Source organism: Shewanella sp. SM101, from assembly GCF_025654465.1.
Classification (GTDB): Bacteria; Pseudomonadota; Gammaproteobacteria; order Enterobacterales; family Shewanellaceae; genus Shewanella; species Shewanella oncorhynchi.
Window position 1 is genome coordinate 1 of sequence record NZ_JAKKRH010000003.1, and the last position, 57,671, is coordinate 57,671.

The window sequence follows — 57,671 nt, forward strand, 5'->3', positions numbered from 1 at the left end:
GTCGTCGCGGGAATTGTTGGGATAACGCACCAATGGAGCGTTTCTTTAGAAGTTTGAAATCTGAGTGGATACCCGCCAGTGGTTATGGGAATTTTACAGAAGCAGATAAAGAGATCACAAATTACATCACTGGATATTACAGTGAGACCAGACCCCATCAATATAATGGTGGGTTAACGCCAAATGAGTCAGAACGTTTATATTGGAATGACTCTAAAACCGTGGCCAATTTTACTTGACCACTACAACGATGCAATCGATGAAGATAATAAGCGAGCCATAAGCAAACTCATTGCTCGGCATTCATTAACTCTTAATAAACAGCACTTCGCCCAATTACATGAGCTGTGCAATTCATGCACAAAAAATGACGTTCAATACAAAGTCCAAAGTATCGACTCGATTAAGGGATTGGATGCCGATACGTGTGTAATCATACTTAGCTCTAACACCCTGAAATACTTAACCCAAAATGGTATTGGCAAAGCGAATCGTTTTAATAAAGAGTGGAAACGAGTCTATGTAGCTCTTACTCGTGCCAAGAAGAGGTTGGTTTTGGCATTAGATCACGATTTACTCGCTAAAGAAGACATGGTGGCAGTTAGGGATTTGATAGGTGAATTGGGGTTTGTCAGTCATGATTAAGAATCAATCTGGGCTATTTTCATCCAGAAGAGTGTTAGGGAATAAATGAGGTCAGAGTAAACTTAAGATAGTTACACTAATGACCTTCTAAAACATGGATGTTGAAGCAAAGCCTACAGGAAGGCTCATGTTTAGATAATAGGCGGCACGTCACTTGTTGGGCTATTAGAAGAGCGTCAAGGGCTAAAAGCAGAACAGGTATAACTCTTCATTCAATGGTTACACCAGAACAGGCATTGTTGCACCAGTGACCTTCTAAAACAGGATGTTTTAGTAGAGCCTACAGGGATGTATCCACGGCGTGTCACTGGTGTAACAGTGCAAGAGCCTGCGGCAGGCAATTAACAACACCGCATTATCAGCGACTTATAAAGCTAATTAGCAGCTCAATCCCAGCAGAATTAAAACTAACCAATAAAAAAGCGAACCGCTAAGGGTTCGCTTTTGTATGTCCATAATTGCGTTGCTGGCGAAGCTAATGCAAGGCGGATTGAAAGCTTTCGCGCGGAGTTGACTCCTGTCAAACTCTCGATTTCGAGCTATGCGAAAGCCTCATTCAACGCCGCAGTAGCTAGCCTAAGCAGCAATTATTATTCGTAGTCTGATAATGGCGCACAACTACACATTAGGTTGCGGTCGCCGTACACGTCATCGATACGATTGACAGTTGGCCAGAACTTGTTAGTGCGTACTGCAGCACTTGGGAACACGGCCACTTCGCGGCTGTATGGACGCGTATCAAACTCTGGGTCCATGATATCGGCCATAGTGTGCGGTGCGTTGTGCAGCGGGTTGTTGTCCACTGGCCATTCACCTGATTCTACTTTGGCAATTTCGGCGCGGATTGACACCATAGCGTCGATGAAACGATCGAGTTCCACCTTAGATTCAGATTCCGTCGGCTCAATCATCAGGGTTCCCGCAACAGGGAAGCTCATGGTTGGTGCGTGGAAACCGTAGTCATTCAAACGCTTAGCGATATCCATTTCGGTCACACCTGAGGCTTCTTTCAGTGGGCGTAGGTCGATAATACATTCGTGCGCGACGCGATCGTTACGGCCACGGAACAATACTGGGTAGTGTTCAGACAGCTTCTTCATCACATAGTTAGCGTTTAACAGCGCAGTTTGGGTCGACTTTTTCAGGCCCTTTGAACCAAGCAGCTTAATGTACATCCAACTGATCGGCAGAATGCCCGCGCTACCGTAAGGTGCAGCCGATACGGCGCCGTTGTTGTCGCTCACGCGGCCCGGTTTAACCACAACGTGGCCGGCAACGAACGGCGCTAAGTGGGCTTTCACGCCGATTGGGCCCATACCTGGACCACCACCGCCGTGTGGAATAGCGAAGGTTTTATGCAAGTTAAGGTGTGATACGTCGGCACCGATAAAGCCAGGAGACGTTAAGCCAACCTGCGCGTTCATGTTAGCGCCGTCTAAGTACACTTGACCGCCGTGCTGATGCACTATGTCGCAGATTTCGCGGATAGATTCTTCATACACACCGTGGGTCGATGGGTAAGTGATCATGATGCAAGACAGGTTTTCAGCCACTTCGGCGGCTTTGGTCTTCAGATCATCTAAATCGACGTTACCTTGCTTGTCACAGGCAGTAACTATCACTTGCATACCGGCTAATTGCGCCGATGCAGGGTTAGTACCGTGGGCAGATTGCGGGATCAAACAGATGTTTCTGTGCGCATCGCCGCGTGACTCATGGTATTTCTTGATGGCTAACAAGCCAGCGTATTCACCTTGAGCGCCAGAGTTAGGTTGGATACACACAGCGTCGTAGCCTGTAATGTTCACTAACCAAGTCGACAACTCTTCAATCAACTGAGTAAAGCCTTTGGCTTGATCCAGTGGGCTGAATGGGTGCATGTTGGCAAATTCTGGCCAGCTCACAGGGAGCATTTCAACCGCTGCGTTTAACTTCATGGTGCAAGAGCCCAGTGAAATCATCGAGTAGTTAAGTGCTAAATCTTTGCTTTCGAGACGTTTGATATAACGCATCATCTCGGTTTCGCTTTGATAGCGATTGAAGGTTGGGTGGCTTAAAATCGCATCTTGGCGCACGAGTGCCGCCGGAATCGATTGGCTACCTTGGCTCACGATTTGCGCGTCTAACGCGGCAACATCTAAACCATGGCCGGCACCTAAGATCACATCGAACAAGGCTTCGATATCTGTGCGCAACGTGGTTTCGTCTAAGCTCACGCCCACAATACCATCGGCATCGAAACGTAGGTTCATTTCAGCAGCCAGTGCGCGTGCATTGACGGCAGCAACATCTAAGCCTTTGATGCTAACTGTATCAAACCAAGTGCTGTTGACTAAGTTCACGCCCTTCGCTTTTAAGCCTGCCGCTAAAATGTCGGCGAAACGGTGAATGCGTGACGCGATAGTTTTCAGGCCATCTGGGCCGTGGAATACGGCGTAGAAAGACGCCATATTCGCTAGCAGAATTTGTGCAGTACAAATGTTTGAGTTGGCTTTTTCGCGGCGGATATGTTGCTCACGAGTTTGCATTGCCATACGCAGTGCGCGGTTACCACGGGCGTCTTTTGACACACCAATGATACGGCCAGGCATAGAACGTTTGTGCTCGTCACGGGCAACGAAGAAGGCCGCGTGTGGGCCACCAAAACCCATTGGCACGCCAAAACGCTGTGCACTACCAAATACCACATCGGCACCCATAGCGCCCGGTGATTTCAGTAATACCAAGGACATAATGTCGGCGGCGACAGTCACAACCACATTCTTCGCACGCAGAGTTGCGAATAATTCAGTGAAGTCAGTGATTTGACCGAAACGGTTAGTATATTGGAACAAAGCACCAAACAGCTCATGGTTAACGGCCTCAGATGCAGGGCCAACCACCACTTCAAAACCAAAACACTCAGCGCGGGTTTTCACTACGTCTAAGGTTTGCGGGAACACATCATCGGCAACGAAGAAGATATTGGCTTTTTTCGCTTTAGAAACGCGCTTTGCCAGCGCCATCGCTTCGGCAGCAGCAGTTGCTTCATCTAACAAAGAAGCAGAAGCCAAATCTAAACCCGTTAAGTCCATCGACACTTGTTGGAAATTTAGAATGGCTTCTAAACGGCCTTGGGCGATTTCTGGCTGATATGGCGTATAAGCCGTGTACCAACCTGGGTTTTCAAATACGTTACGCAGGATCACGTTTGGCACTTGAGTGCCGTAGTAACCCATGCCGATATAGCTCTTAAATACTTGGTTTTGTTTCGCTAAACCACGAATGTAAGCAATGCCTTCGGCTTCGCCGCAGGAATCACCAATGCTCAGATCTTGGCTTAAACGGATCGACTCAGGCACAATTTGCGCGGTCAGATCGTCCAGAGACTCAGCACCAACATAGTTCAGCATGGCTTGCTGTTGGCTGCTATCTGGGCCGATATGACGACGTAGGAATAAATCGTGCTGTTCTAACTGAGTGAGGGTTTGCTTGGTCATGATAAACCTTGTTCCAGATTTGCCGAAATTCAGAACTGTAGGGTACTGATTAACGGACTGTTGTTATGTCAATCTTGCGCTAAAACAAACGAAGCCCCTTAGGGCTTCGTTAGCGTCGACGATTATTCTTCGTCGATAACAGCTTGGTAGCCTTCAGCATCCAGCAGAGCGTCGACTTCTGATTCGTCAGAAGGCATTACGCGGAAGAACCAGCCTTCGCCGTAAGCACTGCTGTTAACGAGTTCTGGCGAATCTTCCAGCGCTTCGTTCACGGCAATCACTTCGCCAGAAATGGGGGCATAAATGTCAGACGCCGCTTTTACTGATTCAGCTACAGCACAGTCTTCACCCGCAGTCACAGTGTCGCCAACTTCTGGGAGTTCAACGAAAACCATGTCACCTAACAGCTCTTGGGCGTGCTCAGTGATACCTACTGTGTAGCTACCGTCTTCTTCCTTGCGGATCCATTCGTGTGAAGAGGCGTATTTCAGTTCTGTCGGAATATTGCTCATTGTTCTTGTTCCTTGTTCCGTTTTTTTAAAATGCTTGTTTACCGTTGCGCACAAAGTTTGGCGCCACTACTCTAACAGCCACACGTTTTTTACGCATTTCGACTTCCGCAGTATCCCCAATCGAGCTAGGAACACGTGCCATCGCAATAGAATAGCCCAATGTTGGCGAGAAAGTCCCGCTGGTGATCACGCCTTGTTGCTCTACACCGGCTGAGTCGGTGAAAAATACTGGCATATCATGGCGTAACACGCCCTTTTCTTCCATCACTAGACCAACAAGTTTGCTGGTTCCGGCATCGCGAAGTGTTTCGAGGGCTTTACGGCCGATGAAGTCACGGTCGTTTGGTTCCCATGCAATAGTCCAGCCCATGTTGGCGGCCAATGGGTTGATGGTTTCGTCCATGTCTAAGCCGTAAAGATTCATACCAGCTTCGAGACGCAGCGTGTCACGGGCACCAAGACCACAAGGTTTAACCCCTTGATCTAACAATGCTTGCCACAAGGCTTGGGCTTCATCTTCTGGGACGATAATTTCGTAGCCCGCTTCGCCTGTGTAACCCGTAGTCGCAATAAACAGTGAGCCTGCTTGCTTACCGAAGAAAGGTTTCATGCCTTCGATGGCGGCGTTTTGCTCGGCACTGAACACGGCAGCGGCTTTCGCTTTTGCGTTAGGACCTTGAACGGCAATCATCGCCAGCTCAGGACGCTCAGTCACAGTGACATCAAAACCTTGGGATTGCTTGGCGATCCAAGCGAGATCTTTTTCGCGGGTCGCTGAGTTCACTACCACGCGGTAGTTAGTGTCAGTGAGGTAATAAGTGATGAGGTCGTCGATGATACCGGCATTGTCATCTAACATGCCGCTGTATAAGGCTTTACCTGGCACTTTAAGTCTAGCCACATCGTTCGCCAGCAACTTACGTAGAAATGCACCAGCGTCGCTACCTATCACATCAACCACAGTCATGTGGGATACGTCGAACATACCCGCGTCTTGACGCACAGCGTTGTGTTCTTCGATTTGTGAACCATAGTTGAGGGGCATATCCCAACCGTGGAAGTCGACCATCTTAGCGTTTGATTCTAAGTGCTTGTTAAACAGAATAGTTTTGTTAGCCATTGTTATCCCTTTTTGCGGCCTTTTTCAGGTCTCTGCCTAGTGTAGGGTGTAGATACTAGGGTCTAAAATGCGGCGAAATTATACCTTGCGTCACAAATTTGTATACAAGAGATTTTTCTAATCCGAAGTCATTGTCATTAGATTTTCTCATCTTCAATATGTAATTTTTTTACATGCGAAGGCCAGATTTGCGCAGCTTGCAGTCAATATGCTGATATTAGCGGCAATTCTGATCACATTAGCGCAACCTAGGCTAACGGCACAACTTAGGCAGTGCCGACTTATTGCCCATGGCCTGTTGTATGAACACTGTTTTCAGCCCAGCGACATTATCAACCAGATTTAATCCCAGATCGCGAATCGCCTTTTTGACTGGGTTTGAACCTTCGAATAGGCGTTTAAAGCCCTCCATCGCCGCGATCATCTCCATTGCATCGGCTTTGCGCCAACGTTCAAGTGCACGCAGCTGGGCATAATCGCCGATATCTTTACCCGCTTGCTGTAATTCGCTGATCACTTCGATAATGCTGGCCGCATCTAAAAAGCCGAGGTTCACCCCTTGGCCAGCCAGCGGATGGATAGTATGGGCTGCGTCACCTGCCAGCACTAAACGGTGGCGGGCAAAATGGCGGGCGTAGCGCATCCGTAATGGGAAGGCTTGGCGCTCGCTTTCCAGCTTGCAAATCCCTAAACGACCGTCGAAAGCAGCGGTTAAGTTGCGCTCAAATTGCACTTTGTCCATTGCCAATAATTCAGTGGCGCGCTCGGGCGGCACCGACCAGACGATAGAGCAGAGATTGTCTTCATACAGAGGTAAAAATGCTAGCGGGCCGTCCTGCAAAAACACTTGGCGGGCGGTGGCAAGGTGTGGCATTTCGGTGCGAATAGTTGCGACGATTGCGTGGTGGCCGTAATCCCAAAAGGTCAGCGGGATCTTGCACTGCTCGCGCACCCAAGAGTTGGCGCCATCGGCGGCTATCACAAGTGCGGCACTGACACTTTCTATTTCAGAATCGACGCCATTGGCAAGGGTCAACCAAGCTTCGCGCTCACCAAAAGCAATGCGCTCTATGCGTTGGTTTTGAATATGGGTGATATTGTCAAACTCACTGACACGTTTGGCGAGGGCAAAGCTAATGGCATCGTTTTCGATAATCGCGCCGAGACTGGTTTCGCTGATGCTGTTGGCATCAAAGGCAATTTTACCGAAACCGTCTTTATCCCACACCGCCATTTTTTGATAAGGCGTGGCGCGGGAAGTGTCTAAATAACTCCATGCCCCTAAGTTTTCTAACAAGCGCTGGCTCGCCTTATTGATGGCGCTCACCCGTAAACGCGGCTCGCCGCTCACGGCCTCAGTGTGGCCCGCATCGATAACGACGACATTCAGATCGGCCTGCGCCAATCCAATCGCGGTGGCGAGTCCCACCATGCCGCCACCCACAATGGCGATGTCATAGGCTTGTGAACTTAACATGGGTACATCCTTTTCGCGTTGCGATACCAGTAAATTGCTGAGTTATTTCCAGCCCATTGCCTTTTGAGCTACGGGGGTTTTCAGTGGCGGAAACCAAGACAAAAGCCGTAATCCCAGATTACGCCCCAGCGCCATCGGCCAATATTGGTTTGAAAAGCCACGGACTAAAAATTCGATATTGCGGATAGTGCTGTTTCTGTCGTGCTCGCGGGCATTAAGGTACGCATGGGTCACAGCGGCGGAGCCGATATCGTCACCCTGCGCGAGCGCCGTTTGGATCACCTCGAGCAAACTCACCACATCCCGCAGTCCTAAGTTAAACCCTTGCCCCGCAATCGGATGCAGTGTCTGCGCCGCATTGCCGATAAACACACATCTGTGATGAATTGGCCTTGGCATATAGGACAAATTAAGCGGATACGCATGGCGCGCGCTGACATCGATAAACGTGCCCGCACGATAACCAAAGGCCTGTTGCAGCGCCGCTAAAAACTCAGCCTTAGGCGCGTCTTGCATCTGTTTAGCCCGCACATCATCAAGCGCCCACACGAGAGAAAAGCGAGGTTGACCTTGAATATCGGCCATAGGCAACAACGCTAAGGGACCCGTTTGGGTAAAGCGCTCATAGGCCCAATGTTTGTGAGGCCTATTGGTTGGCAAATCGGCAGTTTGAATATTGGCAATAATGGCCGTTTGCTCAAAGGCCACTTGGGTCACAGGCAAATTAAAACTGCTGCGCACTTTGGATTGCAAACCATCAGCGGCAACCACAAGTTTGGCTTTAATTCGCTCGCCCGTATCGAGCACTAAGGTGTGACCTTCAACGGCGGGTTCTACTTGGGCAAGCTTGGCGGGGCAATAGAGTTTGACATTACTCTTATTCAACTCGTTAAACAGCACTTGGCCAACTCGTTCAAGCTCAACTACTTGGCCTAGGGCATCTAAATGAAACTGCGCCGCATTGAGTTCTGTCATGCCAAAGTGGCCGCGATCCGACACATGGATATTTTCAATCGCAGTGCCCAAATGGGCGAGCTTTTGCCATAAACCTAAACGGGATAATTCGAAAATAGAACCGTGGGCGATAGCAATAGAGCGGGCATCGAACCCGGGGTGTTGCTTATCGGGAAGGTGCGCTTCGATTAAGGCGATAGAAAGTGGCCGAGCTGCGGATAAAGAAAGACGCGCGAGAGCTAACGCTAGTGTCGCCCCCGCCATCGCACCGCCTACAATTGCGATGTCGACGTGTTGAACTGAAGTATCCATGTGATTTGTGGCCGTCATGGGGATCTCATTCAAGCTTTGGCATAACACTAAGGCATGTAAACAGAAAAGATGTAAACATCAATGCTATGCACTCAAAAACACCAGTGCTATGGACTCAAAGGCAGGTTTGCCCACCTTTGACATCTAATGAAGCCACTACTGTGTTAACTTATTGAACATTAAACAACTACGGTAAATTAATGCACCACCGCAGTATCGTCAGCCTCGCCATGGGGAAGCTCAGGACCAAACTCCGAGTAACACATGATGGCTGCAATACGTACAAACTCGAGTAATTCAGTGTAAGCGGCTTCGGATTCTTCATCGTCGGCAACATCAAATTCCACTTGGGCAATTTCCGCCAAGTCTTTGATCACTTCACGTACTTCTGCCGAGGCTTGATTCAGTTTCGGCTGAATAATCGCCATGCCAGTCAAAAAACTCTGGGTCCACAGGGACAAGGCTTCAACACGTTGGCTGAGCGGCTCTTCTTCTTCGGGCAACAGCGGCATGAAACCAAATTCAAAATCCACTAAACGCGTCACTGAATCGTTAAACAAATCACACACTAATTGGTGCAACTGTGCTGGCAAAGGTTGACCATCGTTCATCAGGTCGAATAAAGGCTTGATCCAAGTGTCGCCAGTTTGCTCTACACCACCGCAGATTAAACCGACTAAAGCACCGTGAACTTCTACCGGATGCTGGCCGATTTCAGCCGCATCTAAGGCGAGTTTTAAGCTGTCGATACGTAACGAAGGAGGGGTTGCCATATCAGATCCCAATAAGATTTTTCCAGCAGCAATGCTAGCAGAGATAAAGACTTGAACCAATACTGAATCCCAATAATGGCGAAATCGGCCACGCCCTGATAAAAAACTATCCAACTGCTCACACAAACAGCAAACAAAACCGTCAAAGACCAATCCATTTGCGGCTTACCTTGCACTTTTAAGATCAGCCCTATATAGTCCGCCCTAAGAGGCTAACGAAAGGATCACCCGCGACATGAGTAACAGTGCTGTTGAAATTACCCTACTTGGGCGCACCTACTCTATCGCTTGCCCGAAAGGTCAAGAGGATGCCTTACGTACGGTAGCGTTAGGAGTTGAACAACAACTCAGTGCGTTAAAAACCCGAACCAATAGCCTAAGCCGTGAAGAAATTGCGATTATGGCGGCGCTGAATATTGGGCACGAGTTGTTCCAAGAAAAGCAAAAAAATAAGCACTATATGCAACAGATGGACGACAGGATCAGCTTGCTGCAGTCGACCCTCGAAAGTGCCTTAGTTGAGCGTTCAACTAAATAGATTTAAACTGTGCACCTTAGTGATTTAACACTCATTGAGTTAAACCAACTGACGCACAGTGAATGGCTAAACTTGCTTATTTAAATAAACCAATGCTTTAGCGATTCAATACCGTTTTGCTCCCTGGGATGCATGCCAACTGGTAATGTCCCTGTGCCGATAATTTTTATCTCAGGGTGAATGCTTTACTGACATTGTGCATGCTCGGCTTGTACCGAGAAGCCTTAGGAGGTAATCATTTACCCGCCTTGAACCTACGGTTCAAGGGCTACACCGGTAGCGGCATTCTGGGGAGCATCTTAATTCTATGTCTACATCTTCCAAACTTTCTCATTTGAATACCCAAAGCGACACGGCGCACCTTGCCGTAGAAGTCGCTGATGCCGTAGATGTCGCAAACTATGCGGCAAATATCGCACTCCATACAAAAGAAAGCCGCAATCTGTTACGCAAAACCATTCGCACCGCCCGTAAATCTCTCTCCGAAATAGAACAAACCCAAGCAAGTTTAAACGCCTGCCAGCGAATGCTCGATGCATTGCAGGCCAACAAAGCGCAACATGTGGCATTATATCTCACCCATGATGGCGAACTCGCCACGCCACCGCTGATCGCTGCGCTGTGGCAAATGGGCATAAACACCTATCTGCCTAGGTTACATCCCTTCAATGCCGGACAATTGTTATTCCTGCATTACACCGCAGACACCCCCATGCAGGCGAATCAATTCGGCATCTTAGAACCTAAATTAGATGTGCGCGCCATTATCCCAGTGACAGAATTAGATGTTGTTATCACACCATTAGTGGCGTTTGATTTAATGGGCAATCGCATGGGCATGGGCGGCGGTTATTACGATAGGACGCTGGCGAACTGGCAGCTTAAGGGTAAACCTTTGCCTATGGGTTACGCCCACGACTGTCAGCAAGTGACGAGTTTACCCTGCGAGTATTGGGATGTGCCTTTACCGTTCATCATCACCCCAAGTCGGGTACTGACATTTTGAAAAAGAAGGATCTAGAAGCTAGGGCGCTTCGCTGCTAGAAAAAGCAGAGCGTTGCTCCATAACTGCTCCTGCACTCTTTTTATTAAAGAGTTCTACCTCCTACATCTGACCACTATGGAGGGTGAAAATGTCATATTTGGTATGAAACAAAATAGATCATGCAGTCGTTCGCTCCTTCTAGAATCTAGATTCTAGAACCATCTCTACCTTAAATGCCGGCCGCCGTCGACATTATGGCAACGACCGGTGACGTAGTGGCTATTCAGCAGATATTCCACTAAGTCGATAATTTCTTCATTCCCCGCCTCTTTCGGCAACAGCGCTTTGGTTAAGGTTTTTTGCTGATAGGCAGCGTCATCACCCGCATTAAATAGGATCATCGCTGGCGCAATCGAATTCACTTTGACCTCAGGCGCAAATTTGGCGGCAAAGGATAGCGTCATATTATGCAGCGCGGCTTTACTGGCGGCATAGGCGATATGCTTCTGACTGCCCTTCTCTGCCACATAGTCAGTAATATGAATCACATCACTGCCGCCGATTTCATCGCCAGCACGTAGCTGCGCCTCTAAGGCCAAGTTCAACTGATAGGGCACGCTCACATGCACTTGCATCATCCGCTGCAGCACTTCACTCATTGTAAAAGTGGCACTCTTTAAAGGCTCATTCTTTGTAAGCACAGGATCAGGCTGCCAGTCTGAGGCATTGTGAATAATGGCGCGAATTTGCGGCAATTTAGCTAACTCAGCAATTAAGGATCTCACTTGGACATCATCATAAAAATCGCAGGGATACAGGGTCGCACCTAAGGCGTTCAGCTCATCAATGCTAGCGTAATGGCTGCGATAAGTACCAATCACGCGCTGACCTTGGGCGAGAAAATGTTTGGCTAAGGCGTAACCTATGCGCTTACCCACGCCTGTGATAATGATGGGAGATGTCATACCTATCCTTTTGAGTCGTTATTTGTCAGGCTTTACCTTGTTCACTTAAAAATCAGCAATCAAGTTAAACTGATGAATAACCAAGATGTTACTGCACTCGTTTAAATTTAACCTAATAAAAAGCCGAATGAGATGCGGATCCGTTCTACAATCGCTTCGATCTAAAACCCTTTTTTCTGCGTATAGGGTAGAAGAAAACCAAGCTTAAGTACTCAAGCCAAGAGCTTAGACCAAGTATTGTGATCAAGTCATCAGAGGTAATACCGATGGAACTGCGGATTTTTTACGATGGGAATTGTCCATTATGTAGCGCCGAAATGCGTCAACTGAAAGCGCGCGATCCGAAGAACTTGATTGCGCTTGAGGATTTAAATGCGCCAGACTTTAGTGAGCGCTTCAGCCATATCGATAGAGACTACGCCAATACGATTCTCCATGGCGAAACCGCAACGGGCGAAGTGTTACTCGGGTTAGATGTCACTTGTAAAGCGTGGGCACTGACAGGGACGCGCGCTTGGATCCAACTATTACGCCTGCCCGTGATTAAAACTGTCGCCGATTGGTGCTATCTCAGATTCGCAAAACACAGATATCGCATCTCTTATTTACTGACGGGCAAAGCCCGCTGCGACGATAATTGCCAAATTCCCACTAAGCGCCGCTGAATTAGCTTGGTAAAGTGTAAAACCCAGGCATAAAAAAAACGGAGCTCAATGGCTCCGTTTTTAATTCCTCATAATCTAAAAAGATTATCCGAAATATTATTTAACGAAATCAACGCCTAGTTTGATATCGCCTTTTAGCGTATCTAACATAGAATCACGAGCGTTAGCTTCGAATGCACTCACTTCACCGTAAGGCAGTACTTTTTCAATACCGTTTTTGCCTAACAGCACAGGTTGTGCGAAGAATTCAGCATGCTCGCTGCCGCCGTCAACATAGGCGCATTCAACAATGTTAGCTTCGCCTTGCAGACCACGAACCAGAGACAGACCGAAACGGCAAGCCGCTTGACCCATAGACAGAGTCGCGCTACCGCCACCGGCTTTAGCTTCAACCACTTCTGTACCCGCGTTTTGGATGCGAGTCGTCAGACTTGCCACTTCTTCGTCAGTGAAAGTCGCGCCTTCAACTTGAGACAGTAATGGCAGAATGGTCACGCCGCTGTGGCCGCCGATCACATTCACTTTAACGTCAGCAACGTTCAGGCCTTTTAATTCGGCGATGAAAGTTTCAGAACGGATCACGTCTAGAGTCGTGATACCGAACAGACGGTTTTTATCGTAAACACCCGCTTTTTTCATCACTTCTGCAGCGATAGCTACAGTCGTGTTAACTGGGTTAGTGATAATGCCAACCAAAGCCGTAGGGCAAGTTGCCGCTACTTTTTCGATCAGGTTGCGAACGATACCGGCATTGATATTGAACAGATCTGAACGATCCATACCAGGCTTACGTGCAACACCAGCAGAAATTAGAACAACGTCAGCACCCACTAGGGCAGGCGTTGGATCTTCACCAGCAAAACCTTTGATTTCAACAGCAGTTGGAATGTGGCTCAAGTCAACCGCAACACCCGGAGTTACCGGTGCGATATCATATAGAGACAATTGTGAACCCGCAGGCAATTGAGTTTTTAACAGTAGGGCAAGAGCCTGGCCGATACCACCAGCAGCACCAAGTACAGCAACTTTCATAGTTATCTCCGTTATTTCTCGGATATGTGTGACATGGATCTAATTTGCGTTGGCGTCACATTACTGGAATGTCACAACAATTTCAATTATCCCTTAGTCGTGGGGCAAAAGAATTCCGGAATAACGTAGAAGCAATGTAGAACAATTACTCAAATTGGGATTTTTACGCCCCCTACAAACGCTTAACCACTGAGAGCTAGTGAATTTTTATTCAACCAATCTGGTTATTTGTTGACAATTTTTCTAAAAATATTCAAAATGGGCCTGTTTTTTTGAATAACGAATAATAATATTATGCAAACGACCAAGAATCAGGATGACCTTGTTAGAATTTTTAAGTCGATTTTAAAAGAAGAGCGCTTTGGCTCTCAGAGTGAAATCGTCACCGCCTTGCAAGCTGAAGGCTTTGGTAATATTAACCAATCAAAAGTGTCACGCATGCTCAGCAAGTTCGGCGCAGTGCGGACTCGCAACGCTAAGCAAGAGATGGTGTATTGCTTACCAGCCGAATTAGGCGTACCCACCGCGGGTAGCCCACTGAAGAATTTGGTACTCGACGTCGATCACAACCAAGCGATGATCGTCGTGCGAACTAGCCCAGGTGCCGCGCAGCTGATTGCCCGTTTATTGGATTCTATTGGTAAACCAGAAGGCATTTTGGGTACGATTGCCGGTGATGACACTATCTTTATTTGCCCATCGAGCATCCAAGATATCGCCGATACCTTAGAAACCATCAAATCTTTATTCAATTACGCAGAATAAAAAAACAGGTCAGTGAGCTGACCTGTTCTATTTTATCTGTACATTTTGAAGTGCAATATAGCGCTGGTTATTTGGCCATTGTCCCGATTACGTTACACATTCCAGCACAATATCTAACTCACAATCTCTAACTCAACTATAACGATATCAGTAAGCCACACTGATGCGCTGGTTTGGGTGAGCGCCCTTTTCGGCTTCATCTACCATGGCTTTTGCGTAATCGGTTACAGAGATACGGCTTTGACCATTAGCATCGGTAAAGAAGCTGTCGCCACCAAGGCGATATGGACCTTCACTCTCGCCAGGATAAATCTCAGCGGCTGGGCTCACAAAGGTCCAATTAATTGCAGTTTGCGCCGCACGGAATACCTGCAAGGCTTCACCCTGAGCTAACGCCTCATCTTTATATGCAGCGGGAAAATCTGGGCTAGAAACCAAAGTCACCCCCGGTGCCACTTCTAAACTCCCAGCACCACCGACCCACAATAAACGTGGCACGTTAGCGTTAGGCAGCACATCCAGTAAATGCTGAACCGTACTCGCCACTAGACCATGATTTTGTTGGGCGCGGCCACCAACGGCGGCAATCACGACATCTACGCCAGCAAAGGTATCGGCGACCAATGGCTGCTCTAAATCCACGGCACGTACTGCCACATCAGCCACGGATAACTTGCTTGGGTCACGCACTAACGCTGTCACTTGATGTCCACGACTCTGTGCTTCTTTTAAAATTGCACCACCGATCCAACCCGTTGCACCTAAAATTGCGATTTTCATTTCATTGTCTCACTCAGATGATTTACATTGGATCCAGTTTACTTGCAGTTTTTCACCTAATAAACATCAATAATTGAGCATGATTGTTTCAATATAGGATACTAATGTGGATAAAATTGCCGCAATACGCAGTTTCGTCGAAGTAGCAAACTGTGGCAGCTTTACCAAAGCTGCCGAACATTTAGACCTCAGCCGCCTGCAGGTTTCCCGTCATATTCAAGAAGTGGAGCAGTGGTTGAGTTTACGCTTATTACACCGCACCACGCGCAGCGCCAGCTTGACTTTGCAGGGTGAGGAAGCGCTACAATTTTGCCAGCGGATCTTAAGTGAAGTTGCTGCCATGGAGAGTCGTGCCCACAGCCATAACAGTGAACTGGTAGGCAATATTCGTATCGCTACGCCTATTGGTCTTGGGCAGCACAGTCTATTTGATGTCGTCGATCGCTTTATTAAAATTCATCCTAAGGTCAACATTCAACTGGTGATGTCGGACAGTTTTGCGCAATTGGTAGATGAAAGAGTCGACGTGGCGCTACGTTATACCGAGCAGCCCGATGAGAATCTCATAGCTCGGCGTTTGATGACCATAGATGCGGTACTTTGCGCGGCGCCGAGCTATCTTGATAGCGCAACGCCACTCCTCGAACCCATTGATCTACTGGCCCACAACTGCCTCATACACTCAGCGCAACAAAACTGGCCTTTTCTAAAAGAACTGCAAGCCGAGCACGTCAAAGTTACAGGGAATCTTAGGGCTAACGATATGGGAGTGTTGGTCAGTGCGGCGCTACGTGGACATGGCATAGTGCGTTTACCCTGTGACTTGGCTAACCAGTACCTTGCCAGTGGTCAGCTCAAAGAAGTCCTACCTGAATTTACGACACCAGGCCAAACCCTGTGGGCAGTGTATTTGTCCCGCAGTTATCAGCAAAATCTAGTGCGCGCCTTTATCGATTTCACCGCCCTGCAATGGCAGCTCGATATCAAAAAATGGGTTCCCGCGCATTAGCATAAAAAAACGCACTTAGGCGTTAGCTTAAGTGCGTCTCGATTGATACTAATTCGGCTTGATTATAGAAAGCTTATTCGTCGAACTGCAGCATAAAATCCAATGCAGGGGCAAAGAAAGATGAACCTGTCATCGCCTTAGTAAAATGCATCAAGTGATCATGATTGCCTTCGCCATCACCAAACATCATGCTATGCAGCATCTTTTCAAAATGTTCTGGCGTGCGGCAGTTAGAGATAAACATTAATCCCTGCTCCTTCAGCGAACCATAGGGCATACTCTGACGCAGGATCTCCATTGACTTACCAGCGGCATCTTTAAGATTAACGCGCTTAATATGGCTGGTCAGTGGCTTATCTTCAGATTCATACTCGATATTATCTTGCTTAGTACGACCGATTATATCCTCTTGTTTTTTAACTGGTAACCTATGCCACTTACTTAAGTTATGGGCATATTTTTGCACATGAATATAGCTGCCACCCTTAAACTCAGGATCCTCATCACCCACAAGTGCCACTTCCTGGCGGTGGCGCCCCTTAGGGTTTTCGGTGCCATCGACAAAACCAGTCAAATCACGGCTATCCATAAATCTAAAGCCACGCTCTTCTTCAACTAACTCCACTAAGTCTTCAAACATTTGGCTGATTTCATTCGCCACTAAATGCAGAATGTCGTAACGATCACTGCGAATATGCACGAATAAATCATATTCAATTGCAGGCGCTTCACGACTGCCCACTTGCATCGCAGGGAAAGGTTTAAGCAGTTCAGGGCGAGCAGTAGGATAGAGGCTATCCCAATAATTAGCACCAATACCAACAAAACCATTGAATGCACTGTCGGAATATTGATCTGTCAGCTCATAAATATACTGCGCAACGTTGGCAAGACAGGGACGTAATTGCGACTCGACATTGTCATTGGCATTAAACATCAAATAGACACTGTGTAAGTTCCCCTCTGCACACACACCCAACTGTTCACGCGGCATATTTTGAATATCCATTTGGTTATCACCCTTTTTCTAAATTCATTTTCGGCAATATTATCCGCAACTTTACCTAAAAATGACATTAACTAACGCACAGTTTGCTCTGATCTGTTTATGATAATGCCAATAGCGGAGCATTATCCCACCCCAGACCCTTAAACATAAAAATTGACGAGACCATTAAAGTCTCGCCAATCAGTTAAATCGAATCCATGACGTCAGGTTCACTCAGTATTGAGCTTACCTTAGCATTTATCTTAGTGTTAATAGCCTGCGGCGTGACCATCCTTGCGACTCTCAGAGGCCGCACGATATACGCCAGTTTCGGCATTAAATCCAATGGCTTGATAGCCACCAAACTCCCCAAGTCCATCACGCAGCACATGGCCTTTCTTAATCAACTCACGACGGGTTTCTACCGGAAAACCTGATTCCAGACTGACGTAGCCACCATCATTCATCACTTCGCCTGTGGGCTCGGTTGAACCCATATGCAAAATTCTGGGGGCATCGCCCGCTTCTTGCAAGTTCATTTTAAAATCAATCAGATTCATTACAATCTGCGCGTGCATTTGTGGCTGAGTCGCTCCGCCCATCACCCCAAAGCTCAGCCAAGGTTTACCGTCTTTGGTCACAAAAGCCGGAATAATGGTATGGAATGGACGCTTGCCCGGTGCGTAGGTATTAAAACGCCCTTCCGTTAAATCAAACATTTGCCCGCGGTCTTGCAGCACAAAGCCGAGATCCGGCGGTGTCATCCCTGACCCCATACCACGGTAATTACTCTGAATGAGTGACACCATGTTGCCATCTTTGTCGGCAGTAGTCAGGTACACAGTATCGCCATGTTGCAACGCTGGATTACCCGCATCGACACTTTTGGCGGCTTTTGTAAGGTCAATCAACTTAGCGCGATCATAGTTATATTTCTGTGAGATAAGCTCGGTAACGGGCACTTTATTAAAGGCCATGTCGGCATAAAACTTAGCTCTGTCGGCAAAGGCGAGTTTCTTTGCTTCGACAAATAAATGAACATATTCAGGACTATTAAAGCCCATGGCAGCCACATTAAAGGGCTCCATAGTTTTTAAGATTTGTAGCGCCGCAATGCCTTGACCATTAGGTGGCAGTTCCCACACATCGTAACCACGGTAGTTCACCGAAACGGGATCTATCCAGTCGCTAGTATGGCTCGCTAAGTCATCATAACTTAAATAACCACCTTGGGATTTCATGTACTTATCGATACTTTTGGCGATATCACCTTTATAGAAAGCATCGCGGCCGCCCTTGGCAATTTTCTCATAGGTGTTAGCAAGCGCGGGATTTTTAAAGATTTCCCCTACGGTAGGCATCTTACCATTAGGCATATAGGTTTCTTTAAAACCGGGGAATTTAGCCAGTTTTTTACCACTGCCATCAAGGTAATAGGCAATCAACTCTGACACAGGGAAACCATCACGGGCGTAATGAATGGCAGGCGCGAGGTTATAAGCCATAGCTAATTTACCAAACTTATTATGCAGCTCATACCAACCGTCCACAGTGCCCGGTACAGAAACAGGCAAAGGTCCAAGCGGCGGTAAATAGTCTAATCCGAGGGATTTAAGCTTTTCTAAACTTAAGGATTTGGGACTGCGCCCCGATGCATTAAGACCATAGAGGCGTTTATCTTTTGCGCTCCAGACGATAGCAAATAAGTCCCCGCCGACACCCGAGCCCGTTGGCTCGACTAACCCTAACATGGCGTTAGCGGCAATCGCTGCATCGACCGCACTGCCGCCCTGTTTGAGTATATCAATAGCGACTTGCGTGGCTAAAGGCTGACTGGTCGCCGCCATCCCTTGGGTTGCATACACTTCTGATCGCGTTGCGAAGGCTTTACCTGTGATCCTATCCATGGCCATCACTCCTGAAGACGATATTGCCGTTGCTACAATAACGAGGGTGCAAATTGAATTTATTGTTTTTATCATAATTCCTCCAAAACCGGAGGATAAAAGTAGCAAGGATGGTCGAAAATATCACCAACCAATACCGCATAGACCCAAGTTTAACGTAAGCAAAAATGTCGTACTTTAGTTGGCTATGCTATATCAGCATTGAATAAATACTCATCGCTTAGATTGGGTCCCCACAGTTTGAATATGCTGAAGATTCAAACAGCACAAGCGAATGCGGCTCAGTCGTTACCCCAACCTTTTGACCGATACTTAGCTGCATCATTTGGCTACGCACCTCCACATAATAAGCATGGGAAGCGGCCTCAATTTTGACCCAATAATGACAAAAGGCGCCTAAGAAACGTCGCTCAGTGATAGTACCTACGCCCTGTTCATCGGCGCTGAGCGTCAATTGCTGTGGTCGCAAGAATACTGTTCCGCTGAACTCGCTCGGCAAATTTAATGGCGTGAGGCTGGTTAAATGACCTATGGGAGTGACAACACTGTGCCCATCAAACACTGCTGCAGGTAAGTAATTACCGCTACCTAAAAAGTCCGCCACATAGCGGCTGTTTGGGGCAGCATATAAAGCTTCGGCACTACCATGCTGCACTATGATGCCTTGATTAAAGATGGCTAAAGTATCTGCAAATACAAAGGCTTCATCCTTGCTATGAGTAACAAACACCGCGCTGACATTACGCTGTTTTAAGATGCTGCGAATTTCCGCCATCATCTCGTAGCGCACTTGGGCATCAATATTGGAAAAAGGCTCATCGAGCAGCAATAACTCCGGCTCATAGGCAAGTGCCCGCGCAATCGAAACTCGCTGCTGCTGACCGCCAGATAATTCATGGGGATAACGCTGTGCCAACCCTTCAAGTTTGACCAAGGTTAGCATTTCATCCAAACGTGCCTGACGTTCTGCGCCCGACAATCTAGCCACCCCAAAGAGGATATTTTCCGCCACAGTCAAATGAGGGAAAAGCGCATAGTCTTGAAAAATCATGCCGATGCCGCGCTGCTCGCTAGGTACAAACTGGCTATCGCCACTCACTATGCGACCATTAATCTGGATTTCACCTTGGCTTATGGCCTGTAATCCAGCAACTGCACGCAATAAGGTCGTCTTGCCACAACCGCTTGGGCCTAACAACGCCAAGATTTCCCCTTGGGCGAGCGTTAAACTCAAACCTTTAAGTACTTGCTGGCCCTGATAATCGCTATGAATTTGCTTAAGCTTGAGCGTACTTGTCATCAGCTGTGATGCTCCAATGAACGGTTTAAATAAATAAGCGGCACTAAACCCACCAGTACAATCACAATAGCAGCTAATGCGCCGTGCTCGAGTTTTTCATCGGACGCAAACTGGAATACATAAGTTGCAAGATTCTCAAAGCCGATAGGCCGCAGCAATAACGCAGCGGGCAGTTCCTTCATGCTTTCGATAAACACCAATAAAGCACCTGCAAACAATCCCTTAGCAAGTAAAGGCAAATGCACCCGCCGCAAAAGTTGCCTAGGAGTTTGCCCCATGGTCAGGCTCACCATGTCTAGCGATGGCGAGATGCGTTTATAACTGCTTTCAACACTGCCAATCGCAATTGCCACGAAACGTACACAAAAAGCAAAAATCAATGCCATCACACTGCCTGTAAGGATAAGACCAGGACCTGCTATGCCGACAAGATCCGCCAGATCGTTAATCGCAAAATCTAACATAGTTAAAGGCACTAATACCCCAATAGCCAGCACAGTGCCTGGTAAGGCATAGCCCGTCGAAGCTAACCGTGAGGGCAAAGCATCACTCTGTCTTGGGCTTATCCGGCGAACGAACATAAGCAGTAAGGCGATTAAGCAACAGAGTAAACTGGTGATCAGCGCAAGACTGAGGCTGTTAAGACTCAATTGCCAAAAACTCTTATCCCAGCTTTGTTCAAAGTAACCAATCGCATAGGAAAATAAAATCCCGAAAGGTAACAGAAAGGCTAATAGCAATAGCATGCCGCAAAAGCTGAGTGCGACCAAGGTTTGAGTCATCGAGAGTCGATACAAGTCAGTGACTTGTATACGTGATTGTTTTTGGAATAACTGCTGTTTACGACGGGCAAAACGCTCAAATCCAATCAGGCTAAACACTACCAGCAAGATAATCGCCGATAACTTAGCGGCGGCGGTCAAATTGCCATAACCCAACCAAGTGTCGTACACGGCTGTCGTTAAAGTAGGCACGGCAAAATAGTTAACCGTTGCAAAATCAGCGGCCGTCTCCATCGCCACTAAAGCCACCCCAACGGCGAGCGCAGGCCTTGCCATAGGCAAAGATAAACGCCAAAAACTTTGCCACGGTGAACAGCCCATAATGCGCGAAGCATGCGCCAAACTTAAGGATTGCTCCATAAAAGCGGTACGCGCCAAGAGATAAATATAGGGAAACAAAACCAGCGACAACATACACGCCGCGCCGCCTAAGGTACGAATATCGGGGAAGAAATAATCCTGCGGTGAGTTCCAACCAAATATCGAACGAAGACTGCGCTGCACTGGCCCAGCATAATCGAGTAAATCGGTATAGACGTAGGCAACAATATACGCAGGCATAGCGAGGGGCAATAATAGCGCCCATTGCAAATATCGCCTGCCGACAAATTCACAACGAGCCATCAACCAAGCGCAGGGTAACGCGAGTAATAACGCCCCCAGACTCACCCAGAAAATCAGCAATAAACTATTAATGATATATGTCGGCAGAACCGTTGCCATCAAGTGCCCAAACACGGCTTCGTCAGGCTGAAAAGCTTGAAATATCAACGCAAATAGTGGCAATACCAGCAAGGCGGCCACGGCATAACCAGCAAGCGACCAGCTTCTGGCTAATCCTAAAATCATGTCAATCCTTAAAACGTCACAGCGCCAATCACTGGCGCTGATAACCTAAATCTGCATTTTGTCGCTAGCACTGGAGCTAGAGATCAAACTGCACTTCATCTAATAGCTTAACCGCCGCTTGGTGATATTCTGCCAACTTAAAAATGGGCAATTGATCTGACTTAAACTTACCCCATGAAGCCACTAAAGATGAAGGTGCCACATCGGCTTTCACTGGATATTCCATATTCACATCGGCATAAGCCTTTTGAGCCACATCGGCGGATAAGAACTCCATCAATTTGATCGCATTGGCTTTATTAGGCGCATGGCGAGTTAATACCATGCCAGACACATTCACATGGGCACCGCGGTCAGCTTGGTTCGGGAAGTTGAGCGTCACAGCTTCGGCGATCGCCTTTTGCTCAGGATCCTGCAACATATTGCCGTAATAGTAGCTATTACCAATGGCGATCTCACACACACCTTCTTTTACTGCGGCAATTTGCCCCCTGTCGTTCCCCTGAGGTTTGCGGGCTAAATTAGTTTTCACGCCTTGTAACCAAGTTTTTGCCTCAGCTTCACCGTGATGAGCAATCATAGATGCGACTAACGCTATGTTGTATGGATGCTTACCACTGCGAGTACAAATCTTTCCTTTATATTTGGGATCGGCTAATTCTTCATAGGTCAATTGCTGCTGGCCTAAACGATCCTTGGCTGTATAGAGATTTCGCACCCGCATAGTCAGGGCATACCACTGACCATCGGGGTCGCGATACTGCGCAGGAATATTGCTCTCTAGCAGGGGATTTTTGACTGGAGAGGTTAGATCTTTATCCACTAATTCAACTAAACGTGAAAAATCAGACGTCAGCACAAGATCCGCTGGGGATAAACGGCCTTCACGGACGAGACGCTCGGCAATACCGTCTTTAGCAAATACCAAATTCACACCTATGCCAGTTTCTTCGGTGAAACGCGTCAGGATAGGCTCCACCAAGAAAGCTTGACGATAAGAATAAACGGTTAATTTATCATCTGCATTCGCTGAATGCCCAACCGACATTAACCCAACAACAGCCGCGCAAGTTACCCATTTCATTACCGAATTCTCCCCAAAGTGATGACGTGTTCTGCAAAATTAGAACACTAACGCATTAATGATAATGCTTATCAGTTTCGCAAGAGTAATAGATACAGAACTTGAGAGCAAGCAGCTAATTAACTTCATGTTTTTAATGGTATTAATCTGAAAATTTGAGATTATCTCAAATCAAACTAAACTGAACCTTAATTTGATAAAAATGCTTTCAGGAGGCGTTATGTTAACTGTTTTGCTGCTAGGCGTAGCCGCAATTGCGCTATTTGGCTTATTCAAACTCAATAGTCGTCCCAAAAGACATAAACACTCTTCTCAAGCTGCTGATCCCAGCATTAATAAGACTCACAGTTTTCACAGTGTGAGCATAGTGAATAACGGCAGTTGCTGTGAGCAGATTGAAGCGCTTTCTGGAAAACGATTTTTATCAAAAGATGCGCCCGAAATTCCGATGGAAGAATGCACTATGGCAAACTGCCAATGCCGCTATCAACACCATGAAGACAGGCGCCAACTAGGCAATGATCGCAGAGTAGAATATGGGGTTACTCGTGAGTTATTCGGCGCTTTTGGTGAACAAAATCGCCGTGATAGGCCAAGAGGAAGACGCGCAACCGACGGTTGAGCATCCTCTGCGGATTATTGGGGACGAGTTTGAATAAATGCAGGTAAATCACGCATTTCACTGAACCAAAGTGCTGTCGCAGGTGCAACCTTACGCCAATCTAGCTCTGGATGTCTAAAATCCACATAATCGAGTAAGCAAATCAAGGCTAATTGCGGTGCTTGAATCGTGGTTTGGGTGATCACAGTTTGAAGCTCAATCTGCATAAGGCCGCGCAGCAGTGCTTGTTCAAAACGTGCAGTCCAAAATACTGATCTCACGCCTTCTTCTTCACGCATTTGCTCTTGGCGTAATTTCACCGCACTATCGATTAAGCCTTTGACTAAAGAATACTGACACTCCAGCACCCAGTTATTATTTGAGATCCCAAACATCTTACGATCGCCAAGCTCTGCATCTAGGTAACGCATGATCACTTCACTATCGAATAGTGCTACACCATCGTTGGTAATAAGACACGGGATCTGTCCTAACGGGTTAGCATCGAGTAATTCTGCGCTGTTTTCAAAGGGATTAACTAACTGCTCTTCAATATTGTTAATCCCTAGATACTGGATTAAGGCTCTTACACAACGGGCATAGGGCGAAGCTTGAGAACTTAACAACTTCATCAAAAATTTCCTTTTGTTTGCATTAAACGCTATGGCTTTTTAGGGGCAAGAACGGCAACAAGTTTACTCTCGCCTTCTATGTAAAATTGAGATTACCAGTATTTTTCAACGGTAATTTGCCCAGGAGCACGGCGTAAATTCTTCACTAACCCTTTATCGAGTAAAGCGGCTTGCGCACCATTAATCATACCCGGATTGCCGCAGATCATAACTTGAGAGTCAGCTGCGTTTAAGGTTAATCCTGCCTTTTTTTCGATTTCACCCGAGACTATTCCCTCGGGAATGCGGCACTGCAAAGCATCGGCAAAGGGTTTACGGGTCACACTCAAGACTAATGAAAATTGTTCAGGGTATTTGCGTTCTAAATTACGCAGCTTATCAAGATATGCCAAATCCTGTGCCTCGCGCACGCCATACACAAGCACGACTTTTTCAAAACGCTCCCAAGGTTCATCGGTGTCGAGCATAGACAAAAATGGCCCTACCGCTGTTCCTGTGGCTAAAAACCACAAATGCTTCCCTTGGAGTTCACCCTTAGGAATTTCAGCTAAGGTCATAAAACCGGTCGCGGTTGAGGTAATTTCAATTTCATCGCCTATTGCAAGGTTGTGTAATTGAGGCGATAACAGGCCATCCTCTACCGCAACGGCGAGCACCTCGGCATAGGGTTTATCGGGAGAATTAACTAAGGAGTAGGCTCTAGCCACACGCTTATCATCTTGCATTTGACTTAACTTGATAAACTGACCAGGAATAAATGGAGCTAACTCGGCAGCAATGCGCAATGAGAATAACTTATCACTCCAATCAATACGTTCTATCACTTGTCCCCTAATCCACATAACTTGCCCTCAAGCGAAACGTTAAATAGGCTTCCAGCATAGACTTTTTTCTGCACAACAAAAACCCCTTATATAAGGGGCTTATGACTATAACGCTGAATATAGAACTGAAAATACTGAGGTATTAACTCGGACTCGATGCTGTCTCATCAGTCTTCTTGTTAAAGCTATCTCTAAAGGCTTGCAGCCCCTCTTGCACTAAGCTGTAGGTTTTATCGACACCATCGGCAATATCACCCTGCAATACTTTAAGGCCGGACAGAATATCTTTAGCCTCTTTAAAGCCATTGTCGATGGCACCGCCAATAATCCCCATAAAGCTATCGAGTTGATCACTTAGACTCATACCCGAATTTTGTTGTTGGTGAATGCTAAAAAACTGCGTCGCAAAACTCACGATACGATCTGCAGTCGCTTCTGGAGAAGTATCTACGCCATTATCGTAAGCCGTCTGAATCGCGTTCTCGCCCATAGTGGGCGCTAATTCTTTATTAATCGACTCTATCGCTGCGCGATAAAGCAAGGCCATAGACTGATCGCCTGACTTGATATTCACATCTTGCTGTGCCGATAAAATCGCTTGATTCATCAGCTGCTTACTCGTTTGCTGCGCGGTTTGCTTCGAGGTTACTTCTGTGGCTTTCGCGTCCTTCGAATCACTCACTTCGGTGCCCTTAGACGCCGCGTTTTCAGCATATTTTTTCTGTGGCAAAGGAGTACTTTGCACTTGAGGGGGTTTATTGATTTCCATGATGACTATCCATTCAATTCGGGTCGACTTAATTATCGACCAAAATTTAACCAGCTTTAGTAATTTTTAGAATTGAAGTACCATCTGACCACAAGGCCATGATAAGGCCCACATAAATTAAGTGGGTTCATTCTTTAATAAGGTGCATAAAGCGCCAACCCACCGCAATGCAGATCATTACTATCGCTGAGCTTAGACATAAGCCAATAGAAAAGGATGTTACACCATGGCAGCAGGCCGCAGTTTGAGTCATTTCCGCTTTCACGGGTTTACACTAATCCTTAAGCACTATTTTAAGCATAATCTGGGTATCAATATAAAACGCTTTAGCCTGCTAACAAGCCTCGTCATATTCACTTGCCTCGGCTTTACTCCCATTAGCCAAGCTCATGCGGAGAGCAGACTAATTATTTTAGTCAGACATGCCGAAAAAGCCGACACGCCAGCCAATAACCCGCAGTTATCACCCAAGGGAGAAATGCGCGCAACATCACTGATCACTGCCTTGAGCCGCACGCCGCTGTCGCAACTTATTGCAACTCAATATCTAAGAACCCAACAAACACTCGCGCCCATCTCCGAGGCTCGCCATTTACCTGTGACGATAGTAGAAGCAGCCAAACCTATCGAAGGATATATTCAACACATTGTTGAACAAGTGCATGCTGTAAAGGGCAATACACTCATCGTTGGGCATTCAAACACTGTCCCACTGATCATTAAAGCCCTTGGCGGACCAGAGATCCAAGCGATCAGCGAAGATGATTATAGCCAGCTGTTTTTACTATCTCTTAATGATGACCAACCTGCGAGCTTGATCGCCACCCGTTACGGACAAGAATAAGGATAAATAACATGAGTGAACTCAATTGGTTTATGTGGGGACTCGATCTATTTTCAGGGCTGTTTTTGATTGTAATAGGACTCGCAGTACTCGCGGTTATTTACATGTATATCGCAGATAAAATGCAGACCAAACAAGCGGTAAGACATAACTATCCCGTGATTGGTCGCTTTCGATATTTGTTTGAAAAGCAAGGTGAGTTTTTCAGACAATACTTTTTCGCCCAAGACAGGGAAGAATTGCCCTTCAACCGTGCTGAACGCAGCTGGGTGTACCGCGCCGCTAAAAATGTCGATAGAACTATCGCCTTTGGTTCGACTCGCCCCTTGGATACTGCCGGTACTGTTATGTTTATGAATACCGCCTTCCCAACCCAAGATGAAGAGATCACACCCATTCATCCACTGACAATTGGCACCAATTGCCGCCAACCCTATACGACTCAAGCCATTTGTCATATTTCAGCCATGAGCTTTGGGGCTCTATCGCGCCCAGCAATTACCGCCCTTTCCCACGGTGCAGCGCAGGCGGGTTGCTGGCTTAACACAGGTGAAGGCGGCTTGAGCCCTTATCATCTAAAAGGTGGCTGCGATATCGTCTTTCAAATTGGAACGGCCAAATACGGTGTACGTAATGAGCACGGACATTTAGACGATGAAAAGCTCAAGTCGATAGCCATTCATCCCGAAGTCAAAATGTTTGAAATTAAAATGAGTCAAGGAGCTAAACCGGGCAAAGGCGGCATTTTACCAGGGATCAAAGTCACAGCTGAAATTGCCCATATCCGCGGTATTCCTCAGGGTTATGACTCTATTAGCCCTAATGGTCATATTGAATTCAAATCCGTGAACGATATTTTGGATATGGTTGAACGAGTACGTGAAGTTACAGGTAAACCAACGGGCATTAAGGCCGTACTCGGTGACGTACAGTGGCTCGAAGATTTATGTGATGAAATCGAACGTCGTGGCGAAGACTCTGCCCCCGACTTCTTTACTTTAGACAGTGCCGATGGCGGCACAGGCGCTGCACCACAACCTTTAATGGATTATGTCGGATTACCACTGAAGGAAAGCTTACCTATCCTAGTTAATGTCTTGATCCAACGAGGCTTGCGTAAACGCATCAAAGTCATCGCTTCGGGTAAACTCATAGTGCCATCAAGAGTCGCTTGGGCTTTGGCATTAGGTGCAGACTTCATCGCATCGGCCCGCGGTAATATGTTCGCCCTAGGTTGTATTCAAGCCTTACAGTGCAATAGAGATACCTGCCCAACGGGCATCACAACCCACAATCCCAAGCTACAACAAGGACTCGATCCTAGGGATAAATCGGCTCGTGTTGCTAACTATAATCATAATTTACACAATGACTTAGCCTTAATTGCGCACTCTTGCGGAGTGACAGAACCAAGACAACTCAAACCCTCACATGTCCGAATTGTACTCGATAGCGGTTTATCCATTTCACTCGATAAATACTATGCACATATGGATAAGTAGCCGCGAACCCTCGCGGTTAATGGCGAATACAACTTTCGTCTATATAGGGTTTACATAAGGTATATTTGAATGCGTATCACAAAAGAGGTAAGATCCGTGACGTGAGACATTATTCAAATGTCTTACCCACAATTGAACTTAAGGAAACACTTTGAAATCTAGCTTCGTAAGCCAACTGCCCGCCAGTAAAACTGTAAGCACTAGCTGTAAGAGCTGTAATCGCCTGACCGAGATCGAAGGTGAACTAGTGTGTTTTCGCGAAGGGCAGATCATTCGACTCACTTTGATAGATGAGTCAGTACCTAAATTGAATCTTTTATGTGAAGGTTGGAAAGCGGGGAAGCTGAACGGCGTAGCTTAATTCAGCCATATTTTATCTCTGGAGTCTCTCTAGAGCATCAAGAATAGAGGCTCACCTCTATTCTCGGACGTTCTCACCTAAACTGTACTAAAGCACTAGCGAACACACCTAACGCATACCCATAAAGTCACTTGTCGGCGCGTTCATATCGCGGATCACACCCGCCAGCACCATTTCTGGATTGACTTTAGCCAAGGTAAGTCGCCGAGTAGTAACCAACAGGCCCGCATTCAATTCAGCATGAATGCGTTGCAATGAATCATAATCAACACCACGTTTTTTCAATGTCGCCATGATGGCATACCAATCAGTGGCGACTTTTTCTTCTTTGCCTTCAATATTAGCTCTCAGTGTAATATTTTCCATGCCAGATCTCTTCCGATTGATGTGTTGGCATTGAGTATAGAGAGCCGAAGCTGAATAAAGACTGAACTGTATTACGCTATTAACTGCTCAGATGAGTATGTTGTTGCTCATTTTGTATCCGCCATAATTTGGCATAGAGACCATTTGCCAACAGCAAAGTCTGATGATTACCTTGCTCAACTATTTCTCCTTGGCTTAATACCACAATTTGATCGGCATCGACTATGGTCGATAACCTATGAGCCACCACTAGGCTAGTGTGCCCCTTAGCGACTTCCCGCAGTGCCGACAAAATAGCTTGCTCGGAGCGACTATCGAGTGAAGATGTCGCCTCATCAAACACCAGCACTGGCGAGCCCTTCAAAATGGCCCTTGCTATCGCGACCCGCTGTTTTTCTCCGCCAGATAGCTTTAAGCCGCGTTCACCCACCTTTGTGTCCCAACCAAGGGCAAGTGATGCAATAAATTGCTCTAAGTGCGCTAATTTAATAGCGTTACGCACCTCTTCATCCGTCGCGCTTGGGCGACCATAACGTATATTTTCGACTAATGAATCGTTAAACAGCACAGTATCCTGCGGCACTATGGCAATGGCACGCCGCAGCGCATCTTGGGTGAGATGGCGGATATCTTGACCATCGATTTTAATCGCACCTTGGTCCACATCGTAAAATCGAAATAGCAGTTTAATCAGGGTCGATTTACCTGCGCCACTATCACCTACAACAGCCACCTTTTTACCGGCTTCAACCTTAAAGCTCACGTCCCGCAGAATTTGCCGCTCATCGTAGCTGAAATTAACATTTTCAAATATCAACTCACCCTTAGTGGGTTGAAAATCGAGTGCTTGGGGTAAGTCGACTATCATAGGATGTTTATCAAGTAGGCTAAACATGCGCTCAATATTGGCTAACGCGCCGCGAATTTCGCGATACACAAAACCTAAGAAGTTAAGGGGTAAAAAGAGCTGCATCATAAACGCATTAATCAACACAAAATCACCTAAGGTCATATCGCCATAGGTAACTCGGTAAGCCGCCAGCGCCATCATAGCAGTCATAGCCAAAGCGATAATCACAGCTTGTCCACCATTGAGCGCAAACAAAGATAAACGATTCTTACGCTTAGCTATCTCCCACTGTTCAAGCGCTTGGTCATAGCGCTGCGACTCATACTTTTCATTATTAAAATACTTTACCGTTTCATAGTTCAGCAAGCTGTCGATGGCGCGGGTATTCGATAACGAGTCAGCCTTGGCCGCATCACGTACATACTCAGTACGCCATTCGGTCGCGACCACAGAAAAAATAATATAAGCCAACACAGCAATAAAGGTGATTGCCGCAAACGCAATGCCGTAGTTATAAAAGAAAATGCCAATCACCATGACAATTTCGAGCAAGGTCGGCACTATGTTGAACACCATAAAACGCATGAGGAAACTCACGCCGCTGGTGCCGCGTTCAATATCGCGGGATAGGCCGCCGGTTTTGCGCTCTAGATGAAAGTCGAGATCCAGTCGGTGTAAATGGTCGAATACCGCTAAGCCTAAACGGCGGATCGCCCGCTCAGTCACCCGACCAAACAAGGTATCGCGGATCTCCCCCGTAATCGCCGTCAGTAAACGAATCGCACCATAGGCCAACACTAATCCTACGGGCACACTGAGGGCTTGCGCGGTTTTATCGGCATCTAAGGTGTCGACCAAATGCTTCAGAATAAAAGGTAGAGCCACGCTGGTCAGCTTAGCGATGATGAGGCATGACATCGCCAACGCAATACGGCCTTTGTATTCCAATAAGTAAGGCCAAAGCAGCTTCATGACGTGCCAGTTTAATTTATCGACTGGACCTTCAAAATATAACGTTGGGCGCATAGGACATAACCTTGAATGAGTTATGCCAATTGTAACAGTTCACACCGGACATAAGCTAAGCGAAACTAGCAAAGTCTGAATAAAATCAATCAGATTTTCCTGACAGACAAATAGACTTATTCACGACATACTCAGCTGCTATTTTGATTGCATTTAAAGCCAAAACATCATACTTACGCATTACACTGGCGTATTCACAATAAATGAATTTATACTGATTTGTGTTCAGGCATGTACCGTTTTACTTAACCTCAGAGCCGTATGTAAGAGGATAAGAGTGCAATGGAAGAAGGCTTGGCACAAAGTTGCTGCTGTTGATTATTTTTGCCGTTTTGCCCAAAATGCCATGGAGGCGGTTATACAAATCAATAGAATTTGTTAACCTCTACGCGCTAGATTTTGCGATTCATACGCCCAAGTTCTAGCGAGAACATTAAGACAAACAAATTAAATTAAGATCAAAGGAAGCTTTATGTTGGATTCCGCTAAAGTTCAATACCCGCCATTACCACTGATCCAAACTTGGGTGTGGATGATGATCGAATCAGGCAATCCAGAGATACAAGATAAAGGTAGAAACAACCTTATTGCCGCCTTTGGTAGCTTAGCCAAAGCAAATGAATACATTGTTGAAATAAGCAATAAATAGATAAAACAAAGGCGCCGGGATAGTGCCTTTGTTTTTACTTAACCCGCAATCGTTAACGCCTGACTCAGGTATAGTTGCGGTTTATGTTCGCTTGAGCAGATAATTAAACCTGACGGCGTTCGATAATGCTTTGATTCAAAATGGCTAACAGACGCTCGGTATCATCCCAACCAATACACGCATCGGTAATACTCTGCCCATAGCATAACTCTTGACCTTCAATAAGATCTTGACGACCTTCCACTAAATGGCTTTCTACCATAACACCAAAAATAGCAGTATTTCCCGCCGCCACTTGACCAGCGACATCTTCAGCAACCACTAACTGACGTTGATACTCTTTACTACTATTCGCATGGCTAAAGTCGATCATGATGTTGTCGGCAAGCTTTGCTTTTAACAATTGCTGGCTAATCTCAGTGACATGCGGCGCGCTATAATTGGGCTCGCGGCCACCCCGTAAAATAATGTGGCAATCAGGATTGCCCTTAGTCGAAACGATCGCCGAATGGCCCAACTTAGTCACAGATAAAAAATGGTGTGGTGCATTGGCAGCACCTATCGCATCAATAGCAACTTTAATCGTGCCATCTGTACCATTTTTAAAGCCGACCGGACAAGAAAGACCCGAGGCTAACTCTCTGTGTACTTGAGATTCTGTCGTACGGGCGCCAATGGCTCCCCAGCACATTAAATCAGCCATATATTGTGGGGTGATCATGTCAAGAAACTCACCCGCGGTTGGCATACCGCTGTCGTTCAAATCCACTAATAATTTACGGGCGGTGCGTAAACCATCATTGAGTTTAAAGCTGTTATCCATGTAAGGATCGTTAATCAGCCCCTTCCAACCCACTGTGGTTCTTGGTTTTTCAAAATACACTCGCATCACAATTTCGAGTTGATCTTTATAACGTTCACGCAGTGAGACCAAACGCTGTCCATATTCCAACGCAGCTTTGGGATCGTGGATAGAACAAGGGCCAATCACCACTAAGAGACGATCATCAGACTTAGCCAGAATATTATGGATACTATTACGCGCATTAAACACAGTCGCAGAGGCTTTTTCGGAAGCAGGAAATCGTTCAAGAATCGCGATAGGTGGAAGTAACTCTTTTACTTCTTTAATGCGAACGTCATCATTTTGGTAATACATAATTTTACTGCTCCAACGCTGGTGTTTTAGGCTATTTCTATCGCTGCGATAAGGGATCTCAACTGCAATACTGGGTTCAATTTATCGAGTCTCAGGCGCCAATGCAACCAAGTTGTCTCCATTTCAAAAAATCAAATATAACTTATTGTTTTAATATATTTTAAAAAAATAAAAATTCAAATATGCCAGCTAACTCACAGCCTTGATGAACAAAATCGAATATGGCGGATAAAAAGGAATAAACATATTTGCTGCAAGTGTATTTAGGTGCCCTATGTTAGCAAGCAAAGATGTTTACCCGTAATAAGCATAATTGATGACCAGCTCTCCATAGAAAAAAGCGGGCAAATGCTAATGCTGTAACATGACTTGTAACTTGCTCTGATAGCGTTGACGCTCTGACTCATCTCGGCTCAAAGCCAAGGCTTTATCCATATTCAGTTTGGCACGCTTTTCGTCCCCCAGAGCCCAGTAGGTTTTAGATAAACCGAAGAAGAACTCATGACGATAATCCGCTTTTGCCAACGCCCTTTGATACCAAGCCAAGGCCTCGTTGTATTGATGCTCATCATAGGCTTGCTGCCCCATATCATAGTAATAATAGGGATTACGTATTCGCGCTAATTCAAGCACTTTATTAATTTCGGCCCATTCATCAAGCCGACCCTGCTCCCCTAAAATCAAGGCTAAGTTATAAAGCGTTGTCAGATTTTTCGCATCAAACTTGAGTGCATAGCGATAAACCTGTTCGGCCCGCTTTTCATCACCTTTATGCCGGTAAATAATGGCGAGCGTGTTGAGTGAAGGAACAAACTGGCCGACTTTTAAACCCGCTTTGATCAAGGCATAGGCCCTGTCTAAATCACCGTTCACCAAAGACTCTGCCGCCATGTTGTTGTAAAACATACTGATTAAGGTCTGCCGATCCACTTGGGTTTTACCGTATCCCCGTAGAGCTCGCTCCGGCATAAAGTCCACTAAAACAGCTGCAGATGACACATAAACTGAATGTGCGTTTTCAGGTGGAAATAAACGTAAATTCACATGCCCATTGATTAAATAGAAATCACCTTGCTTATCCCATACGGGTTCTATCGCGATATCTTGATACTCAGCACTCACATTCAATATGTCCGCTAATGCAGAAGTCATGACCACTAAAGACATGCAATTACCCGCCCTTTGGGCGTAGGTTTCACGGGCAATTTGGGTCAGATTATTTTGATATCGAAAATCAATGTTAGCGCTATTGGTTTGACTCGCATTGATATAACTAGCTAACCATTCATTGGCTAACATGTTGTTATTGTGTGACAAAGTGTATATCCCATAGCGACGTTTTACGTCTATCACAACCTCGGGGGGCAGATAAAAGATATCAGCAACAGAAGGAATATCGGCCACAGGGGTAAACAGTGAATCGGCAAGTAGCGACTCAAGATCAGACGGATCAGGCGCGATGGTCGTCGAGCTACAAGCAAACAATTGACTGAATACAACGCTCAAGATCGTACTCAAGTATACGGCTCGGAATAGTTTCGACATACGTCCTCCCACACCATTAGCTCCTATTTGAGCTTATTACAAATGGCGAAAAAGACGACATAAAATGGTTACAAAAAATGATAATCGCGATCGATTGAAAATAATCGCAAATAATTTAACGAATTAACTATTGTGAAGGTCGGTCAACTTCTATGTATAACTCACGCTGCTGATAATGATACGGCCGATAGTTATGCTCTCCACAGGTAAAATGTCGATAGGGTTTCATGACCGTAACGCAACCTGAGGGTAAAGCCTGCAAAATTTGGATTTGCTGCTGGCGACGAAGCGACTCCTGCCATTCAAAATCCTTGAGCACTTGATCACGCACGGCAAAGGCATCGACAGGCTCACTTGAGCGATTAACGATCACTTCTCCTGCAAAGGCAGAAACCGATATCCAGCCAGAAATGACGATAAGACTTAGTCGCGAAAATTGACCTATTGTTTTTATATTCAAGCTCATAGAACACTCCTTAATTTATACAAGAAAACAGAATTGCTCAGTAATTAAGCTTATGACCCTGTGCTTAAACTTCAATCACATTGATTACCCATAAAAAAGCAGAGCCTAGGCTCTGCTTCACTATCCCTCGATCCAAGCTAAGCATCAAGGTGAATCACGTGTTAATGTGCAAGTTTAATCAGCCCGCATTTTTGACCGTAACAAACTCAGGATAGGCATCAATACCGCAGTCAGAAGCATCCATACCGTTGTATTCTTCTTCCTCAGTCACACGGATCCCCATGGTTATCTTAATCACATACCAGACTGCAAATGATGAGCAGAACACCCAAGTGAAAATGATCGCTGCGCCCGTCAACTGTCCGGTAATAGTTGCATTGGCATTGGATAATGGCACACACATTAAACCAAGGAAACCAGCCACACCGTGTACTGAAATCGCACCAACGGGATCGTCGATCTTAATGCGATCTAAGCCCACAATCGAGAACACCACCACGCCGCCCGCCACTAAACCAATCGCACCCGCCATTAACAATGAAGGCGAGAGAGGATCTGCCGTAATCGCCACTAATCCAGCCAAAATACCGTTAAGGATCATGGTCAAATCCGCTTTACCCCAAATCATCTTACACACGATAAGCGCAGAGATGGCACCAAAAGCCGCTGCAGTATTGGTATTCACAAACACTTTTGCCACTGAGCTTGCATTCGCCGCATCCGACACCATTAATTGCGAGCCGCCGTTAAAGCCAAACCAGCCCATCCACAGAATAAACATACCTAAGGTTGCCATTGGCAAGTTAGAGCCTGGAATAGGATTCACTTGGCCATTAGGCCCGTATTTACCCTTACGCGCACCGAGCAATATCACGCCAGCAATCGCCGCGGTCGCCCCCGTCATATGCACAATACCGCTACCAGCAAAGTCTACAAAGCCCAGTTTAGCGATAAAACCTTGGCCCCAAGTCCAATAACCTTCTACTGGATAGATAACCGCTGTCATCACCACAGAAAAGAACAAGAAAGCCCACAACTTCATCCGTTCCGCCACAGCACCAGAGACAATTGACATCGCCGTTGCCACAAATACAACTTGGAAGAAGAAGTCAGATTCTAATGCATGGCTCGCATCTGCTGATTGCGAACCAATTAAGGTGCCAATTGACGGTAACCAGCCACCTTCAGTGTTATCCACATACATGATGTTATAGCCAACCAACAGATACATCACACAGGCAATCGCGTACAGCACAACGTTCTTAGTTAAAATTTCAGTGGTATTTTTAGAGCGAACTAAACCCGCTTCTAACATAGCGAATCCCGCCGCCATCCACATGACTAAAGCACCAGAAATCAAAAAGTAAAAGGTATCGAGTGCAAAGCGTAGTTCAGTGACTGTGCCGCCTAATTTCGTTAATTCTTCCATTGTCAGCCCCTTATAGCGCTTCAGTATCAAGTTCACCCGTACGGATACGGATAGCATGTTCTAAATCAACGACGAAGATCTTACCGTCACCAATTTTCCCCGTATGGGCCGCAGTGGTAATCGCCTCAATCAACATGTCGAGATTTTCAGCCTTAGTGGCAATTTCTAGTTTTACTTTTGGCAAAAAATCCACCTGATACTCGGCGCCGCGATACAACTCTGTATGCCCTTTCTGACGGCCAAAACCTTTCACTTCGGTCACCGTCATGCCCTCAATACCAATTCCGGCGATAGCTTCACGGACATCATCCAACTTAAACGGCTTGATGATAGCGCTGACTAGTTTCATCCTGACCTCCAAAAAAACGCGATTGTTATTAACTTGTATCAAAGGTAATTCAATCATTAGGCCAACAATTTAATCTATTGATTATTATTGGTTTAAATTGTTTAACACTATTTTTTAAGGTTAAAAACGCACCATAATCGAGCACAAACTGGTGCGATGCACTCTTTTAGTGAGCAGTTTAAGTGCGACAGCTATTCGACCTTAGGCCTATTGGTAACAAGGTTAAATTAGGGTCTACTGGGGGAAGCGTAAATCGAGATGAAATCTGAGCATCACAACACAAGCTCTTAGACAAAAGCGAAGATCATCACTAAGACAATCATCAAGCGCAGAAGGAAGGCCCGATGTTAAAACCAGAAGAATGTGTTCTCGTTATCGTCGATGTGCAAGGAAAACTTGCACAAATCATGGATAACAGTGACAAGCTGCATCAACAACTACAGACCTTAATCCAAGGCGCACAATTATTTGAAATTCCAATACTGTGGTTAGAACAACTACCCGATAAACTCGGAGCAACTAGCACTGAGCTGCAAACCTTACTTGCGAAAACCAGCTCACCCATTGCTAAGCAGCATTTTAGCGGCTGGCACTGTGACGCGTTTGCAAAGGCATTAACTAAGACGAATCGCAAACACGTCATAGTCGCGGGTATTGAAACCCATGTGTGTGTTTACCAAACCTGTTGTGACCTTATCGAGCAGCAATATTCGGTGCATTTAGTCGCCGATTGCGTATCGTCACGCAGTGCTGAGAATAAACAACTTGGGATCCAAATGATGACGGCCAGGGGCGCCCTATTAACTAACGTGGAATCGCTATTATTTGAATTACAACATCAAGCCCAAGGCGAGCGATTTAGGGCGTTATTAAAACTGATCAAATAGCGATTTAGCCCGTGGTATTCACTCGGCCAGCATGATCAACGCCTGACATTACTCGATATTTTTTCCATAAAAAAGCCCCCGCTGAGTCAGCGAGGGCTTTTGTTTGCATGAGGGGTTAGCTCATATCGAAAACTCAACCACGATTGATTAAAACCTACTTATAAGTGGCTTCGCGTTTTTTCGCTTCTTCATCCCACTTAGGTAACATGTCTTTCTTAAATGCTTCTTTCTCTGCATTCATTTTATCCATGTCCATACCTAATGCTGCTTGTGCCTTAGCTTTGGTAGAGATATCAGGAATCGCAACAGGATCTGTGATGCCTTTTTTACCGAGTAATTGCGCTAACTTCACACGAGCATCAGCAGCTTTACTTACCGAAGTTCCCAGAATACGCAATGCTTCATCCGGTGCGTGAGCTGCAACACCATGGGAAGCAATCGCTAAATCCCAACGCCATTGTGAGTGGCGGATATCTGTCAGTATGGGTTTCATTTCTTCTTCAGTGGCGCCAGCTTTCCACGCAGCCTCTGCTTCAAAGTGTGCTTTGACTAATTGCTCTTCCGCTTTCAACTTCATTTCTTTAACTTTGGCTTTACGCTCATTAGTCACGCCAACCAAAAACTCTTTAGTCTGGCTATGGCAAGTTGCACAGGTTTCTTCAAAACGGTCGAATGGATTGCCCACTTTATGATCAGTAAACTTCTTACCTTCAGCACTGGTCACTTTTGGCATGTGACAGTCAACGCAACTTACATTATTCATGCCGTGAATACCCATTTTCCAAGTTTCATACTCTGGATGCTGGGCTTTTAACATTGGTGTCTTAGAAAGGGCGTGTGTCCAATCAGAAAATTGGATTGAGTCATAGTAGACTTCCATTTTTTCAACTGTTGTACCCATATCCCAAGGGAATTTAACAAAATTCTTTTTGTCGTCAGTTTTCTCAAAATAATACTCAACGTGGCACTGAGCACATACCATTGATTCTTTATCTTGTTTAGACGCTTTGCTAAAAGGTGTACCTATAGCTTCAAAAGCACGGTCTGCATAAGGGCGTGAAATACGTAACTTTGGAGAGCTTTTTTCATGGCAATCACCACAACCAATGGTATTTGTCACTTCAGGGCCACCCTTTGACCACTTACCTTTGAAGTAACCATCTTCGCCTTGCTCTTCAATCAAGCGAGGTACGTCAGGGCTCTTACAGCTCCAACATGCCATCGGCATAGGACCATCTTCCGCATTAGCGGGTGCACCTGTACGTAGCGTGTTGCGCACGTCAGTTACCGCATACATGTGGCCGCGTGGTGCATTATAATCTTTAGCAAAACTATAACCCGCCCATAAGATCACCATATTAGGATCTTGTGCAAGTGCATCCACTAGTTCTTCACTTTTAGCGGTATCATGCCAGCTACTGTATTGATTCTTAAATTTATCTTTATAAACTTCGTTGCGAGGCTCTGTTTTATCACTCGCCATTGCGCCCGCAGCCATGAAGCTGGCGGCAACCAGTGCACTCAGTGCAAAGGACTTACCTGTCATCTTCTTCATCATCTCATCTCCGTGTTGCATTATTGTTGTAAATCACGACATCTCCATGGTCAAACTTAGTGATTTAACCCTGCTAAAAATATACCTCTTAGGGGGTATCTAGGTTGAAGTTTGCGCTAGATCAAAATGTAAAGGTGTTGTTGTTCACATTTCTATACTTTTGTTAATGTATTACATTATTTTCTAATGTAAAAACCACTGCAAAGTGCCATAACAGCGGCCATCAAAATGAACAGCGGATTAATGAAACGAGGTAGTCTAACCTCAAAAATCTTAGGATTAATGTTAGTACTTATTCTGCTCTCTAGTAGTTTATCGACTTTTGCTATCATCAATTTGTCCTACAGCTTAGGCGACGCCAAGGCGATTAATGCCTCAGGGTCGCTGAGGATGCAAAGCTATCGGTTAATGTTTTACGCCAACTCAGGCAGCGATGCTGCGCAGGATAAAATCACCGAATTCGAAAATACGCTCTATTCCGACACGTTAAAGCCCTCGGAAAGTTGGTTTAGTCCGCCAGAAATTGCCGCTCAATATCAGCTTGTCATCGATAAATGGCTGGTGATGAAACACTACATAGAACAAGAAAACTCCCGCGATTATGTCGCCTCACTGAAGGACTTTGTTGATACCATAGATTTACTGGTGCTAGAGATGGAGCACTACGCCGCCTTTAAACTCAGGCTCCTTGCCGCCAGCCAAATATTAGGCTTAGGCGTCATGCTCATTATCGCTTTTGTGGCCGTGCGTTTTACAAAGAAGAAAGTGGTGATCCCACTGCAAAAACTGATGGAGTCGGCGAATACCATTTCTAAAGGTAATTTTGAAATTGAAATGCCCGAGACCGAATACATTGAACTTACAGCGCTGACCCATGCCCTACAAAAAACGGCGAAGGAACTCGCGACGCTTTATGGCAACTTAGAATCGCAGGTAGCAGAAAAAACCTTAGCGCTGACAAGGGCCAACAACGAGCTGGCATTCTTATATGATAACCTACTGACATTAAACGCGAATAAACTCGATTATAAGGCGCTCAAGGCGGCGCTGAATCAGTTAAAAGGCTATGAATCACTCGACTACCTAAGACTCATTATCCAGTATCCCGAGCAAGAGCTTGAAGTGATTGAGGCCGATGGCGGCTGGCCAGATATGACTCAAGAGAGCACCCGTTTTCCACTGCAATTTGAGCAGGCTAATTTAGGCTATTTAGAGTTAATTGCCGCTCAAACACCCAATATCGCCTTGTTTAACAATTTCGCAATTATGCTGACGCGCTCAATCGTGATCCACAATGCCACAGAGCAAAGACAGCAACTGGCGCTAATGGAGGAACGTGGCGTAATTGCCCGAGAGCTGCACGACTCTTTAGGTCAAGTGCTATCTTTCCTAAAAATCCAAATTAGCTTATTACGCAAAAACTTAGATTGCAGTTGCCGCAGTCCAATCGTTGAGGCGCAGCTAACCGAAATCAACGAAGGTGTAAGCACTGCCTACGTGCAGCTCAGGGAGTTACTATCCACCTTTAGGCTCACAATTAAAGAACCCGATCTAAAAAGTGCTTTAGAGGCTATGCTTGAGCAACTCAGGACAAAGACGAATATAAAGATAACCTTAGACTATAAACTTGCGCCACAATGGCTAGAGGCAAAGCAACACATCCACATACTGCAGATCACGCGAGAAGCGACGTTAAACGCCATCAAACACGCTGAGGCCAGCCTCATTAACATCCATTGCTATAAGGATGACGAGGGTATGGTCAATATTGATGTTTGTGATAACGGCATAGGTATTGGACATTTAAAAGAACGAGATCAACATTTTGGCATAGGTATAATGCATGAACGAGCCAGTAAGCTTTCAGGTAAAGTCGTGTTCAGCGACAATGATTTAAAGAAATTTAAACCTGCTATGACAACCACGACTGAGCAAGGATGCAATGCACAAGACGACGCACTCAAACCTAACAGCCCATTAAACCTTGTGCACCACAGCAAAGGGTCAAGTGGCACTAGAGTGACGCTTATTTTCCCATCTCAACAGGAGCCTTCAAATGGGTAAACCTTATTCCGTACTGGTGGTCGATGACCATCCCCTCTTGCGCAAAGGCATCTGCCAGCTCATCGCTTCAGATCCTGACTTCAGACTATTTGGCGAAGCCGGTAGTGGTTTAGACGCATTAACCGCAGTGGTCACCGATGAACCCGACATCATATTGCTCGATCTGAATATGAAAGGCATGACAGGCCTAGATACCCTCAACGCCATGCGCCAAGAAGGTGTTACCTCACGCATAGTAATTCTCACCGTTTCAGATGCAAAACAGGATGTTATCCGTTTACTTCGCGCTGGAGCCGACGGCTATTTGCTCAAAGATACTGAGCCAGATTTGCTGCTCGAAAAACTCAAAAATGCCATGCTTGGCCACAGGGTGATCAGCGATGAAGTAGAGGAATACCTTTACGAACTTAAAGATGCGACCGATGAACAAGAATGGATTTCAAGCCTGACCCCAAGGGAGTTGCAAATTCTACAGCAACTGGCGGAAGGCTTAAGTAATCGCATGATTTCAGAGCATTTACACATTAGTGAAGGCACAGTTAAAGTGCACGTGAAAAACCTACTGCGTAAAGCCAATGCTAAATCGAGAACCGAAATGGCGGTGCGCTACCTAAATAATTAAAGATACGAAAATAAGCTTGGTATCGCGCAAACAATAAAGGCAATCCCATGATTGCCTTTATGTTTTTATCAAATAGAGATTAAATAAATGATTACAAACCTTTCTCAATAAATTGCTGCCAACTCAGTAACGCCTGCTCAAAATCCTCAAGGCCACAATAAGCTTCTGACTCAGCATCATAGAGTGACATAGCCTCTTCCAATTCATATTCTTGCTCAAAGCCTAAGGTATTGGCAAAGACTCGCGCCTGTTCACGCTCTAACTCTAAGGTAAAATCATTACCAACAAGACGCCATGAACCTCGTTTATCGGCTTGAATTTCTTTTATCACACCCAACACTTGCTGAATTTTAGCTAACTCAGTCCCTAATTCTTCCGTAAACCATTGCCCAAGCACTTCATGATCCATGCTAAAGCTGGCCAGAAAAGTGCCGGTTAAACTGTTACGCCGAAATTCGTATTCCATTTTATTGTCTCTTTGATCTAAGCCTACTAATGCTAATTTTAACCTATCCTTGGCTAAGTTGCTTGCATCACTCAGCACATCAAATTTATGTCAATTAACATTTACCTCATGTCGTTAAGCATAAGTACTGACTTCATTTTCATGACAAAATCAGTTAGTTTGTTTGGATGATTTTGAAAGTTAAATGGAATGCGATATGCACGAAGGGTTTATCTACAGTTTAGTGCTCAGCGGCGCCCAAGCGGGTTCCACCTTGAGCCTAGAACAGATCGAAAAATGGGATCCTCAGGATGGCCTACTCTGGTTACACCTTCGCTATCGCAATAAAAAGGCACGCCACTGGATACTCAATAGCGGTCTGCCTAAGGTCGAAAGTGATGCCCTACTCGCCCAAGACACTCGCCCCCGCGCTGTGATTACAGGTGAAGGCATATTACTCGCATTACGCGGCGTTAACCTCAACCCCAATTCTGCTCCAGAAGACATGGTAGCAGTGCGTATCTATGCCGATAAACAGCGTATCATTTCCACCTGCGATCGCGAGTTACAGTCAGTCAAAGATGTCGCCGAGCTGATCCTTGAGGGAAATGGGCCTACAACTACGGGGGACTTCATCGTCGCAATCTGCGAGCGACTGACCAATCGTAAAGTCGAGTTTATTGATAAATTGGAAGAACAGCTCTCTGATTTAGAAGAGCTCGTCGTCTCAGGCAATGTGAAAGACTTACGTACCGATATCGCCGAACTGCGCCGTCAAACTGTGGCCATTCGCCGCTATTTAGCCCCACAGCGCGAAGCATTCTCGAAAATGATTTCAGAGCAATTCAGTCTATTTAAAGATACTGAGCGACTCAAGCTGAGGGAAACAAACGATAAACTTATCCGCACCATTGAAGATCTCGATGCCCTGCGCGATAGGGCCAATGTGACTCAAGAAGAATTACTCAGTCAGCAGTCGGAGCAACTCAACAAACGCTTATACTTCTTATCCTTAGTGTCAGCAATCTTCTTACCGCTAGGCTTTTTAACAGGCTTACTTGGGGTCAATATTGGCGGGATACCGGGCGCGGACAACACTTGGGCCTTCGCCACCTTCTGCGGCATATTAATCTCACTCGTCGCCCTGCAAATGGCGCTGTTTTATCGATTTAAGTGGTTATAGCCACCTTAAAACAACAAAGCCAATCGATTAGGATTGGCGTTGTTTTCTCTCAGTCCGATAAGCTAATTGTTATGGGCTAATGCTTACGAGCTAATTTTTATGATTTAGGCTGGAATGTCGGCAACTCAAACACATTGGTCATCACTTTATAAAGCTCAGTTCCTTGGTGCACTGACGCCGAAGCAAAGTGTAAAATCGGCACACAGTCCTGCCGCAAACTAACCGTTTTTAGCTCATCAGCCGTACCATATAAATCCATTCGCAGCAAATTCACTAAGGGCTGCCCCGCAGCCAATGGCTCACCCACAGGTGCAAGGTATTCCACTAAGCCAGAACTTGGCGCGTGATATTTTTTATAGTCTTTTAGATAACAACCAAAGCGCTGCATTTTAGCGGGTGCAACGGTTTCAGCGATCACGCCTCGGTGGCTTAAATATGCCAAAATCCCTTGTGCATCAACCCGTGCATCCTCAAGACAGACGCGCTCTTGGCTCGCCAATTCCAAGGTTAACGCTGACACTGCAACCCCTAAATCGCGCCCTTGAGATTTTGCAAAATCACTCAATTGCCACCAAGGACAAAACGCAGCCTCATCCATGGCGCCACCAAAGGCATTGGGGATAATGAGCGTATAAGGGATCGACAAAAACTGCGCAGCAGCTAAGTCATATTCAGGACAATACAAGTGCTTACAAGACTTAGGACCTGTGTGCAGATCGAGCACTATATCCGCACCATGGGCCATAATCTGCAGGTTAACCGCAAGCCTATGGCCGGTTGTAATGCCCCATTCATGACGCAATTTTTGCTGACAAGCTTCAACCAAAGTACTGCGATAGGCTTGGATCAGCTCGCTATCACTCAGCTTGGCATGTTCCCCATACCAAGTCGGCAAATCAATAGCATGATTCAAATACTCACGATTCCAATTCGCCCCCGTAATAGGATCAAATCGGCCAAGGGTAAACTCACCACTTTTTTGGTTGATCCCGAGTGGATTCGCCAATGGCACTAAGGTGATTTCGCCGCGGATGTCACAGTGTTCAAGCTGCTTCATCAACTGATAAATCACCGCATTCCCTTGTACTTCAGCACCGTGGACATTGGCCTGAATATACACTTTGGGGCCAGTCGCCTTATCGTCACTCGGTTTGAAATGGTAGATAGGCAAAGTGAGTGCTTGCCCTGCGGCAAGCTCCCCGATTTGCAGAGACGATGTTGTCGGCAACATACTAAACGCCTTCGAACAGATTTTGATGCAGCGATTTAACCACTTGCGCCGCTTCCGATTCTGCCACTAACACACACAGATTATGTGGGCTGGCACCTTGGCAAATCATCCGCACATTGTGTGGTTCTAACACTTCAAACACACGACGACAAATACCCGGCGTCGTCGCAATACGATTACCGATAATCGCCACTAAGGCCAATCCATCTTCAACTCGCACACGACAATGCTGTGATAATTCTTGCAGCAATGCCTCACTCAACAGACCTTGTCCACTTGAATCCGAACCAGTTTTATCTAGGGTTAGAGACACATTCACTTCTGATGTGGTAATCAAATCCACACTGATCTTATGTCGCGCTAATGTCGCAAAGGTTTCCGCTAAAAAGCCCTGCGCATGCAACATTTGCAAGCTGTGAAGATTTAATAGGGTTTGATCGCGGCGCAAAGCCACAGCGCGGAATACGGGCGCATCTTCCACTTGATGACGGATCCAAGTTCCGCCCTTTTCAGGCTCTTTACTTGAACCCACAAACACTTGAATTTGCTGACGAACGGCAGGAAGAATAGTCGCTGGATGCAATACCTTGGCACCAAAGGTCGCCATCTCGGCAGCCTCATTGAAACTGATCTCGGCAATCGGAAAGGCATTGGGCGCCAAACGAGGATCCGTTGTATAAATCCCAGCGACATCGGTCCAAATCTCTACCGCTGAGGCGCGTAACGCTTCAGCTAACAGTGCAGCAGAATAATCACTACCACCACGACCTAACGTTGTTGTTTGTCCCGCTTCATCGGCACCGATAAAGCCTTGCGTGACAATCACTTGTTCCGCTAATAGTGGCTGTAGATAATCACGAGCTAGAGTCGCAATCTGCTCGACCTGAGGTTCGGCTCGGCCAAAGTGGCTGTCAGTACGTAACACTCGGCGCACATCGAAGGCACTTGAGTTGACACCTTTCTCACGGATCACCGCCGAAAACAACGCTGAAGAACATTGCTCACCGAGGGACAACAACTCATCCATAGTCGCTTTGCTGCGTTGTGATGCAAGCGCTTCACTCAATACTGACATGCGACTCAATAATTTATCTAATGCGGCGGCCACATCGTTAGGACGACCGAGCTTATCTAAAATCGCATATTGAATTTGGGCAATTTGTTTTAATCGCTGTAATCGGCCATCGTCGTTGATCGATTCTTGGGTCAATTCTACTAGTAGATTTGTCACGCCGCTCGAAGCGCTGACCACGACTAAACGGCAATGAGGATTAGCTAACACTATGTCGGCACAGCGATTCATAGCGTTATAGTCGGCGACTGAGGTGCCACCAAATTTTGCGACAACGAGGGACATTAGCGCACCTCCGTGAAACACGTAGGGCAACAAATAAATGCAGATTGAATAAGATATTGATTAACTAACATGATCACACTCCGAACTGACTTCGTTCGAAGAGCCTGGTGCTCAATGATAACGCACCCCAAAAGAAGGGAAACAGCAATCGTCACCAGAAGCTCTCCACCAATTACAGGTGACAATCGTCAGGATTCAGCCTGAGCGACCGACATAAACATGCAGCAACCATATCTATGCCTCGGCGTTAATCTCCCTCATCAGTCATCGCTGGAGTTTGTGCTCCTCTGACCGACTACCTAGTTAACGCTCCTCTTCTGTTCCTTTCCTAGGAAAGGGACGAAAAAAGTAGCAATAAACCCCTAATGAAGTCAATGCTAATTTCATAACAAATGAACAATTTAAATAAAATCTTTTGAAAACAACTAAATGTTCAAATCGGGTAGCTCGTATACCAGCTGCACATAATCTCTAAATTTGCCTAAACACACTTCATCATGTCCATCCAAGATGCAAGGCACTAAGCTCACATCCCCTTGTTCGACAACATAAATCGCATATTGATTAAATTTCTTACCCAATTGCAATGCCATCGTTCTATCGATAAACACGGCCCAACTTTTTTCCATGTGGGATAAATCCGGTGCTGCGCCCACTAAAGCACGATAAGGGCTACCGAGTAATTCAATTTCACGGAGAAGTTGGCGATCGAGTAAACGGTTTTGGCTAGGAGAGAGAAGCTTTGAAGCGGGATTATGAGCGGTAATAACAGCAAAGGAAAAATCACAGGATAATGCTTGAGTCAGCAAAAACAACGGCGCTTGGTAACATTGCCACAAATTTTGAGTCGTATTGTCCATTGGTAGTCTAGTCGAAAAATGAACCCAAGTTAGTGTAGCAGAGTGATTGTAAAATCCAAAGAGGCGTGAACTGGCTCACAGGAATAAGAAATACATTAGTTATACTAATCAATAGCTAAAGTAAATATCATGGTAAAAACCCCTGCTCACCTAAAATTTGTTAACATTTCATTTGTTAACAAATGACTAAAACGAGTACAATGTACGTACTGGTGAGTTGAAACAGATTGAGCAAGATGCTTATCGTTCAATACAGTTTGTTACATATATCGCTTAAAGTAACGTGAACTGACCGGGCATCTGTTTAAAATCTGTTCTACATTTGATTTGTCTTTTAAACATTTAAAAAAAACAATAGTTAAGGAACTTATTCTAACTATTGCTTATCGAAGTTGGTACTGATTACGTTTTCTCGTATTACACTTAAACGTGCACTTAATCTACATCCAGATATAGATGTCACCGTAAAGATTTTCCTTTTGAGCACAAAGCAGTTCAAGGAAGTATCAACGCTTTTATGAATATAAGAGCCCGAAGTAAGTTGCTCTTATTGGTTAGTATAAACTGATTAAAATTTAGGTAAATAATATGCAAAATCCGCACATTCTGATCGTTGAAGATGAAGCCGTTACCCGTAACACGCTGAGAAGTATTTTCGAGGCAGAAGGGTATGTGGTAACTGAGGCCAATGATGGCGCAGAAATGCATAAGGCTATGCAGGAAAACAAAATTAACTTGGTCGTTATGGACATTAACTTGCCAGGTAAGAATGGTCTATTGTTGGCACGTGAACTACGTGAAATCAACAACATCGGTCTTATCTTCCTGACAGGTCGTGACAACGAAGTCGACAAAATTCTTGGACTTGAAATTGGCGCGGACGATTATATTACCAAGCCGTTCAACCCTCGTGAATTAACGATTCGTGCTCGTAACCTTCTGACTCGTGTCAACAGCGCTGGCGCTGAAGTCGAAGAAAAGAGCTCAGTAGAATACTACCGCTTCAATGATTGGAGCTTAGAGATCAACAGCCGTTCATTAGTGAGCCCACAGGGTGAATCTTACAAACTGCCACGTAGCGAGTTCCGCGCTATGCTGCACTTTGTTGAAAACCCAGGCAAAATTTTGACTCGTGCCGATCTACTGATGAAAATGACCGGCCGTGAACTTAAGCCACACGATCGTACTGTAGACGTGACTATCCGTCGTATCCGTAAGCATTTCGAAAGCTTGCCAGATACGCCAGAAATCATCGCGACTATTCACGGTGAAGGCTATCGTTTTTGCGGTAACTTAGAAGGCTAATCACCCGCTAAGCGACATCCGCATTAATTGGTTTGATAAGAATCGATTCACAAAAAACCAGATCCTAGGATCTGGTTTTTTTATGCCTACTATTTGGCGTTTTTCAACTGCCTATCTAGGAAATCGGCCAGTGAGCGATATAAGTGATTACGCACTTTCTCGCCACGCATCGAATGTTTAGATCCAGGATAATCGATCATCTGGAATAATTTCCCTTCATCCTGCAGCGCCTTATAAACCCGAGTGCTGTTTTCAAACAAGACGTTATCATCGGCCATACCGTGATACATCAACAGACCCGATTGATAGTTTTTCACATAGGGAAACACGCTGCTGGCTTCATAACCCTTTTCATTCCCCTCAGGATGGGCTAAGTAACGCTCAGTATAATGGGTGTCATATAAGCGCCAGTCGGTTACAGGCGCGCCCGAAATCGCGGCTTTAAAGTAATCTGGCGCCTTAAATAGACTCATCAAGGCCATGTAACCACCGTAGCTGTGGCCGTAAATTGCTACATTATCGGCATCGACAAATGGCAGACTCCGTAAATAGTCCACTCCCACTTTTTGATCCTTGACTTCAGCTTCACCCAAGTGACGGTAAATCACTTGCTCAAACTTTGTGCCCCTGTGGGCGCTGCCGCGGTTATCCAACTGGAACACCACATAGCCTTGTTGAACAAGATACTGGGTAAAGTAGTCCTGCTCGCTCCAACTGTTGGTCACTAACTGTGCGTGCGGCCCACCGTAAACCCGTACAACGACAGGGTATTTCTTGCTCGCATCAAACGGCACAGGTTTGAATAAACGGGTTTGCAACACTTGGCCATCTTCGGCTTTCAGTTCACCAAATTCAGGGAGTTGCCACAGACCCGCATAGTCATATAAAGGATGGCCTTGCTTGACTTCATTTTGCTCAACCCAAGCCAGTTGTTGGCCCTTCTCACCGTGTAAACTGATCTGCGGTGGCTGAGATAAGCTATTGAAATAATCCAGATACACACTTTGATTGTCGGCAAACACAGGATCGTGCATGCCCGCTTGCTTGCTTACCCGCTCAACCTTGCCACCCGCTAAAGGCACGCGATAAAGTTGTTTCTCGATTGGCGTATCTTTGCGGCCAGTGAAATATACCCAACCAGCGGTTTCATCTATGTATTCCAACGCATCGACAGCCCACTCGCCCTGAGTCAATTGGGTTTTAAGTTTGCCTTTTAAGTCAAAAAGATACAGATGATTAAAACCATCTCGCTCAGATGCCCAAATAAAGGCCGACTGCTGCTTTAAGAAGTGCAGATCGTTATTAAGGTTTACCCAAGCATCGCTGCGTTCTTTCACTAAGGTTTTTGGTTTAGTCAGTGAATCTAACGCCACCAGTTGCAAATCTAGCTTATGTTGATCGCGACTCTGCCACTGGAACGACAAATGTTTGCTATCGGGCAGCCAATCGACCCGCGGCAGGTAAATATCTTTGCTATTGTCTTCGCTGTTCTCTTCGCGCAGCTTCACCCAATTGATAGCCTTATCTTTTAACGTGACCACACCGAGGGCGATATCGACGTTGTTTTTGCCGGCATAGGGATAGCGCTGCTCAGTAAGTTTAATACCGTCAGCATAGATTTCGTTACGGGTTACTTGCTCGACACCGGACTCATCAATACGGGTGAAGGCGATAGCCGATTCATCGGGCGCCCACCAATAACCTGTCATGCGATCCATTTCCTCCTGAGCGACAAACTCGGCCATGGCATTTTTAATCGCCCCGCCGCCATCGGTCGTCATAGCTTGGAGTTTTTTGGTCGCCAGATCTAACACATACAGATTTTGATCCCGCACGAAAGACACAAAATTGCCCTTGGGCGATAGGCGCGCATCTGTGGCAAACCCTTCGCCAATGGGAAGTTGGCTGACACTGTTATCCACTAATGAAAAATAATACAGATTACCAGCAGCCGGAATTAATAGCGCTTGGCTATCATCGGCCCAGAAGTACTCCATAATGCCTTCGCCATAAATACGTTGGCGCTCGCGGCGGGCTTTTTCTTCATCGGATAATTCATTGCTTGCCAACTTATCGGCATTGAGCAATAGGCTAGATTTACCCGTCTTTACATCCATCTGCCAGAGATCATAAAAGTTTTGATTGTCTTTACGGCCCGCAAGATAAGTGACACGCTGACCATCGGGTGACAGTTTCAAACCACGAGGACTGGTGCCCGCTAATGCGGGCGAGGCATTCATTCGCTCAATCGTCAGTGGCAGTTTGCCGCCTTCCATTGCAAAAGCTGGGGTAATTGAAAACATAGCTGTCGAAATCATGGCCATTTGGCTCGCTATCAGTAGGGGAACGGCGCGCACCTTAAGTGAGCACGCAGGGAACCAAGTTAACCTATTTTTAATCATTATTATTCCTTGGGAGCATAATCGCCTAAGATGTCAGCGATTAAAAACAAGCCGACATTGTGCCAGAGGCAAACCCTAAATAGAAATAGCATGCAATATGCCGATACAAATTAGGCCCTTGCGCCAAGCTCAATCCAAATAATCCCTAAAAGCCTTAATATTCGCTAAAAGCATCAGCAACATCGCTGAAATTGTCGACTAACTGAGTTATCATTCGCGGCAAATAACGAAATTGACCTCATTGTTGAACCTCTAAAGGACATAACATGCAGACTCTGGCCCAGCACCTGACCTCACAGGCAGTGAACGACTCCCTCTCTCACTTGATTTTAACCTTAGCCGACACCTCAAAAGCCATTAGCCATGCCGTTCGCCACGGTGCACTTGCGGGCGTGTTAGGCGCGACTGAGCAAGAAAACGTCCAAGGTGAAACCCAGAAAAAACTGGATATCATCACCAACGATATGCTTAAAGATGCTTTAAAAGCTGACGGTACAGTGCGCGGTTTAGCGTCGGAAGAAGAAGATCATGTGGTTGAAGTCAGTCAAAATGGTCAATATCTGGTGTGTTTCGATCCACTAGATGGCTCATCTAATATCGATATCAACTCATTAGTCGGCACCATTTTCTCCGTCCTGCCCGCGCCTGCTGGCGAGCTGACTGAAACCAGCTTTTTACAATCTGGCCGCGCCCAATTAGCCGCAGGTTATGTACTTTATGGCCCATCAACCATGCTGGCATTAACCACGGGCCAAGGCGTGCAACTCTTTACTTTGCACCCAGAAACCAATGAGTTTTTACTGACTAACGCCGCCATGAGCATTAACCCAGATACCCAAGAGTTTGCCATTAACATGTCGAACCAGCGTTTTTGGGAAGCGCCAATGCAGACCTATATTGCCGATTTACTGCTCGGTAAAATTGGCCCACGCGAAAAATCATTCAACATGCGCTGGATTGCGGCCATGGTCGGCGATGTACACCGCGTGCTATCTCGCGGTGGTATTTTCACCTACCCAACCGACAATAAAGATCCTAAAAAACCGTACAAACTGCGCTTGATGTACGAAGCCAACCCAATGGCCTTCTTAGTCGAACAAGCTGGCGGTAAGGCTTCTACCGGTTATGAAACCATTTTGGATATTCAACCAACTCAAATTCACCAACGTGTTGCCGTCATCCTAGGCAGCAGCAACGAAGTCGACGCTTGCCTGAGCTACCACGGTATTGATTACAGCGAAGAACCAAGTCTGGACTAAGCAGAATCGCTTAGATTCTGATTTTTAGGATAAAAGCCACTGACCACAGTGGCTTTTTTGTTATTTATACGGCCTTGCGGCCGAGAAGGTTGTGGGGTGAAGCCCCACGACCTTGATTCACCTCGGCCGTAAGGCCACAAAGCCAAAAGCTACGTAGCAAGTGCGAAATGTGGCGCAAAGAAAGTCACGACGGGTACAAACTCCAAAGCACAAATCAGCCACAGCAGCCGCAAGGCCAGCGTGAGTGACCATAGCTGGACTCACACATTTATAAATCAAGAAGGCCAACGCCCCGCAGCATGGTTGGCGGGGATTGGTATTTTGTGGCATAAGCGGTGAATTAAAGCCAGATAAGAGCTGCCGCTCCTGTTTGTCGTCTGTCAATTGAATACATCAAACAGGCGGCTTTACTGACATTGCTATTTTACTTCCAACCGATTATTTACCGAGTGCACACCAGAGGTTGCAGCCGTCACCCGTTCAGCTTGGTCTTTCTGAGCTTGGCTATTTACATTGCCGGAAATGGTGACATCGCCCTTGCGGGTTTCTATCTGAATATCTAAATTTTGTAGCTGCTGATCAGCGATCAACGCAGTATTAACTGCTGTGGCAATTTTAATATCATCACCAGTACCATCCTCGGTTGTTACAGTTAAGTCTGGTGTACCTGTTTGGGTATTCACATTGCCACTATCACAACCGTTAAGCAGCAAACTACCAACGAGTACAACACCAGCGGTAACGAACGTAAGTTTCATGGTTTGCATTATAAGCTCCTTCACACTGCAAAAAGTGCAGGGTAATAACCATAATGCAATAACACCAGTTTGAGCTCTGTGCGCTGGCAGACATACAAATCGATCTAGTGGCATTTAGGGGCGAGATCACCTTGTTAGACTCTTGATTAAGCGTCAGGTGTGAAGCCCCACGACTTTGATTCACCTCGGCCATTAGGCCGCAAAGCCAAAATCTACACAATAACCCAAAAATAACCCACTAATTGCTAGCACACAGATTTTGCTGAATCTTCCAACGGCGCTGCATCACGGGAATTGAAAAACCATAACAAAACACCACGATTAGAGGCTGAATTTGAAAGCTCAGCTCGGGCCAGAGCATGAAAGCTGCCACACAGGCTAAGGTGCGCACTATCGCATGCATTATGGCCACCTTTTGCGCAGCTAAAACACCGTGGACTAACCACATTAAACCTGTTTGCACCGCAAGGGCGAAAGGCAAAGCCAGATAATTTTCCATAAAAAAGGGAATACTGATGCTAAAGGTTAAAAAACTCATCCCCATCGCAGCGAGAAACACCGTCTCAAACCAATTACGCTCAGCGCTTTTCTTAAACGAGATATTCTCGCCCGTCAGCCGCGAAATACCCATGGCAAGGTAGATAATAGAACCAGTACCGATAAAGACAGCCATAACCAACTGCGAAGGAAGTAATACAAAGCTCAATATAAACAGTAAGCTCCACACAATCATGCCGGATAAAGGCATAGCTAAAGCACGTTGTTGACGGTATTCGATTAATTGTTGGTCCAGTGATTTATGTTGCATGATTAAGCCTCCTTGTTTAGATGACTTAAGTATCTGCGTAAAATGTCCATCACGGCAGTGTGAGTTGTCAGCAATCTAGGATGACAAATGTCACTTCCTTCATCAAAGCCCTAAAATGCCAAGAAAAATGATCATCCATGGCTGAATTTACTTGGTATTAGGTTGAAAAAAGCGACGTTCAGACATATCAAAGGCAGTGCAAATTAAACGATGTGGCGCTACTAACACCTAACATAGGGTTTAAATAACCACAGAGGTTACAAAAAAACACAATAACAGCATATAACTCACGCCATTGTGATTGGGTAATAGCGCGCATAAAGTGCATTATGTTACTGTTTTAATCATTAGTGACTCGATTTTTTTACCGCATTTTAGATAAAGGGTTTAATGGATTATGGAACAAATATTTGAAAAATTAATGTATGCATCGCGCTGGATTATGGCGCCAATTTATTTGGGACTCAGCTTTGTTTTATTGGGCTTAGGCATTAAATTCTTCCAAGAGATCTTCCATATTCTGCCGATCATTTTTGAGATGACTGAAGTGGATTTAGTGCTGGTGACCCTGTCCTTGATTGATATCACCCTCGTGGGCGGCCTGATTGTGATGGTGATGTTTTCTGGCTATGAGAATTTCGTCTCGCAGCTGGATGTGGGCGAAGACAGTGAGAAGCTAAGTTGGCTGGGTAAATTAGATTCTGGCTCACTGAAAAACAAAGTGGCGGCGTCGATTGTGGCGATTTCGTCTATTCACCTACTGAAAATCTTTATGGATGTGAAGAATATCGATAACGACAAAATCATGTGGTATCTGTTAATACACATCACCTTTGTATTATCAGCCTTTGCCATGGGCTATCTGGATAAAATGACTCGCACTGGTAAGTAGCAAGTTCAAGCCTTATAAGTGGAGCGATCACGGTGTTAACGCTGTGGATGGTTTTGAGAGCAAAACCTAATCGAAGATAACGTTTTATTCGTTTCTGCTAAATTAAAAAGCCACTCTTTTGAGTGGCTTTTTACAAAGTTAAACCGTAAAGCAAGCTTAATAGGAACATCATTCCCATTATTTAACGCGTGACTGATCCCACACATCCTAACTTTATTTTCACCTTGTTGACTCATTAATCAGTACTTATTTAAATCCTAATACAGCTATTTGTAATATCTATTCTTTCACTTGTTGTGTTAAATATTTGGATATCAGTCATACGGTTTAAATCTATTAAAAATACTTACCCAAAGGTGTCAAAAAAATCTATAATCGCCACCTTTTTGACAAACTCGTCACCAATGCATCTATTTGCAAATAAACATCCCTGTAATCGCAAGGTAGTAAAGTGAAAACACAGTTACTGGCTCTCATGCTCGTCAGCCATATTGGCTACGCCCATGCCAAGGAAGATTTGGCCTCAACTCTAAACGCAGAAGGAATACCACTGAAGAGTCATAACATCGATTTTATCGATAAAAATCTCAAATTAACCTTGGCCTGTTCCGTTGGAGATCTACAACCTAGCATTAATGTCACTATGTCGGAATCCTTTGCATTTTATGGGGATCCTAGCGTACTCATCATTACCAGTGGCGAACAAACTAAACTGAAATTGCATGGCACTGGCTCACTGATGAATTTCAGCAGCGGGAACAAAACTAATTCAGACCTGTGGAAAAGTTTAAGTACGATCCAATCTCCAAACTTACACCTTGAAGCCATTTCCTTCAGATCAAGTAAATACACTAGCTCAAACATAGTCGCCGTAGGCTTTGCCGATGCAGTTGCTAAGCTGAAACAAGATTGTGTCCAATAGGCACCTAGGCCTATATAAGTTCATAAAAAAAGCCACTGTTTTCAGTGGCTTTTGTTTTTATAGAATACGACTTAATGGCACATTAACTCTTCGCCGACTCAAGCTGATGCACTTTCTCGGTTTGATCCACTATGGTCAACACCGCAGTATCACCAACCACGTTACAGGACGTCAGCACCATATCAATAATACGATCCAGCGCTGCCACAATCGCAAAGGCTTCAATCGGTAATCCCATTTGATGGATTAACACACCTATCATCACCATGCCGCCACCGGGAACACCGCCCGCACCAACAGATAATAGGAAGACACTAAATAACAGCGAAGGCAATTGCTCAGTGGTAATGGGCATGCCAAAGGCGTTGGCGACAAAGAAAATCGCAATAGTGATATAAATCGCCACACCGCCCATGTTCATGGTCGCCCCCAGCGGAACGCCAAAACCAGCAACAGCACGATTCACGCCTAACTTGTCCGTTAAAGTACGCATGGTCACGGGAATAGTCGCATTTGAGCTTGCGGTCGAGAGTGAAAACAGCACTTGCTCTTGGGTCTTCTCGCGGAAGGTTTTGGCTGAAATTGGGGTAAATATCCCCACTGCCATAGGATAAACCACAAAAATCCACAGTAGCAGCAGCGCGAGGATCAGCACCATATACTCAACAACACTCATAAACACACTGGCATCTAAGGTCGCGCCAAGTTTAAACATCAAGGCAAATACACCATAGGGCGCAAGACTCATCACCACAGAAATCAATTTCATCATGATTTTATTGGCGGTTTGAAAACCTTGGACAGCACCCGCAACATGCTCCCCAAGGGACTTAATCACACCGCCAAGCAACAAGGCCATAAAGATCACTTGTAGCATATTGCCCGACATAAAAGCCGTCACAGGATTACGTGGGACTATGTCGATCACCAACGCCATCAGGCTTGGCAATTCAGTTGCTGTAATCGCTACGCCATCTGTGCTGCTCATATCTACACCTTTACCGGGTTCGAGTAGCAGCACCACTAATAATGCGGTCGCGATTGCGACGACAGTATTGATGATATAAAAACCGAAGGTCTTACCGCCCAAGCGGCCAAAACTTTTGAGATCTTGCAGCTCACAGACACCACAAACGATGCTCACAAACACGAGTGGCACAACCAGCATCATGATCATATTGACGAACATAGTACCAACGCCACCGGCAAGCTCGACTAAATTACCCGAGAAAAAACCGATATCGTTTAAGAAGTATTGCACTATTGTGCCGAAAATAAGGCCGGCAAACAGACCAATAAAGATCCGCGTCGAAAGTGATTTCATCATGCTTGTGATTTCCCCAGAAAGGTCATTTATTTGTTATTCATCTTCCATGATGAGCACAATTGCCAATCCATTTTTGGCTCAGGCGGGGATAGTGAAACATGCTAGCCGTTAATTCAATGAATAAATTTCATTTTTTCATCTTGAATTAAGTTAACACCATCACAGAAAATAGTAACAAACTGATTTTAAACCATAAAAAATTTATAAGCACAATATTTGAGCACTAACAAAATATATTTAAACCAGTATAAATAAACAAAATAAACACCAAATAACATCAAATTAAACATATAAGAAACAATAGCCAGATAAAACCCAGACTTAATAACTGAATTTAAGTTTTTAACAGGATTTAAAACCAGTTAATTGTTATAAAGCAGAGAGATGAAAGGGATGACAGCTAAATATATGGCACTAACACTAGTTCAAGTCCGCGAGCCAGCAGGTGTTGCTGTTTGATACTAATACGGTGTTGATTTAGCCAAACGGCTAATTTTTGCCAATGCTTTAACTCGGCATTTTGCAAATACTTAGCCTGTTTCGCTTGCTTGTCGAAATCATCAGTAGAATTAATTTGTGCTATTGCCAATAACTCAGCAGGTGCTGTCAGCGCAAGTTGTGGCACAAGGCAATGGGTCACACCCATTAAGGTATGGGCGATTTGTAGCCCTGCGGGATCTAAGTCGGTAAAGGCAATGATCGGTAATTTATCTGCCATCGCTTGCAAAAAATGCCGCACGCCAATCGGGGAATGATGACCGCTACCTCGGTAGATAACCATCACATGGGTTAAATTCTCAGGTAAACACGCTTGATGGATAACATCAAATACATCCAAGTTTTCAATCACCAGGATGGCTGCGACATTGAGTTCATGGCAATGCTTTTGTGCTTCATCCAAAGGAATACGCAGTGATGTGCGAGTTGAAATCCCAGTTGGTGAAGATTCGAAACCCAGATACTTCATCAAAACGTATTCGGCTTCAGGGCGGATCTTAGCGAGCTTTTCATCGTGACTTTTGACGGACATCGACATGCGATCGACATTAAAATCAAGCTGCCTTAAATCAAGCCCCATTAACGCCAACACGCTTTGCCTTAGCAGTTCGAAATCTTTGGGCGCAAAACACAGATACTTTTCAGACTCGTCTAACTCGCCCACTTCTAACTCGCGGTAAATCGCGCGCCAGTTAGCCGTGAGTTTCACTTTTACAGAACGCTTTTGATAAGCGTTCTGTAAAAGCTGTAGTTGTTGCTGGCCTAGGCGAGCCATAACTCAACATCGCGAATAATAAAGTTGCCGCTATAGATGGGATGCGGTTCACCCAATGGCTCAAGCTCAAAATAAGCCTTGTGTTCATCGGGCAGACCTTCGTAGCCGCCAATCACTTGATAAATCCAGCTTTCGGCGTCCCAAGGCAGGGCTTTATCCGCCAGATATTCCAGCGCCGATTGGCGCAGGCCAGACTCAATCACATCGACAAAATATTCGTCCACCGCC

General features: G+C 45.7%; 55 protein-coding genes, 1 other RNA gene and 1 riboswitch (1 of these 57 running past the window's edge). Of the genes, 21 read left to right on the plus strand and 35 right to left on the minus strand.

Going from position 1 to position 57,671, the window contains the following annotated elements:
- Together L5M38_RS02065 and L5M38_RS02070 are read left to right on the plus strand one after the other, a co-directional pair.
- Positions 1 to 239, plus strand: a 239-nt coding sequence (locus L5M38_RS02065) for an integrase core domain-containing protein (protein ID WP_263146819.1), incomplete at its 5' end; no start/stop codon positions are given.
- Positions 184 to 645 carry an AAA domain-containing protein gene (locus tag L5M38_RS02070; RefSeq protein WP_263178180.1) on the plus strand — a complete coding sequence of 154 codons (462 nt, stop codon included), beginning with the start codon at positions 184 to 186 and terminating at the stop codon, positions 643 to 645. The genes L5M38_RS02065 and L5M38_RS02070, both read left to right, overlap by 56 nt.
- Before the next feature lie 590 nt (positions 646 to 1,235).
- On the opposite strand, the gene gcvP is transcribed toward L5M38_RS02070, so the two are convergent.
- From gcvP to L5M38_RS02100, 6 genes are all read right to left on the minus strand, one after another.
- On the minus strand, positions 1,236 to 4,124 hold the full coding sequence (gcvP, locus tag L5M38_RS02075; protein WP_263178181.1) for an aminomethyl-transferring glycine dehydrogenase: 2,889 nt from the start codon (positions 4,122 to 4,124) through the stop codon (positions 1,236 to 1,238).
- Positions 4,125 to 4,246: 122 nt separating this feature from the next.
- On the minus strand, positions 4,247 to 4,636 hold the full coding sequence (gene gcvH / locus L5M38_RS02080; RefSeq protein ID WP_011845766.1) for a glycine cleavage system protein GcvH: 390 nt from the start codon (positions 4,634 to 4,636) through the stop codon (positions 4,247 to 4,249).
- A gap of 25 nt (positions 4,637 to 4,661) precedes the next feature.
- Positions 4,662 to 5,756: a glycine cleavage system aminomethyltransferase GcvT gene (gcvT, locus tag L5M38_RS02085; protein WP_212599688.1), complete on the minus strand. Its 1,095-nt coding sequence runs from the start codon at positions 5,754 to 5,756 to the stop codon at positions 4,662 to 4,664.
- Between the two features lie 253 nt (positions 5,757 to 6,009).
- Positions 6,010 to 7,233, minus strand: coding sequence for an FAD-dependent monooxygenase (locus L5M38_RS02090; protein WP_263178182.1), 1,224 nt, complete (start codon positions 7,231 to 7,233; stop codon positions 6,010 to 6,012).
- Positions 7,234 to 7,275: 42 nt separating this feature from the next.
- Entirely contained in the window at positions 7,276 to 8,517 is a 1,242-nt protein-coding gene (gene ubiH / locus L5M38_RS02095) for a 2-octaprenyl-6-methoxyphenyl hydroxylase (protein WP_263178183.1), read from the minus strand.
- Positions 8,518 to 8,696: 179 nt separating this feature from the next.
- A complete protein-coding gene (locus L5M38_RS02100; RefSeq protein WP_105252998.1) occupies positions 8,697 to 9,272 on the minus strand; it encodes a UPF0149 family protein in 576 nt (191 codons plus the stop codon).
- A gap of 235 nt (positions 9,273 to 9,507) precedes the next feature.
- Here L5M38_RS02100 and L5M38_RS02105 point away from each other — a divergent pair, with 235 nt between their 5' ends.
- The 3 genes from L5M38_RS02105 (at position 9,508) to L5M38_RS02115 (ending at position 10,816) form a co-directional block, all read left to right on the plus strand.
- Positions 9,508 to 9,810, plus strand: a complete 303-nt coding sequence (locus L5M38_RS02105; RefSeq protein ID WP_105250206.1) for a cell division protein ZapA — start codon at positions 9,508 to 9,510, stop codon at positions 9,808 to 9,810.
- Between the two features lie 117 nt (positions 9,811 to 9,927).
- Positions 9,928 to 10,108, plus strand: a non-coding RNA gene (gene ssrS, locus L5M38_RS02110) — 6S RNA.
- Between the two features lie 9 nt (positions 10,109 to 10,117).
- Positions 10,118 to 10,816: a 5-formyltetrahydrofolate cyclo-ligase gene (locus L5M38_RS02115; RefSeq protein ID WP_263178185.1), complete on the plus strand. Its 699-nt coding sequence runs from the start codon at positions 10,118 to 10,120 to the stop codon at positions 10,814 to 10,816.
- 203 nt (positions 10,817 to 11,019) lie between these two features.
- On the opposite strand, the gene folM is transcribed toward L5M38_RS02115, so the two are convergent.
- Positions 11,020 to 11,760: a dihydromonapterin reductase gene (gene folM / locus L5M38_RS02120; protein ID WP_263178187.1), complete on the minus strand. Its 741-nt coding sequence runs from the start codon at positions 11,758 to 11,760 to the stop codon at positions 11,020 to 11,022.
- Between the two features lie 266 nt (positions 11,761 to 12,026).
- Here folM and L5M38_RS02125 point away from each other — a divergent pair, with 266 nt between their 5' ends.
- Positions 12,027 to 12,425, plus strand: coding sequence for a thiol-disulfide oxidoreductase DCC family protein (locus L5M38_RS02125; RefSeq protein WP_173247430.1), 399 nt, complete (start codon positions 12,027 to 12,029; stop codon positions 12,423 to 12,425).
- 96 nt (positions 12,426 to 12,521) lie between these two features.
- Here the strand turns inward: L5M38_RS02125 and mdh are convergent, their stop codons facing one another.
- The gene (gene mdh / locus L5M38_RS02130; protein ID WP_105250210.1) at positions 12,522 to 13,457 is read right to left on the minus strand and encodes a malate dehydrogenase; all 936 of its coding nucleotides are present in this window, start codon (positions 13,455 to 13,457) and stop codon (positions 12,522 to 12,524) included.
- A gap of 294 nt (positions 13,458 to 13,751) precedes the next feature.
- On the opposite strand from mdh, the gene argR reads away from it, so the two are divergent.
- Positions 13,752 to 14,222 carry a transcriptional regulator ArgR gene (argR, locus tag L5M38_RS02135; RefSeq protein WP_006080175.1) on the plus strand — a complete coding sequence of 157 codons (471 nt, stop codon included), beginning with the start codon at positions 13,752 to 13,754 and terminating at the stop codon, positions 14,220 to 14,222.
- Positions 14,223 to 14,369: 147 nt separating this feature from the next.
- On the opposite strand, the gene L5M38_RS02140 is transcribed toward argR, so the two are convergent.
- On the minus strand, positions 14,370 to 15,002 hold the full coding sequence (locus L5M38_RS02140) for an NAD(P)-dependent oxidoreductase (protein ID WP_263139682.1): 633 nt from the start codon (positions 15,000 to 15,002) through the stop codon (positions 14,370 to 14,372).
- Between the two features lie 106 nt (positions 15,003 to 15,108).
- Between L5M38_RS02140 and L5M38_RS02145 the strand changes: the two genes are divergently transcribed.
- Positions 15,109 to 16,011 carry a LysR family transcriptional regulator gene (locus L5M38_RS02145; protein WP_263178188.1) on the plus strand — a complete coding sequence of 301 codons (903 nt, stop codon included), beginning with the start codon at positions 15,109 to 15,111 and terminating at the stop codon, positions 16,009 to 16,011.
- 73 nt (positions 16,012 to 16,084) lie between these two features.
- Here the strand turns inward: L5M38_RS02145 and L5M38_RS02150 are convergent, their stop codons facing one another.
- The 5 genes from L5M38_RS02150 to L5M38_RS02170 all read right to left on the minus strand — a co-directional run bounded on the left by L5M38_RS02150 (position 16,085) and on the right by L5M38_RS02170 (position 22,921).
- A complete protein-coding gene (locus L5M38_RS02150; protein WP_263178189.1) occupies positions 16,085 to 17,020 on the minus strand; it encodes a Dyp-type peroxidase in 936 nt (311 codons plus the stop codon).
- Positions 17,021 to 17,268: 248 nt separating this feature from the next.
- Positions 17,269 to 18,981: a gamma-glutamyltransferase gene (gene ggt / locus L5M38_RS02155; RefSeq protein WP_263178191.1), complete on the minus strand. Its 1,713-nt coding sequence runs from the start codon at positions 18,979 to 18,981 to the stop codon at positions 17,269 to 17,271.
- Between the two features lie 145 nt (positions 18,982 to 19,126).
- Positions 19,127 to 20,206, minus strand: a complete 1,080-nt coding sequence (locus L5M38_RS02160) for an ABC transporter ATP-binding protein (protein ID WP_263178192.1) — start codon at positions 20,204 to 20,206, stop codon at positions 19,127 to 19,129.
- On the minus strand, positions 20,206 to 21,837 hold the full coding sequence (locus tag L5M38_RS02165; RefSeq protein ID WP_263178193.1) for an ABC transporter permease: 1,632 nt from the start codon (positions 21,835 to 21,837) through the stop codon (positions 20,206 to 20,208). The genes L5M38_RS02160 and L5M38_RS02165 overlap by 1 nt, the downstream gene beginning before the upstream one ends.
- Before the next feature lie 76 nt (positions 21,838 to 21,913).
- Positions 21,914 to 22,921: a Fe(3+) ABC transporter substrate-binding protein gene (locus L5M38_RS02170; protein WP_131525198.1), complete on the minus strand. Its 1,008-nt coding sequence runs from the start codon at positions 22,919 to 22,921 to the stop codon at positions 21,914 to 21,916.
- A gap of 220 nt (positions 22,922 to 23,141) precedes the next feature.
- Between L5M38_RS02170 and L5M38_RS02175 the strand changes: the two genes are divergently transcribed.
- Positions 23,142 to 23,543 (plus strand): hypothetical protein, encoded by a 402-nt coding sequence (locus L5M38_RS02175; protein WP_263178194.1) that lies wholly within the window; start codon positions 23,142 to 23,144, stop codon positions 23,541 to 23,543.
- Between the two features lie 14 nt (positions 23,544 to 23,557).
- On the opposite strand, the gene L5M38_RS02180 is transcribed toward L5M38_RS02175, so the two are convergent.
- The 3 genes from L5M38_RS02180 to L5M38_RS02190 form a co-directional block, all read right to left on the minus strand.
- Positions 23,558 to 24,154 carry a glutathione S-transferase N-terminal domain-containing protein gene (locus L5M38_RS02180; RefSeq protein WP_131525196.1) on the minus strand — a complete coding sequence of 199 codons (597 nt, stop codon included), beginning with the start codon at positions 24,152 to 24,154 and terminating at the stop codon, positions 23,558 to 23,560.
- 92 nt (positions 24,155 to 24,246) lie between these two features.
- On the minus strand, positions 24,247 to 24,996 hold the full coding sequence (locus tag L5M38_RS02185) for a ferredoxin--NADP reductase (RefSeq protein ID WP_173247453.1): 750 nt from the start codon (positions 24,994 to 24,996) through the stop codon (positions 24,247 to 24,249).
- A 124-nt stretch (positions 24,997 to 25,120) separates the two neighbouring features.
- Positions 25,121 to 25,747: a DUF5610 domain-containing protein gene (locus tag L5M38_RS02190; RefSeq protein WP_168824649.1), complete on the minus strand. Its 627-nt coding sequence runs from the start codon at positions 25,745 to 25,747 to the stop codon at positions 25,121 to 25,123.
- Positions 25,748 to 25,973: 226 nt separating this feature from the next.
- On the opposite strand from L5M38_RS02190, the gene L5M38_RS02195 reads away from it, so the two are divergent.
- From L5M38_RS02195 to L5M38_RS02205, 3 genes are all read left to right on the plus strand, one after another.
- Complete coding sequence (locus tag L5M38_RS02195) at positions 25,974 to 26,591, plus strand: histidine phosphatase family protein (protein ID WP_263178195.1); 618 nt, start codon at positions 25,974 to 25,976, stop codon at positions 26,589 to 26,591.
- 11 nt (positions 26,592 to 26,602) lie between these two features.
- Positions 26,603 to 28,093, plus strand: a complete 1,491-nt coding sequence (locus L5M38_RS02200) for an FMN-binding glutamate synthase family protein (protein WP_263178196.1) — start codon at positions 26,603 to 26,605, stop codon at positions 28,091 to 28,093.
- A 151-nt stretch (positions 28,094 to 28,244) separates the two neighbouring features.
- On the plus strand, positions 28,245 to 28,454 hold the full coding sequence (locus L5M38_RS02205) for a hypothetical protein (protein ID WP_105250224.1): 210 nt from the start codon (positions 28,245 to 28,247) through the stop codon (positions 28,452 to 28,454).
- A 108-nt stretch (positions 28,455 to 28,562) separates the two neighbouring features.
- Here L5M38_RS02205 and L5M38_RS02210 read toward each other — a convergent pair whose 3' ends face one another.
- Positions 28,563 to 28,820, minus strand: a complete 258-nt coding sequence (locus L5M38_RS02210; RefSeq protein WP_105250225.1) for a hypothetical protein — start codon at positions 28,818 to 28,820, stop codon at positions 28,563 to 28,565.
- A gap of 79 nt (positions 28,821 to 28,899) precedes the next feature.
- Entirely contained in the window at positions 28,900 to 30,696 is a 1,797-nt protein-coding gene (locus L5M38_RS02215; protein ID WP_263178198.1) for an ABCB family ABC transporter ATP-binding protein/permease, read from the minus strand.
- Between the two features lie 472 nt (positions 30,697 to 31,168).
- On the opposite strand from L5M38_RS02215, the gene L5M38_RS02220 reads away from it, so the two are divergent.
- Positions 31,169 to 31,345, plus strand: a complete 177-nt coding sequence (locus L5M38_RS02220) for a hypothetical protein (protein WP_105250227.1) — start codon at positions 31,169 to 31,171, stop codon at positions 31,343 to 31,345.
- A gap of 103 nt (positions 31,346 to 31,448) precedes the next feature.
- Here the strand turns inward: L5M38_RS02220 and aroG are convergent, their stop codons facing one another.
- From aroG to L5M38_RS02245, 5 genes are all read right to left on the minus strand, one after another.
- Positions 31,449 to 32,504 carry a 3-deoxy-7-phosphoheptulonate synthase AroG gene (aroG, locus tag L5M38_RS02225; protein WP_131525191.1) on the minus strand — a complete coding sequence of 352 codons (1,056 nt, stop codon included), beginning with the start codon at positions 32,502 to 32,504 and terminating at the stop codon, positions 31,449 to 31,451.
- Positions 32,505 to 32,855: 351 nt separating this feature from the next.
- A complete protein-coding gene (locus L5M38_RS02230; RefSeq protein WP_263178199.1) occupies positions 32,856 to 34,049 on the minus strand; it encodes a tetratricopeptide repeat protein in 1,194 nt (397 codons plus the stop codon).
- Between the two features lie 127 nt (positions 34,050 to 34,176).
- Positions 34,177 to 34,515: a hypothetical protein gene (locus L5M38_RS02235; protein ID WP_028761802.1), complete on the minus strand. Its 339-nt coding sequence runs from the start codon at positions 34,513 to 34,515 to the stop codon at positions 34,177 to 34,179.
- Between the two features lie 178 nt (positions 34,516 to 34,693).
- Positions 34,694 to 35,944: an ammonium transporter gene (locus tag L5M38_RS02240; RefSeq protein ID WP_263178201.1), complete on the minus strand. Its 1,251-nt coding sequence runs from the start codon at positions 35,942 to 35,944 to the stop codon at positions 34,694 to 34,696.
- Between the two features lie 10 nt (positions 35,945 to 35,954).
- The gene (locus L5M38_RS02245; RefSeq protein ID WP_028761800.1) at positions 35,955 to 36,293 is read right to left on the minus strand and encodes a P-II family nitrogen regulator; all 339 of its coding nucleotides are present in this window, start codon (positions 36,291 to 36,293) and stop codon (positions 35,955 to 35,957) included.
- Between the two features lie 344 nt (positions 36,294 to 36,637).
- Between L5M38_RS02245 and L5M38_RS02250 the strand changes: the two genes are divergently transcribed.
- The gene (locus L5M38_RS02250; RefSeq protein WP_263139709.1) at positions 36,638 to 37,180 is read left to right on the plus strand and encodes a hydrolase; all 543 of its coding nucleotides are present in this window, start codon (positions 36,638 to 36,640) and stop codon (positions 37,178 to 37,180) included.
- Between the two features lie 154 nt (positions 37,181 to 37,334).
- Here the strand turns inward: L5M38_RS02250 and nrfA are convergent, their stop codons facing one another.
- A complete protein-coding gene (gene nrfA / locus L5M38_RS02255) occupies positions 37,335 to 38,738 on the minus strand; it encodes an ammonia-forming nitrite reductase cytochrome c552 subunit (RefSeq protein ID WP_263178202.1) in 1,404 nt (467 codons plus the stop codon).
- A 225-nt stretch (positions 38,739 to 38,963) separates the two neighbouring features.
- Here nrfA and narQ point away from each other — a divergent pair, with 225 nt between their 5' ends.
- Positions 38,964 to 40,799, plus strand: coding sequence for a nitrate/nitrite two-component system sensor histidine kinase NarQ (gene narQ, locus L5M38_RS02260; protein WP_263139712.1), 1,836 nt, complete (start codon positions 38,964 to 38,966; stop codon positions 40,797 to 40,799).
- On the plus strand, positions 40,792 to 41,421 hold the full coding sequence (locus tag L5M38_RS02265; RefSeq protein ID WP_263178203.1) for a response regulator: 630 nt from the start codon (positions 40,792 to 40,794) through the stop codon (positions 41,419 to 41,421). The genes narQ and L5M38_RS02265 overlap by 8 nt, the downstream gene beginning before the upstream one ends.
- Before the next feature lie 91 nt (positions 41,422 to 41,512).
- Here the strand turns inward: L5M38_RS02265 and L5M38_RS02270 are convergent, their stop codons facing one another.
- Positions 41,513 to 41,887: a YacL family protein gene (locus L5M38_RS02270; RefSeq protein ID WP_105250233.1), complete on the minus strand. Its 375-nt coding sequence runs from the start codon at positions 41,885 to 41,887 to the stop codon at positions 41,513 to 41,515.
- 196 nt (positions 41,888 to 42,083) lie between these two features.
- Between L5M38_RS02270 and L5M38_RS02275 the strand changes: the two genes are divergently transcribed.
- Positions 42,084 to 43,049 (plus strand): zinc transporter ZntB, encoded by a 966-nt coding sequence (locus tag L5M38_RS02275; protein WP_131525184.1) that lies wholly within the window; start codon positions 42,084 to 42,086, stop codon positions 43,047 to 43,049.
- A 97-nt stretch (positions 43,050 to 43,146) separates the two neighbouring features.
- Here the strand turns inward: L5M38_RS02275 and L5M38_RS02280 are convergent, their stop codons facing one another.
- From L5M38_RS02280 to L5M38_RS02290, 3 genes are all read right to left on the minus strand, one after another.
- Positions 43,147 to 44,280: a succinylglutamate desuccinylase/aspartoacylase family protein gene (locus tag L5M38_RS02280; protein WP_263178205.1), complete on the minus strand. Its 1,134-nt coding sequence runs from the start codon at positions 44,278 to 44,280 to the stop codon at positions 43,147 to 43,149.
- Position 44,281: 1 nt separating this feature from the next.
- A complete protein-coding gene (gene lysC, locus L5M38_RS02285) occupies positions 44,282 to 45,637 on the minus strand; it encodes a lysine-sensitive aspartokinase 3 (RefSeq protein WP_131525182.1) in 1,356 nt (451 codons plus the stop codon).
- Positions 45,638 to 45,787: 150 nt separating this feature from the next.
- Positions 45,788 to 45,962: riboswitch (Lysine riboswitch) on the minus strand.
- A 100-nt stretch (positions 45,963 to 46,062) separates the two neighbouring features.
- Entirely contained in the window at positions 46,063 to 46,497 is a 435-nt protein-coding gene (locus L5M38_RS02290; protein ID WP_131525181.1) for a DUF3293 domain-containing protein, read from the minus strand.
- Positions 46,498 to 47,085: 588 nt separating this feature from the next.
- Here L5M38_RS02290 and arcA point away from each other — a divergent pair.
- Positions 47,086 to 47,802 (plus strand): two-component system response regulator ArcA, encoded by a 717-nt coding sequence (gene arcA / locus L5M38_RS02295; RefSeq protein ID WP_006080127.1) that lies wholly within the window; start codon positions 47,086 to 47,088, stop codon positions 47,800 to 47,802.
- Positions 47,803 to 47,891: 89 nt separating this feature from the next.
- Here arcA and L5M38_RS02300 read toward each other — a convergent pair whose 3' ends face one another.
- The gene (locus L5M38_RS02300; RefSeq protein ID WP_263167813.1) at positions 47,892 to 50,204 is read right to left on the minus strand and encodes a S9 family peptidase; all 2,313 of its coding nucleotides are present in this window, start codon (positions 50,202 to 50,204) and stop codon (positions 47,892 to 47,894) included.
- Positions 50,205 to 50,470: 266 nt separating this feature from the next.
- Here L5M38_RS02300 and L5M38_RS02305 point away from each other — a divergent pair, with 266 nt between their 5' ends.
- On the plus strand, positions 50,471 to 51,463 hold the full coding sequence (locus L5M38_RS02305; protein ID WP_263167815.1) for a class 1 fructose-bisphosphatase: 993 nt from the start codon (positions 50,471 to 50,473) through the stop codon (positions 51,461 to 51,463).
- Positions 51,464 to 51,882: 419 nt separating this feature from the next.
- Here the strand turns inward: L5M38_RS02305 and L5M38_RS02310 are convergent, their stop codons facing one another.
- Both L5M38_RS02310 and L5M38_RS02315 read right to left on the minus strand, forming a co-directional pair.
- Positions 51,883 to 52,230 (minus strand): BON domain-containing protein, encoded by a 348-nt coding sequence (locus L5M38_RS02310; protein ID WP_105250242.1) that lies wholly within the window; start codon positions 52,228 to 52,230, stop codon positions 51,883 to 51,885.
- 229 nt (positions 52,231 to 52,459) lie between these two features.
- Positions 52,460 to 53,029 carry a DUF7010 family protein gene (locus L5M38_RS02315; protein ID WP_263178207.1) on the minus strand — a complete coding sequence of 190 codons (570 nt, stop codon included), beginning with the start codon at positions 53,027 to 53,029 and terminating at the stop codon, positions 52,460 to 52,462.
- 397 nt (positions 53,030 to 53,426) lie between these two features.
- Between L5M38_RS02315 and L5M38_RS02320 the strand changes: the two genes are divergently transcribed.
- On the plus strand, positions 53,427 to 53,921 hold the full coding sequence (locus L5M38_RS02320) for a TIGR00645 family protein (RefSeq protein WP_263167819.1): 495 nt from the start codon (positions 53,427 to 53,429) through the stop codon (positions 53,919 to 53,921).
- A gap of 451 nt (positions 53,922 to 54,372) precedes the next feature.
- Positions 54,373 to 54,843: a hypothetical protein gene (locus L5M38_RS02325; RefSeq protein WP_263167820.1), complete on the plus strand. Its 471-nt coding sequence runs from the start codon at positions 54,373 to 54,375 to the stop codon at positions 54,841 to 54,843.
- An 82-nt stretch (positions 54,844 to 54,925) separates the two neighbouring features.
- Here the strand turns inward: L5M38_RS02325 and L5M38_RS02330 are convergent, their stop codons facing one another.
- From L5M38_RS02330 to L5M38_RS02340, 3 genes are all read right to left on the minus strand, one after another.
- On the minus strand, positions 54,926 to 56,170 hold the full coding sequence (locus L5M38_RS02330; protein ID WP_263178208.1) for a dicarboxylate/amino acid:cation symporter: 1,245 nt from the start codon (positions 56,168 to 56,170) through the stop codon (positions 54,926 to 54,928).
- Positions 56,171 to 56,570: 400 nt separating this feature from the next.
- On the minus strand, positions 56,571 to 57,443 hold the full coding sequence (locus tag L5M38_RS02335; RefSeq protein ID WP_263178209.1) for a Wadjet anti-phage system protein JetD domain-containing protein: 873 nt from the start codon (positions 57,441 to 57,443) through the stop codon (positions 56,571 to 56,573).
- Positions 57,431 to 57,671: the final stretch of a phosphoenolpyruvate carboxylase gene (locus L5M38_RS02340; protein ID WP_263178210.1), read on the minus strand. 980 nt of this gene lie beyond the right edge of the window; 241 of the gene's 1,221 nt are visible here — the last part of the coding sequence; its start codon lies beyond the right edge, outside the window; it ends in the stop codon at positions 57,431 to 57,433. Before L5M38_RS02340 ends, L5M38_RS02335 begins: the two co-directional genes overlap by 13 nt.

Excerpts from the sequence above, each read along its gene's own strand:
- L5M38_RS02070 (WP_263178180.1), top strand. The coding sequence starts at position 184 with ATGAGTCAGAACGTTTATATTGGAATGACTCTAAAACCGTGGCCAATT.
- gcvP (WP_263178181.1), bottom strand. The coding sequence starts at position 4,124 with ATGACCAAGCAAACCCTCACTCAGTTAGAACAGCACGATTTATTCCTA.
- gcvH (WP_011845766.1), bottom strand. The coding sequence starts at position 4,636 with ATGAGCAATATTCCGACAGAACTGAAATACGCCTCTTCACACGAATGG.
- gcvT (WP_212599688.1), bottom strand. The coding sequence starts at position 5,756 with ATGGCTAACAAAACTATTCTGTTTAACAAGCACTTAGAATCAAACGCT.
- L5M38_RS02090 (WP_263178182.1), bottom strand. The coding sequence starts at position 7,233 with ATGTTAAGTTCACAAGCCTATGACATCGCCATTGTGGGTGGCGGCATG.
- ubiH (WP_263178183.1), bottom strand. The coding sequence starts at position 8,517 with ATGACGGCCACAAATCACATGGATACTTCAGTTCAACACGTCGACATC.
- L5M38_RS02100 (WP_105252998.1), bottom strand. The coding sequence starts at position 9,272 with ATGGCAACCCCTCCTTCGTTACGTATCGACAGCTTAAAACTCGCCTTA.
- L5M38_RS02105 (WP_105250206.1), top strand. The coding sequence starts at position 9,508 with ATGAGTAACAGTGCTGTTGAAATTACCCTACTTGGGCGCACCTACTCT.
- L5M38_RS02115 (WP_263178185.1), top strand. The coding sequence starts at position 10,118 with ATGTCTACATCTTCCAAACTTTCTCATTTGAATACCCAAAGCGACACG.
- folM (WP_263178187.1), bottom strand. The coding sequence starts at position 11,760 with ATGACATCTCCCATCATTATCACAGGCGTGGGTAAGCGCATAGGTTAC.
- L5M38_RS02125 (WP_173247430.1), top strand. The coding sequence starts at position 12,027 with ATGGAACTGCGGATTTTTTACGATGGGAATTGTCCATTATGTAGCGCC.
- mdh (WP_105250210.1), bottom strand. The coding sequence starts at position 13,457 with ATGAAAGTTGCTGTACTTGGTGCTGCTGGTGGTATCGGCCAGGCTCTT.
- argR (WP_006080175.1), top strand. The coding sequence starts at position 13,752 with ATGCAAACGACCAAGAATCAGGATGACCTTGTTAGAATTTTTAAGTCG.
- L5M38_RS02140 (WP_263139682.1), bottom strand. The coding sequence starts at position 15,002 with ATGAAAATCGCAATTTTAGGTGCAACGGGTTGGATCGGTGGTGCAATT.
- L5M38_RS02150 (WP_263178189.1), bottom strand. The coding sequence starts at position 17,020 with ATGGATATTCAAAATATGCCGCGTGAACAGTTGGGTGTGTGTGCAGAG.
- ggt (WP_263178191.1), bottom strand. The coding sequence starts at position 18,981 with ATGATAAAAACAATAAATTCAATTTGCACCCTCGTTATTGTAGCAACG.
- L5M38_RS02160 (WP_263178192.1), bottom strand. The coding sequence starts at position 20,206 with ATGACAAGTACGCTCAAGCTTAAGCAAATTCATAGCGATTATCAGGGC.
- L5M38_RS02165 (WP_263178193.1), bottom strand. The coding sequence starts at position 21,837 with ATGATTTTAGGATTAGCCAGAAGCTGGTCGCTTGCTGGTTATGCCGTG.
- L5M38_RS02170 (WP_131525198.1), bottom strand. The coding sequence starts at position 22,921 with ATGAAATGGGTAACTTGCGCGGCTGTTGTTGGGTTAATGTCGGTTGGG.
- L5M38_RS02175 (WP_263178194.1), top strand. The coding sequence starts at position 23,142 with ATGTTAACTGTTTTGCTGCTAGGCGTAGCCGCAATTGCGCTATTTGGC.
- L5M38_RS02180 (WP_131525196.1), bottom strand. The coding sequence starts at position 24,154 with ATGAAGTTGTTAAGTTCTCAAGCTTCGCCCTATGCCCGTTGTGTAAGA.
- L5M38_RS02185 (WP_173247453.1), bottom strand. The coding sequence starts at position 24,996 with ATGTGGATTAGGGGACAAGTGATAGAACGTATTGATTGGAGTGATAAG.
- L5M38_RS02190 (WP_168824649.1), bottom strand. The coding sequence starts at position 25,747 with ATGGAAATCAATAAACCCCCTCAAGTGCAAAGTACTCCTTTGCCACAG.
- L5M38_RS02195 (WP_263178195.1), top strand. The coding sequence starts at position 25,974 with ATGGCAGCAGGCCGCAGTTTGAGTCATTTCCGCTTTCACGGGTTTACA.
- L5M38_RS02200 (WP_263178196.1), top strand. The coding sequence starts at position 26,603 with ATGAGTGAACTCAATTGGTTTATGTGGGGACTCGATCTATTTTCAGGG.
- L5M38_RS02210 (WP_105250225.1), bottom strand. The coding sequence starts at position 28,820 with ATGGAAAATATTACACTGAGAGCTAATATTGAAGGCAAAGAAGAAAAA.
- L5M38_RS02215 (WP_263178198.1), bottom strand. The coding sequence starts at position 30,696 with ATGCGCCCAACGTTATATTTTGAAGGTCCAGTCGATAAATTAAACTGG.
- L5M38_RS02220 (WP_105250227.1), top strand. The coding sequence starts at position 31,169 with ATGTTGGATTCCGCTAAAGTTCAATACCCGCCATTACCACTGATCCAA.
- aroG (WP_131525191.1), bottom strand. The coding sequence starts at position 32,504 with ATGTATTACCAAAATGATGACGTTCGCATTAAAGAAGTAAAAGAGTTA.
- L5M38_RS02230 (WP_263178199.1), bottom strand. The coding sequence starts at position 34,049 with ATGTCGAAACTATTCCGAGCCGTATACTTGAGTACGATCTTGAGCGTT.
- L5M38_RS02235 (WP_028761802.1), bottom strand. The coding sequence starts at position 34,515 with ATGAGCTTGAATATAAAAACAATAGGTCAATTTTCGCGACTAAGTCTT.
- L5M38_RS02240 (WP_263178201.1), bottom strand. The coding sequence starts at position 35,944 with ATGGAAGAATTAACGAAATTAGGCGGCACAGTCACTGAACTACGCTTT.
- L5M38_RS02245 (WP_028761800.1), bottom strand. The coding sequence starts at position 36,293 with ATGAAACTAGTCAGCGCTATCATCAAGCCGTTTAAGTTGGATGATGTC.
- L5M38_RS02250 (WP_263139709.1), top strand. The coding sequence starts at position 36,638 with ATGTTAAAACCAGAAGAATGTGTTCTCGTTATCGTCGATGTGCAAGGA.
- nrfA (WP_263178202.1), bottom strand. The coding sequence starts at position 38,738 with ATGATGAAGAAGATGACAGGTAAGTCCTTTGCACTGAGTGCACTGGTT.
- narQ (WP_263139712.1), top strand. The coding sequence starts at position 38,964 with ATGAACAGCGGATTAATGAAACGAGGTAGTCTAACCTCAAAAATCTTA.
- L5M38_RS02265 (WP_263178203.1), top strand. The coding sequence starts at position 40,792 with ATGGGTAAACCTTATTCCGTACTGGTGGTCGATGACCATCCCCTCTTG.
- L5M38_RS02270 (WP_105250233.1), bottom strand. The coding sequence starts at position 41,887 with ATGGAATACGAATTTCGGCGTAACAGTTTAACCGGCACTTTTCTGGCC.
- L5M38_RS02275 (WP_131525184.1), top strand. The coding sequence starts at position 42,084 with ATGCACGAAGGGTTTATCTACAGTTTAGTGCTCAGCGGCGCCCAAGCG.
- L5M38_RS02280 (WP_263178205.1), bottom strand. The coding sequence starts at position 44,280 with ATGTTGCCGACAACATCGTCTCTGCAAATCGGGGAGCTTGCCGCAGGG.
- lysC (WP_131525182.1), bottom strand. The coding sequence starts at position 45,637 with ATGTCCCTCGTTGTCGCAAAATTTGGTGGCACCTCAGTCGCCGACTAT.
- L5M38_RS02290 (WP_131525181.1), bottom strand. The coding sequence starts at position 46,497 with ATGGACAATACGACTCAAAATTTGTGGCAATGTTACCAAGCGCCGTTG.
- arcA (WP_006080127.1), top strand. The coding sequence starts at position 47,086 with ATGCAAAATCCGCACATTCTGATCGTTGAAGATGAAGCCGTTACCCGT.
- L5M38_RS02300 (WP_263167813.1), bottom strand. The coding sequence starts at position 50,204 with ATGATTAAAAATAGGTTAACTTGGTTCCCTGCGTGCTCACTTAAGGTG.
- L5M38_RS02305 (WP_263167815.1), top strand. The coding sequence starts at position 50,471 with ATGCAGACTCTGGCCCAGCACCTGACCTCACAGGCAGTGAACGACTCC.
- L5M38_RS02310 (WP_105250242.1), bottom strand. The coding sequence starts at position 52,230 with ATGCAAACCATGAAACTTACGTTCGTTACCGCTGGTGTTGTACTCGTT.
- L5M38_RS02315 (WP_263178207.1), bottom strand. The coding sequence starts at position 53,029 with ATGCAACATAAATCACTGGACCAACAATTAATCGAATACCGTCAACAA.
- L5M38_RS02320 (WP_263167819.1), top strand. The coding sequence starts at position 53,427 with ATGGAACAAATATTTGAAAAATTAATGTATGCATCGCGCTGGATTATG.
- L5M38_RS02330 (WP_263178208.1), bottom strand. The coding sequence starts at position 56,170 with ATGATGAAATCACTTTCGACGCGGATCTTTATTGGTCTGTTTGCCGGC.
- L5M38_RS02335 (WP_263178209.1), bottom strand. The coding sequence starts at position 57,443 with ATGGCTCGCCTAGGCCAGCAACAACTACAGCTTTTACAGAACGCTTAT.